The following is a 55,458-nucleotide window of genomic DNA, read 5'->3' on the forward strand; positions in this document are numbered from 1 at the left end:
GGTCCCTCGCTACGCTCGGGATGACAACACTACTGCGGCCCGGCGACAACCCTGTCGTCATGGAGCTTGCCGATCTCGCGATCGGAGAGCCCTAAAATACCCGACAAGATCTCATCCGTGTGCTGGCCCAAAGTGGGGGCGACGCGCGGCCGCTGGCGCTCGAAGGCGCCGAACTGGAAGGGCGTCGCCGCCACCGGATAGCGGCCGATGCCGGGCTGGTCGAGGACAGTGAACATCGGGTTGTCGAGCACATTGGCCTTGTCGGCCGCGAGTTCTCGGAAGCTCTGGTACGGCGCCCAGAGCGCGCCGGCCTTCTTCAGCGCCGCGCTGACCTCGGCGGCGGTCTGTGCCGCCACCCATGGCTCGATGACGGCGCAGAGTTCGGCGCGCGCCGTCCAGCGACCGGCGTCGGTCTTGAGGTCGACGCCTTTGCTCGCCTCGATCTTCTTGAACGCCTTGGCGAAGCCGCCGGCCTCGGCCAGGGCATCGACATGGCGGTCGGAGAAGATGCAGATCATGACGAAGCGGCCGTCCTTGGTTTTGAAGTCGCGGCCGAAGGTGCCGAAAATCTCGTTGCCGAAGCGCGGGCGGTCGACGTTGTTGACGGCGGCTTCGCCGATGTAGCCAAGCGCCGAGGTGGCGGCCAACGCCATGTCCTGCAACGGCAGCACGATGCGCTGCCCCTGCCCCGTCATGCGGCGATGGCGCTCGGCGGCGACGATGGCGAGCGCGCCGGCATAGGCGGTGGCGAGATCCCAGGGCGGCGCCACGGCATTCACCGGTCCGTCATGGCCGACCGGGCCGGTGACCATGGGGAAGCCGGTGATGGCGTTCACCGTGTAGTCGACATGCGCGCTGCCGTCGCGCGCGCCGACGATGTTGAGCGCGATCAGGTCGGCGCGCTTCTTCGCCAGCTCCTCGTAGGAGAGCCAGCCGCGCGCCGGCATGTTGGTGGTGAAGATGCCCGCGCCTTCGCCCGGCGCGGTGATCAGCGCGGTCAGAAGCTCGTGGCCGCGCGGGTTGCGCAGGTCGACGGCGATCGAGCGCTTGCCCTTGTTGAGGCCGGCCCAGTAGATCGACCGGCCGTCCTTGGTGATCGGCCAGCGGTCGCTGTCGAGCCCGCCCTTGATGTCGTCGAACCGGATCACGTCGGCGCCGAGCTGCGCCAAGGTCATGCCGCCCAGCGGAGCAGCAATGAACGCCGAGCCTTCGACGATGCGAAGGCCGGCCAGAATGCCTGTCATCTTGCGTTTCCCGTGTCTGTCTTACTTCTTCAAGCCGACGAGGTTGTTCTTGCGCTTGTCGAGCCACCAGCCGTATTCGGGCGTCCACATCTCGAAGTCGCTGTCGCAGCCCAGCTCCTGCGCCGCGTGCAGCGCCCAGAACGGGTCGTAGAGGGCCTGGCGGCCGATTGCGATCAGGTCGGCGTCGCCCGCCTGCAGGATGGCCTCGGCCTGCGGGCCATCGAGGATCAAGCCGACCGCCATGGTGGTGATGCCGGCCTGGCGCTTGACCGCCGCGGAAAACGGCACCTGGAAGCCGAGCGAACGCTTGACCGGCAGGGCCGTCGAAAGACCGGTGAGGCCGCCCGAGGAGACGTCGATCACGTCGACGCCGAGCTCCTTCAGCGCCTGCGCGAACACCACCGTGTCCTCGACCTCCCAGCCGCCGGCGCCGTCGACAGCCGACACGCGGATGAACATCGGCTTGTGCTCGGGCCAGTTCTCGCGCACCGCCCTGGCCGCGGCGAGCGGGAAGCGCATGCGGCCGGCGCGGTCGCCGCCATACTGGTCGTTGCGCTTGTTGCTGATCGGCGACAGGAACTGCGCCAGCAGATAGCCGTGCGCGCCGTGAATCTCGATCACGTCGTAGCCCGCCGCGTCGGCGCGCCTGGCGGCCTCGCCGAACCTCTTCACCAGGTCTTCGATATCGGCGGCCTCGAGCTGGCGCGGGATCGTCCAGCCCTTGTCCGCCGGCAGCTCGGACGGACCGACTGTCTGCCATTTTTGCCAGCCCGCGCCCTCGGGCCCGAGTTGCCCCGGCTTGTCGAAGGAGCGCGGCGTCGACCCCTTGCGGCCGGAATGGGTGATCTGCGTGCCGGCGAGCGCGCCCTCCTGCTTGAGGAAGCGCACCAGCCGCCTGTGGCCCTCGATCTGGCCGTCGTCCCACATGCCGAGGTCGCCCTGGGTGACGCGCCCGCGCGGCTCGACGGCGCAGTTCTCGGTGAAGACGATGCCGAACTTGCCGAGCGCGAACTTGCCGAGATGGACCAGATGGTAGTCGTTCACCTCCCCGTCGGTGGCGCGGTACTGGACCATGGGCGAGACCACGCAGCGGTTGGGCGCGGTGACGCCGCGCAGCTTGAGCGGCTGGAAGAGAAGCGGTTTCTGCAAAGGTCGGTCCCCCGGACGGGATGGCTTGTGTGGGTCGGGAACATAGACCGGCCGGCGGGGTGCGGCCTATCCTTGCGCCATGTTTGACCTCGTCATCCGAAACGGAACCGTTTTTGACGGCTCGGGCGGTCCGCGCCGCGTGGCCGATGTCGCCGTGCAGGACGGCAGGATCGCGGCCGTCGGCCCCAAGCTCGGCAAAGGCAAGCGCGAGATCGATGCCGGCGGCCTGATGGTGACACCGGGCTTCGTCGATATTCACACGCACTATGACGGCCAGGCGACCTGGGACCCATTCGTCACGCCCTCATCGTGGCACGGCGTGACCACCACGGTATTCGGCAATTGCGGCGTCGGCTTCGCGCCGGTGCGGCCGGGCAAGTCGCCCTACCTGATCAACCTGATGGAAGGCGTCGAGGACATTCCCGGCACGGTGCTGAACGAAGGCGTGAAGTTCGACTGGGAGTCGTTCCCCGACTATCTCGATACGCTGGCCTCGATGAGCCGCGCCGTCGATGTCGCGGCCCAGCTGCCGCACGGCGCGCTGCGCTTTTACGTCATGGGCGATCGCGGCGCCGATCACGCCGAGGTGCCGAGCGAGCGCGAGATCGAGGAGATGGCGCGACTGACCGAGGAAGCCTTGCGCGCCGGCGCGATGGGCTTCACCACCTCGCGCACCACCAAGCACAAGGCCAAGGACGGCCGCTTCACGCCCTCGCTCAGCGCCCGCGAGGCCGAGCTTTTGGGCATCGCGCTCGGCATGAAGCGCGCCGGGCGCGGCGTGCTGCAGGTCAATTCCGACTTCGGGCCGGGTGAATTCGATGCATTGGAAGCAGCGTCGGCCCTCGCCGGCCGGCCACTGTCGTGCCTGCTGGTGCAGGTCGATGCCCAGCCGAAGCTGTGGCGCGAGACGCTCGACCAGATCCACGGCGTGCGCAAAGCCGGCCGCCTGGCCAATGCGCAGGTCGGCTCGCGGCCGATCGGCGTCATCATGGGCCTGGAGACGACGGCACATCCCTTCGCCGCGCATCCGGCGTGGCTGGAAATGCGCAAGCTCTCGCCGGCCGAGCGCTATCAGCGCCTCGCCGCCGACGCCGAGCTGCGTCGCCGCCTCGTCGAGGAACCGGCGGGCCCGCGTGCCTTCATGGCCGACTCGTTTCACAAGATGTTCCCGGTGAGCGACAGGCCGGACTACGAGCCAGACGCCAACGATTCGATCGCCGCCATCGCCCAGCGCAGCGGAAAGACGCCGCAGGCCGTCGCGCTCGACGAGCTTTTGGCGCGCAACGGCAAGGGCCTGCTGATGTTGCCGTTCGAGAACTACGCCTACGGCAGCCTCGACGTGGTGCACGAGATGATCACCGATTCGGCGACGGTGCTCGGCGTCGCCGACGGCGGCGCGCATGTCGGCGTGATCTGCGATGCCTCCTCGCCGACCTCGTTGCTGACCTTGTGGGGCCGCGACCGCACGCGCGGGCCGAAGCTGTCGCTGGAATTCCTGGTGGCCAAGCAGACGCGCGGCACGGCGGAGGCCTACGGCCTCTGCGATCGCGGCCTTTTAGCGCCGGGGCACAAGGCCGACATCAACGTGATCGACTACGACGCCCTCACGCTGAAGCGGCCCGAGGTGGTCTACGACCTGCCGGCGGGCGGCCGCAGACTGATCCAGCGCGCCTCGGGCTACCGCCACACCTTCAATGCGGGCGTCGAGACGGTGCACAATGACGAGTTGACCGGCGAGCGGCCGGGCACGCTTGTACGAGGGGCGCAACAGCCGTAAAGCTTGGCGGCTGCCCCGCCGATGACTGCGCTGCCCCCGCTCCTCCTACTGCTCGTCCTCGTGGCCGGCGCGCTCGCTGCTGCGGAAGTCGGCCACTGGCTGGGCCGGTGGACCGGCCCACGCGACGAGGTGTTCGACCGCCAACTCGGCATCGTGCGGGGCGCCACCTTTGCGGTGGTGGCCTTCCTGATCGGCTTCGCCTTTTCCGGCGCGGCCTCACGCTACGTCGACCGCCTCGACATCATCGTCAAGGAAGCCAACGCGCTGGGAACGGCCTGGCTGCGTGCCGAGACGCTGCCGGAGCCGGCGCGGGGCAAGCTGAAGGAGGCGCTGCGCGACTACGCGGCCGATCGTGTCGCCCTGCTGCAGGAAGAGGACATGGCGGCAATCCTTTCCCGCATCGCCAAGGCGGGCGGCTTCCACGACCGGCTGTGGAAGGCAGCGCTGGAGGGCACTCAGGGCAATCAGACGCTCACGCTGCTTGTCCTGCCGTCGATCAACGACGTCATCGACCTGCACACCGTCCACCTCTCGGCCGCGCGACGCCACCTGCCGACCGCCATCTTCGTGGCCTTGCTCGTGACCGCCGGACTGAGCCTCGGCCTGGCAGCCTTTGGCCACGGCCAGGTCGGACGACGATTCACGGCGCTCGATGCAACGTACGGAGTCGTGCTGGCGGCCGCCCTGTGGATGACGATCGACCTCGACTATCCGCGCTACGGCTTCATCCGGACCAACATCGCGCCGCTGGTCGAGACGCTCGACGGCATGAAGGTCTGAGCCGCTAGACCGTCATGTGACGGCGCACGGCCTCGGTATCGAAGGTCTCGCGTGTTCCCGACATCACGATCTCGCCGCGGTCCATCACGGCGAAATCGTCGGCGAGCTCGTGGGCGAAGTCGAGATACTGCTCGACCAGCAGGATCGCCATGTCGCCGCGCTGGCGCAGGAAGGTGATGGCGCGGCCGATGTCCTTGATCACCGACGGCTGGATGCCCTCGGTCGGCTCGTCGAGCACCAGGAGCTTGGGCCGCATGGTGAGCGCACGGCCGATGGCGAGCTGCTGCTGCTGCCCGCCCGACAGGTCGCCGCCGCGGCGACGCAGCATCGACTGCAGCACCGGGAAGAGCTCGAACACCTCGTCCGGCACCTTCTTGTGGTCGCGGCTGACCGGCGCGAAGCCGGTCTCGAGGTTCTCCTTCACCGTCAGCAGCGGGAAGATCTCACGGCCCTGCGGCACGAGGGCGACGCCGCGCCGCGCGCGATCGTAGGGCGGCAGGCGCGACACGTCCTGGCCGTCGAGTGAGATCGAGCCCGACGCGATCGGCTGCAGGCCGCAGATGGCGCGCAAAAGGCTGGTCTTGCCGACGCCGTTGCGGCCGAGCAGGCAGGTGACGCGGCCGATATTGGCGCTGAGCGACACCGAGCGCAGCGCCTGGGCGGCGCCATAGAAGAGGTTGATGTTCTGGACCGTGAGCATCGCGTCAGCGCCCGAGATAGACTTCGACGACGCGCGGATCGGCGCTCACCTGGTCGAGCGTGCCCTCGGCCAGCATCGAGCCTTCGTGCAGCACCGTCACCTTGACGCCGAGCGCGCGCACGAAGCTCATGTCGTGCTCGACCACGACGACCGAGTGCGTCTTGTTGATCTCGCGCAGCACCTGGGCGGTGGTCTCAGTCTCGACGTCGGTCATGCCGGCCACCGGCTCGTCGACCAGAAGCAGCTTGGGATCCTGGGCGAGCAGCATGCCGATCTCCAGCCACTGCTTCTGGCCATGGCTGAGACGTGCCGCCAGCATGTGCTGCTGCGGCTCCATGCGGATGATCGACAGAATCTCGTCCAGCCGGTTGTTCTCGGCCTTGGTCGGCGCGGCGAGCAGCAGCTTGTACCAACTGCGCAGGCCCGCCAGCGCCAGCAGAAGATTGTCGCGCACCGTGTGGTTCTCGAACACGGTAGGCTTCTGGAACTTGCGGCCAATGCCCAAGGTGGCGATGTCGGCCTCGTCGAGCTTGGTGAGGTCGGCCTTGCCGTCGAACACGACCTCGCCCTCGTCCGGCCGCGTCTTGCCGGTGACGACGTCCATCATGGTGGTCTTCCCGGCGCCGTTGGGGCCGATGATGGCGCGCATCTCGCCCGGCTCGACCAGCAGGGAGAGGTTGTTCAACGCCTTGAAGCCGTCGAACGACACGGTGACGCCGCTGAGATAGAGCAGCGCTGAGGTGCTTCTCTGCTCGGTCATGCTCATGCCCTTGTCCTCATGCGGGCACCTTCGCCTTGCGCGTCGTGCCGCGTGAGCGGATCTGCGACCACAGGCCGACCACGCCCTTGGGCAGGAACAGGGTGACGGCAATGAAGAGGGCGCCCAACGCGAACAGCCAGACCTCGGGCAGCGCGCCCGTCAGGTAGGTCTTGCCCCAGTTGACCAGGAAGGCGCCGATCACCGGCCCGATCAGCGTGCCGCGGCCGCCGACGGCAACCCACAGCACGGCCTCGATCGAGTTGCCGGGCGAGAACTCGCTGGGATTGATGATGCCGACCTGCGGCACGTACAGCGCGCCCGCGATGCCCGCCATCGCCGCCGACAGCACGAAGACGAAGAGCTTGTAGCCTTCGACTCGGTAGCCCAGGAAGCGCATGCGGCTTTCGGCATCGCGCACCGCGGTCAGCGCCTTGCCGAAGCGCGAGCCGACGACGGCGGCCGAGATCACCAGGAAGATCGCCAGCACCAGCGCCGAGGCGAAGCACAGCGTGGCACGTGTGGCGTCGGACTGCACGGAGAAGCCCAGTATGTCCTTGAAGTCGGTCATGCCGTTGTTGCCGCCCAGCCCCATGTCGTTGCGGAAGAAGGCGAGCATGAGGGCGAAAGTCATCGCCTGGGTGATGATCGACAGATAGACGCCGGTGACGCGGCTCCTGAAGGCGAACCAGCCGAGCGCCAGGGCAAGCAGGCTCGGCACCAGGACGATCATGATGGCGGCGAACCAGAACTGGTCGAAGCCGTGCCAGAACCAGGGCAGCTCCTTGTAGTTCAAAAACACCATGAAGTCGGGCAGCAGCGGATTGCCGTACTGGCCGCGGCTGCCGATCTGGCGCATCAGGTACATGCCCATGCAGTAGCCGCCCAGCGCGAAGAAGGCGGCGTGGCCGAGCGTGAGGATGCCGCAGAAGCCCCAGACGAGGTCGACGGCGAGCGCCAGCGAGGCGAAGCACAGGTACTTGCCGATGAGCTGCAGCACCCAGGCCGGCACGTAGAGCGCGTTGCTGGCCGGCATGAGCTGGTTCAGGAGCGGCAGGATGATGCCAATCGCCAGCACGAACAGCACGGCGACGCGCAGGCTGGGGCCCATGCCCTGCCAGAGGAAGCGCGTGATCATTCGACAGACCGGCCCTTCAGCGCGAACAGCCCGCGCGGCCGACGCTGGATGAACAGGATGATGAACACCAGCACCAGGATCTTGCCCAGCACCGCGCCGGCATAGGGTTCGAGGAACTTGTTGACGATGCCGAGCGCGGTCGCGCCGACCAGCGTGCCGAACAGATTGCCGACGCCGCCGAACACCACGACCATGAAGGAGTCGATGATGTAACCCTGACCGAGGTTGGGGCTGACATTGTCGATCTGGCTCAGCGCCACGCCGGCGAGACCGGCGATGCCCGAGCCGAGGCCGAAGGTCAGCGCATCGACGCGCGGGGTGCGGATGCCCATGGCCGAGGCCATCGGCCGGTTCTGGGTGACGGCGCGCATGTAGAGGCCGAGCGGCGTCTTGCGCAGCACCAGGATCAAGGTGGCGAACACCAGGAGCGAGAACACCACGATCCACAGGCGGCCGTAGGTGATGGTGAGCTGGCCCAGCTGGAAGGCGCCCGACATGAAGGCTGGCGCGCCGACCTCGCGATTGGACGGACCGAAGATCGAACGCACGGCCTGCTGCAGCACCAGCGACAGGCCCCAGGTGGCGAGCAAGGTATCGAGCGGCCGGCCGTACAGGAAGCGGATGATGCCGCGTTCGATGGCGATGCCGACGACGCCCGCGACCAGGAAGGCGAGCGGCAGGGCGATCAGCAGCGAGGCGTCGAACAGGTGCGGAAACGAGGTGCGGATGATGTCCTGCACGACGAAGGTCGTGTAGGCGCCCAGCATCACCATCTCGCCATGCGCCATGTTGATCACGCCCATGGTGCCGAAGGTGATGGCGAGCCCGATGGCGGCCAACAGCAGCACCGAGCCGAGCGAAATGCCGTACCAGACGTTCTGCGCAGCCTCCCAGCCGGCCAGGGTCTGGCGCACCGAGGCCGCCGCCGCCGTGGCCGCGGCTTTCACCTCGGGATCGGATTGGCTGTTGATGGCCGCCTGCAACACGCTCAGCGCGTCGCGATTGCCCTTGTCGCGCACGACCTCGAGCGCGGCGAGCTTGTCCTGCTTGGACGCATCGGAGGTAAGCACGACCGCCGCCCGCGCCTCCTGGAAGGCGGTCTTGATGCGCGCATCCTTCTCGGCGGCGATCGCCGCGTCGAGGGCGCCGAGCGCCGTGGGGTCGGGACGCTTGAACAGCGAGTCGGCCGCGTCGCGCCTAACACGGGCGTCGGGGCTCATGAGGGTGAGCGAGCCGACGGCAGCCTCGATGACGCCGCGCAGCCGGTTGTTGACGCGCACCCGGTCGAGCTCGGCCTCGGTGCCGCTGCCGGCCGGCTTGCCGGACACGGCTTCACTGAGCGCAAGCTTGTTGCCGTCGGCCTTGCCGATCACCACGACGTTGTCGGCCTTGCGGACATAGAGCTGGCCTGCCGCCAGCGCCTCGAGGATGGGCGCGGCGCGCGCCTCGCCCGAGGCGACCAGTTCGCTGATCGCCTTCTCGCGATCACCGAAACCGCCGGTGGTGAGGTTGGTCACGAGGGTCTGAAGATCGGCAGCCCAGGCCGTCGCGGTGATCAACACCACGGCCAGCGCCGACGACACCCCCGTTAGCAGGCGCAGGAAAAACATGACTCTGACGAATAACCCCAAGATCAGAACGGGGCGACTCGAAAGTCGCCCCGCCCCCTGTTGATTTAAATGGGCGAGTTGAGCGAACTCTGGACTACTTGCCCTTGCCGCCGCACTTGCCCGAGACAACGTTGAAGTTGCCGCAGTTCATGGGCTTGCGCCAATCGGCGATCAGGTCCTTGGAGTCCGGCAGGTAGGGCGACCACTCTTCCGCGACCACCAGGCCCGGGGTCTGCCACACCGTGTCGAACTGGCCGTTGCCCTGGATCTCGCCGATCAGGACGGGCTTGGTGATGTGGTGGTTCGGCATCATCGCCGAGTAGCCACCCGACAGGTTCGGCACGGTGATGCCGATCATGGCGTCGATCACCGCGTCGGGATCCGTCGTGCCGGCCTTCTTCACCGCCTCGATCCACATGTTGAAGCCGATCACATGGGCTTCCATCGGATCGTTGGTCACGCGCTTCGGGTTCTTGGTGAAGGTCTGCCAGGCCTTGATGAAGGCCTCGTTGCTCGGGTTCTTCACCGACTGGAAGTAGTTCCAGGCCGCGAGGTGGCCGAGCAGCGGCTTGGTGTCGATGCCGGCGAGCTCTTCCTCACCGACCGAGAACGCCACCACCGGGATGTCCTTGGCCTTGATGCCGGCGTTGCCCAGCTCCTTGTAGAACGGCACGTTGGCGTCGCCGTTGATGGTCGACACGACGGCCGTCTTCTTGCCGGCCGAGCCGAACTTCTTGATCTCCGCCACGATCGACTGCCAGTCGGAATGACCGAACGGCGTGTAGTTAATCATGATGTCTTCCTGCTTGACGCCCTTCTGCTTGAGGTACGCCTCGAGGATCTTGTTGGTCGTGCGCGGATAGACGTAGTCGGTGCCGGCCAGGACCCAGCGCTGCACCTTCTCGTTGTTCATCAGGTAGTCGACGGCCGGGATCGCCTGCTGGTTCGGCGCGGCGCCGGTGTAGAACACGTTGCGCGAGCTCTCCTCACCCTCGTACTGAACCGGGTAGAACAGGATGCCGTTCAGCTCCTCGAACACCGGCAGCACCGACTTGCGGCTGACCGAGGTCCAGCAGCCGAATACCGCGGCGACCTTCTCCTTCTGCAGGAGCTCGCGCGCCTTCTCGGCGAACAGCGGCCAGTTCGACGCCGGATCGACGACCACGGCCTCGAGCTTGCGGCCGAGCACGCCGCCCTTCTTGTTCTGCTCCTCGATCAGCATCAGCATGACGTCCTTCAGGGTCGTCTCGCTGATTGCCATCGTGCCCGACAGAGAATGCAACACGCCGACCTTGATCGGCGCCCCCTGCGCCAGGGCGCTGCCCGCGGCGCCGGCCAACAGGCCAGCGGCGACCACGCCTGTCTTGAGAATCGATCCCAACTTCATCCCGCTCTCCTTTTTGTCGACGGAATACCCCCGCCAACTGCCGCAAGAGCGAAAGCCGTGCCAAACCCCTGCTAGGGTCCGGCATAACTTTTAATGGGCGATCAGAACGACCGCGCCGGCCGCGAGCACGACGCCGCCCAAAGCACGCAGGGCGAGATCGCCCACAGCCCTGTGCACAACCCAGCCGATCGCCAGGCCGACGCCCTGAAGAAGTGCCGTTGCCGCAAGGAAGCCCAAGATGTAGCTGCCCGCTGCCGTGGGAGGTGCTTCGAGGGCGTGGGCATAGCCGTGGAACACTGCAAACAGACCGACGACGGCCATCGCCCAGGCCACCGGCAAGCGCACTGCACCTATGATGAGACCGCCGATCACGAACACCGAGGCCAGGATCGCCGCCTCAACAAGAGGCAGTTTTATGCCCGCAAAACCGGCAGCTGCTCCGATCGCCATCATCACCAGGAAGGCGGCCGGCACGGCCACGGCGATCACCGGCTTGCGGCCGGCCATGAAGGCGGCCCACAGGCCGACGCCGACCATGGCCAGCATGTGGTCCAGGCCGGTGAAGGGGTGCAGGAAGCCCGAGGCCTCGTGGCCAGGATGGGCGAGCGCCGGGCCGGCGGCCACGAGCAGCAGAGCGGTCAGACCGATTTTCAAACGCATCACAAAGGTTCCCCTCTTCACTTCCCCGGCCGGGCGGGCAGCCCGCCCTGCCGTACGATAAACGCCGCAATATCGTCGACCCCCTTGTTCTCCTTGAGATTGGAGAACAGGAACGGCCGGACCCCGCGCATCTTGCGAGCATCGCGGTCCATGACATCGAGGTTGGCGCCGACGAGCGGCGCCAGGTCGATCTTGTTGATCACCAGCAGGTCGGACCGGGTGATGCCGGGTCCGCCCTTGCGCGGAATCTTCTCGCCGGCCGCCACGTCGATCACATAGATCGTGAGATCGGCCAGCTCGGGCGAGAAGGTGGCGGCGAGATTGTCGCCGCCCGATTCGACGAACACGATTTCCAGCTTGGGCCACTTGCGGACGATGTCGGACACGGCCGCCAGGTTGATCGAGGCGTCCTCGCGGATCGCCGTGTGCGGGCAGCCGCCGGTCTCGACACCGACGATGCGCTCGGGCGCCAGCGCGCCGGCGCGGGTCAGGAACTCGGCGTCTTCCTTGGTGTAGATGTCGTTGGTGACGACGGCGATGTCGTAGTCCTCGCGCATCTTCTTGCACAGGCGCTCGACCAGCGCGGTCTTGCCCGACCCGACGGGACCGCCCACTCCCACCCTCAGGGGGCCACGCAGACTCATTGACGCTCCATCTCCCCGGCCAGCAACGCGAGGTAGCTGATGCCGATCAGCAGGCAATATGGCGAATAGTACCGTCTGTTGCGCGTGGCAAACGGCTCGTCGCGAAAATGCAGGCGCCAGGTCGGCGTATAGCCCGCCACACCGCGCGCCATGAACACGCCGGCGATGATGAAGGTGACGGACTGGACCCAGGTCTCCTCGTCGCGGCCCAGCAAGATGAACGGCCAGATCGATACGGCCGCGAAGGCGCAGGCGACTATGTAGCATTGCCAGGCCGGCGGCATGCGGCGGCGGCCATCGCCGACGACGCTCTTCGCCAGCGCCTCTTCGCTGGCCTCGGGCCAGTTGTAGCCCATGCCCCACATCGCATGGACGACGGCTGGAGCGGCGACGCCGATGAACAGCAGGAGGGCGAACAACACGGTCATGAGCGGAACAGCCGCGTGTACTGGGTCTCGTGGCTGAGCGAGCACCAGTCGAGCAGCGGCGTGGCGGTGCCGACTTCGTCGAGCGAGGTCACCGACAGCGCGGCCTCGGACGCCTGGCGCACGGCGGGTTCCAGCGCCGCCAGGGCGATCTGGCCGTCGCTCTGGCCGAGCGGCACGGTGCGCACCGCGGCCGAGATCAGGTTGGCGGTGAAGGCGTGCAGGTAGCCTTCCAGGGCGCGGTCGAGGGCGATGCCGTGCACCGCCGCCGCGAGCGCGACGGCGACCGGCAATGCGAGTTCGCCACTCAGCCTCTCGTGCACGGCATCAAGTGACGGATGCGGCCAGGCGGTACGCGTGATCGAGAGGAACGAGCCGCCCTGCTGGCGCGATTCCAGCGCCATCTCCGAGGTGCCGCGCCAGGCCGCCGCGCGCTCGGCAATGGCGTCGAACGACGTCCAGTCCTCGGCCTCGACGGTGCGCCAGGCGGCCACGAACAGCGCGCCATCGACGACGCCCGTACCCTGCAGCAGGACGCTTGCCAGCCAGGTCACAAGCGTCGCGCGATCCCTGATGAAGCCCGCCTCGACCGCGGTCTCGACGCCGTGGCTGTAGCTGAAGGCGCCGATGGGATAGGCGGGCGACAGCCAGGCGAGCAGGCGATAGAGCGGGTCAGTCGCCATGACGGTTTTCGTGCAAGGGGCCGTGGCGATGGCCGAGGTCATGATTGTGCTGGCCGTAGGCGCCGCCTTCGGGATCGAACGGCGCCTTGACCTTGCGCACCTCGGCGCCCAGGCCTTTCAGCATATCGATGATGACATGGTCGTCGCGGATCAGGATGCGGTCGGCGGTGATCTGGGCCGGCAGATGGCGATTGCCGAGATGCCAGGCGATGCGCGCGAACGACGCCGCATCGCGACCACGCACCTCGACCAGGTCCTCCTCGGCCGCCTTGACCTCGACGAAGCCGCCCTCTTCCAGCCGGAGGCCATCGCCGGTGTGCAGGACGATGGGCTCGACGAGATCGAGCAGGAAGTCGAGGCCATTGTCTCCCAGCATGCGCAGGCGGCGACGATAGCGGTCGTCGAACAGCAGCGTGACGGTGTCGGTGCGCTCGGCCGCCGGCCAATGGCCGGCGCGTGCAACTTCAATCGCTCTCTTCATCACGAACTCGATGTCATCCCGAGCAAAGCGAGGGACCTTTCCTGCGGCCTCAAAGGTCCCTCGCTGCGCTCGGGATGACAGGTGTGGTGGTTCATCGAACGTGCGTCAGAACAGGAAATACCGCTGCGCCATGGGCAGCACCTCGGCAGGTTCGCAGGTCAGAAGCTCGCCGTCGGCCCTCACCTCGTAGGTTTCGGGATCGACCTCGATCTTGGGACATAGGGAATTGTGCACCATGTCCTTCTTGCCGATCTTGCGCGTGCCCTTCACCGCCAGCATCGGCCGCGTCAGGCCCCACTTCTTGGCGACGCCCTTGGTGATGGCTGCCTGGGACACGAACAGCGCCGGGCTGGCCACCAGGCTCTTGCCGAAGGCGCCGAACATCGGCCGGTAGTGCACGGGCTGCGGCGTCGGGATCGAGGCATTGGGATCGCCCATGGGGGCCGCCACGATCGTGCCGCCGATCAGCACGCAGTCGGGCTTGGCGCCGAAGAAGGCCGGCGACCAGATCACAAGGTCAGCGCGCTTGCCGACCTCGATCGAGCCGACATGGCGCGAGATGCCGTGGGTGATGGCGGGATTGATCGTGTACTTGGCGACGTAGCGCTTGACCCGCACGTTGTCGTTGTCGCCGGTCTCCTCCTTCAGGCGACCGCGCTGCTTCTTCATCTTGTCGGCGGTCTGCCAGGTGCGGATCACGACCTCGCCGACGCGGCCCATGGCCTGGCTGTCGGACGACATCATCGAGAAGGCACCCATGTCGTGCAGGATGTCCTCGGCGGCGATCGTCTCCTTGCGGATGCGGCTCTCGGCGAAGGCCACGTCCTCGGGGATCGCCTGGTCGAGATGGTGGCAGACCATCAGCATGTCGAGATGCTCGTCCACCGTGTTCACGGTGTAGGGCATCGTCGGATTGGTCGACGACGGCAGCACGTTCTTCTCGCCGCACAGCCGGATGATGTCGGGTGCATGGCCGCCGCCCGCGCCTTCGGTGTGGAAGGTGGCGATGGCGCGGCCCTTGAAGGCAGCGCGCGTGGTCTCGACGAAGCCGGACTCGTTCAGCGTGTCGGTGTGGATCGCCACCTGCACGTCCATGCGGTCGGCGACCGTCAGGCAATTGTCGATGGCGGCAGGTGTGGTGCCCCAGTCCTCGTGCAGCTTCAGCCCGCAGGCGCCGGCCTCGACCTGCTCCTTGATGCCGGCGGGCTTGCTGGTGTTGCCCTTGCCGAAGAAGCCGAGGTTCATCGGGAAGCCCTCGGCCGCCTGCAGCATGCGGCCGAGGTGCCAGGGGCCGGGCGTGATGGTGGTGGCGAAGGTGCCGTGCGCCGGGCCGGTGCCGCCGCCCATCATGGTGGTGACGCCGCTGTAGAGCGCATCGTCGATCTGCTGCGGGCAGATGAAATGGATGTGGCAGTCGATGCCGCCCGCGGTGACGATCTTGCCTTCGCCCGCGATCGCCTCGGTGCCGGGGCCGATGATGATGTCGACTTTGGCCTGGATGTCGGGGTTGCCGGCCTTGCCGATGCCGACGATGCGCCCGTCCTTCAAGCCGATATCGGCTTTCACGATGCCCCAGTGATCGACAATCAGCGCATTGGTGATCACGGTGTCGACGGCGCCCTGAGCCCGCGTGCGCTGGCTCTGGCCCATGCCGTCGCGGATCACCTTGCCGCCGCCGAACTTCACTTCTTCGCCGTAGGTCGTGTGGTCCTTCTCGACCTCGATGAAGAGGTCGGTGTCGGCCAGCCGCACCTTGTCACCCGTCGTCGGCCCGAACATGTGAACATAGGCCGAACGGCTGATTCGCGTCGGCCCCTCGTTCGACGGGCCGACCTTGGCGATGGGCCCGAGCTTGCCCGAGACCTTGGCCTGGAAGCCGTGGCTCTCGCGCCCGCCCATGTAGGCCGTGAGCCGCACAGTGCGCGACTGGCCGGGCTCGAAGCGCACGGCCGTGCCGGCGGCGATGTCGAGCCGCATGCCCTTGGCGCGCTTGCGGTCGAACTTCAGTGCCTCGTTGGTCTCGAAGAAATGGTAGTGGCTGCCGACCTGGATCGGCCGGTCGCCGGTGTTGGCGACCTCGAGGGTGATGGGGTTACGGCCCTTATTGAGCTCGATCTCGCCGTCGCCGGCCTTGATTTCACCTGGGATCATTGTCGGGCCTCAGCGGATCGGCGCGTGGACAGTGACGAGCTTGGTGCCGTCGGGGAAGGTCGCCTCGACCTGGATCTCCTCGATGATGTCGGCCACGCCTTCCATCACCTGCTCGCGGCGCAGCACGTGAGCGCCGGCCTGCATGAGGTCGGCCACCGAGCGGCCGTCGCGCGCGCCCTCGACGACGAAGTCGGTGATCAGGGCGATGGCCTCGGGATGATTGAGCTTCACGCCGCGCTCGAGGCGGCGGCGGGCCACGACGGCCGCCATGGCGACCAGAAGCTTGTCCTTTTCACGCGGCGTCAGATTCATCGAGCATTTCCCCCGTATTGGGCCCGACTATAAGAGGCTGCATCAAACATGCCAGACTCGCGGCAGGCGGCAGCCGCGAAAATCGGTGAGAAAGCGGATGACGGCAGCACGGACCATCGTCGCTTCGCCCAGTATTCGCGCGACCATCACGCCGTTCACCAGCGTCACCCCGGCACGCACCTCAGCTGCAGTTTCGAGCAACGCCCGAGCCTTCTCGAACCGCGGCTGCGGCTCGTCCCACACGCCGATCACCGTGGCGAGCGCATTGGCCGTGCCGAAGCCTGCGCCCGTCGGCGTCTCGCCCTCGACGCGCAGCGTGTCGGTCCAGACCAGCCGTCCAGATTTGCGCGGACCTGGCCGCCGCACGGACCACGAATCGAGCAGCAGGCCGCGGGTGAACCGCTCGCCCGCGGCTGCGCGGCCAAGCACCACCATCTCGCAGGCGAGCAGCGACCCGCCCGGCTCGACCTCGGCCACGGTGCGGCGTTTCAGCCGCGCGCCCTCGAACACGATGGTCTCCTGCGGCAGCCAGTCGAGGACGGCGTCCCCGCTTACGCGCACGGCGACGTCGATGGCGCAATGGCCGCCGCCCTTGGCGGCGCGATAGATCTTTTCCGCCGCCTGGGTGGTGGCCACGGCCGAGGCCCCGGGGCCGATCTCGATGGCCATTTTGAGGGAATCGCCGTCGGTCACCCCGCCCGAGGTGGTCAGCATGACCGCCAAAGGGGGTTCCCCCGGCTCGGGTTCCGGGAACAAAACCCGGCAGGGATCGCGTTGATAGAGATCAGCAAGCCGCGTTCGGCCGTCCCGCAGGTCGAAGGCGACACGGCTTTCGCCGCTGGCGCGCTGCAGGCGGGGGGAACTGGTGGTCATCGGCCTCGACTTGATAGAGTAGGTATCGAAATGAGCAAGGCCTTCACCAAGGAAAGCGACGGCGACGACGACGACGATCTCCCCGACGAGATCGTGGGCCTGCCCGCCGGCGCCAAGAACTACATGACCCCGCAGGGCTTCGAGCGCATGCGCGAGGAGTTGATGACGCTCATGCGCAAGGAACGGCCCGAGGTCGTGCAGGTCGTGTCGTGGGCCGCCGCCAACGGCGACCGCTCGGAGAACGGCGACTACCTCTACGGCAAGAAGCGTCTGCGCGAGATCGACCGGCGCATCCGGTTCCTCAGCAAGCGCCTGGAGCGCTCGGAGGTCGTCGACCCGGCCAAGCGGCCCCCGACCAAGCAGGTCTTCTTCGGCGCCACTGTGACCTGGGCCAACGAGAAGGACGAAGAGCGCACCGTCAAGATCGTCGGCGTCGACGAGGTCGACCTCACCAAGGGCCATGTGAGCTGGATCTCGCCCATCGCCCGCGCCCTGATGCGTGCGTTCGAAGGCGACGTGGTGAAGATGCGAACGCCGGCCGGCGAGGAAGAGATCGAGATCGTGAAGGTCGACTACGTCTGACCGCATGGCCTCTAGTCAAGCCGACTGGGTCTTAGAGCCACGACGGCTGCCTGATTACATCATACCTGGGCAATAGCAGTGCTCGTTTTCAGCAAGTTCGCGCCCTCTCGGAGCCACGTGAGCTGTCACCAGCATGCCTTCGGAGGCGGGCGAAGTCAATAACTTTAGTGCTCATTTCATGACTTCAGTGCAAATGCGCGTACGATAGTTTTTGCGTGCCGTATAGGGAGGCCCGTACAGGGCAGGATTCGTTTGCCGCGAGGCGCTTGCAGCGTGACGCCAAACGCAAGAATCAGGCGCCCCCGTCAAAGGCCCGCCCCGCCCCGCAAATCCGCGCTATGCCAGCACTGACAGCAGCATCAGGCGCGTTCCGGAAGGTCTCCGCTCCCGGCGGCCAATCCGATCAAGTCGCGTAGTCCGGGCTTTGACGGTCGAGGCGGCGCTTGAGGGCAGCCCACGGGCGCCGGCCCTTGCCCTCGAAGCTTTCGAACTGGCTGGCCGTGTGTTCGGCCACGGAGTCTGGAGGCATCACGACTTTCTGGCCGCCCTGCGTGGCGGCGACCTGCAGGCGGCAGGCTTGCTCGAGGTAGTACATCTCGTAGAAGGCGTCGCCGACCGTGCGGCCCGTCGTCAGCAGGCCGTGATGGCGAAGGATCATTGCGCTGTTGTCGCCGAGATCGCGCACCAGCCGCTCGCGCTCGTCGAGATCGAGCGCAATGCCTTCGTAGTCGTGGTAGCTCGTGCGGCCGAAGAACTGCATCGACATCTGGTTCAACGGCAGCAGGCCCTGCTCCTGCGCCGCCACGGCCATGCCGGCCGTGGTGTGGCTGTGCATGACGCACTGCGCGTCCTCGCGCGCCATGTGCACCGCCGAATGGATGGTGAAACCCGCATTGTTGATCTTGGCCTCATCGATCTCCTCGATGGCATGGCCTTCGGGATCGACGGCGATCAGGCTCGACGCGGTGATCTCGTCAAACAGATAACCGAATGGATTGAGCAGGAAGCGATGATCCTTGCCCGGCAGCCGCACAGACAGGTGGGTGAAGATCAGGTCGTCCATGCCGAAATGGGCAAACAGGCGGTAGGCCGCCGCGAGATCGCAGCGCAGTTCCCATTCCTGAGGATCGATGTTGGGTCGGTCCGTCATTATTCCTCACCACGGGTCGGTCTGGGTTCATGATAAGCCAAAGCCACCCTCACCGCACTAGCTCGGAAACTCGTCGTGCTGCGGCAGGTCGTCAGTGATGGTGAACCAGGGCGCCTTGGAGCCGACGAAGATGTGCCGGCTGGGCCGGATCGACGGCGCGTCGACCAAGGTGCCCATGGCGACATGGACGAAGGCGCCGTCCCGGACGACGGAAAACAGCAGCGAGCCGCACTGGCGGCAGTGCGTGTTGTTGGTCTTGTCGTCGCCGTAGATCATGAGCTTGTCCCTGCCCTGGGTGACGGCGAGCTTCTCACGCTCGATGCCGGCGAACGGCTTGAAGGCCGAGCCGGTGGTGCGTCGGCAGTTCGAGCAATGGCAGTTCATGGCGTAGCGGAAGGCGTCGGTGACCTCATAGTGGACGGCGCCACAGTAGCATTTACCGGCAAGCATCTTTGGCATCGAAGACTGCCCCTAACCCTTCACGTCGAAGCGCCGGCGCGCCAGCATCGCCTCGTCGACCGCGAGGCCAAGCCCTGGCCCCTCCGGCACGACCAGACATCCGCCATCGGGCTTGGGCGCATTGACGAACGTGTCGGCGGCGCGCGCCCAGCCGTCGGCGAGCTCGGCGGGCTTGGTCGCCTGCATGACGGTCGAGAGCACGTGCAGGTTGGCGGCATTGCCGATCGCAGGCTGGGTCTGATGCGGCACGAACTCGACACCATGGGCGTGGCAGAGGGCGGCGCACTGCATCAGGCCGGTCACGCCCCCCATCTTCACGATGTCCGGCTGGACCATCCGCACACCGCATTCGATCAAGGTCGCCACCGACTGCAGCGTATAGGACTGCTCGCCGGCCGACACCGTGATATCCAGCCGCTGCGCGACCTCGCCCATCGCCTTGGGATGGTAGTACTCGACGGGCTCCTCGAACCAGATGAAGCCCAGCTCCTCGAGCACCCGGCCCACCCTGATCGCGGCGCCGACCGAGTAGCGGTTGTTGGCGTCGAACGCCAAGGGGAAGCCGTCGCCTACCAGCTTGCGCACGGCGCGGGCCTTGGCGATGTCACCCGCGATGTCGCGATCGATCTCGCCACGCGCGCCATCCCAGCGGATCTTGATCGCCGACGGCTGCTCCGCCTTGAACCGCGCCTCGACCGTTCTCAGCATGCCGTCGACGTCGCGGTTGGCGTTGCCTCCGATCGACGCATAGAACGGGATGCGCGTGCGCCATGCTCCACCAAGCAGCTTGTAGATCGGCTGCCCGAACGCCTTTCCCTTCAGGTCCCACAGGGCAATGTCGACCGCCGCCAGGGCGCCCGTCACGATGCCGTCGGGACCGAGCTTGATCAGCTTGTGCAGCAGGCGATCCAGGGTGACGGCATGGTCGAGCACATCGGCGCCGATCAACGCCGGCGCCATGTCGCGGGCGATGACCTGCAGCGAGGCCACTCCGTTCTGCATGGGCGAGGCCTCGCCAAGGCCGACCAGTCCGTCGGCGTGGATGGCGACGACGGCGGTCGCCGCGCTGGTGGCGGCCTCGAGGGGCTGCGAGACATCGCCCCAGCGCACCAGAAACGTTTCGACCTTGGTGATCTTCATGAGGACCTTCCGCGTTGATTTGGGCCGAGAGGATTGGGTTGGGCGAAATGGCAGGCAGCAGAATGGCCTGAGGCGACCGCTCCGAGCGGCGGCCGCTCGCGCGCGCAGACCTCCTGGGCGATCGGACAACGCGTGCGGAAGCTGCAGCCCGAGGGGATCGCCGACGGGCTGGGAACGTCACCCGACAGAACGATGCGTTTCTGCGAACGGCCCGGCCGCGCCTCGGGAGCCGCCGACAACAGCGCCTGGGTATAGGGATGATGCGGCGCCCGGAAAACCTCAGCCTTCGGACCGATCTCGACGATGCGCCCGAGATACATCACCGCCACGCGGTCGGCGATGTGACGCACGACGGCGAGGTCGTGGCTGATGAACAGATAGGAGAGCCGCCGCTGCTTCTGCAGGTCCTGCATGAGATTGATGATCTGCGCCTGGACCGAGACGTCGAGCGCCGACACGGGCTCGTCGGCCACGATCAGGCTGGGCCCGAGCGCGATCGCCCGGGCGATGCCGACGCGCTGCCTCTGCCCGCCGGAGAACTGATGGGGAAAGCGGCCCATGACCGAAGGCGACAGGCCGACGCTGTCCAGCAGCTCGGCGACCACCTCGCGGCGGTGCGCCGGCGAACGGATCAGGCCGTTGGCGTCGAGCGGTTCGGCAACGGTCTGCAGGATGGTCCGCCGTGGACTGAGCGAGCTGCGCGGATCCTGGAACACCATCTGCATGCGCCGGCGCGCCTGGCGCAGCTCGCTGGCCGAAGCGTCGGTGATGTCCTTGCCCTCGAAGACGACGCGGCCCGCCGAAGGCTCGATCAGGCGCATGATCAGGCGGCCGGTCGTCGACTTGCCGCAGCCCGACTCGCCTACCAGCGCCAGGGTTTCGGACGGGGCAATCTCCATCGACAGGTCGTCGACGGCCCGCACCACCGATTTCCCGCCGCCGAACGCGCTCCAGCGGCTGCGCGCCGCGAAGTGCTTGGCCAGTCCCTCGGTGCTGAGCAGAGCCGTCATGGGCGCGCCGCCGGCAGGGCAAAGCAGGCGGCCTGCTGGGTTTCGCTCACCTGAAGAAGCGGCGGCGTCCGTTCCAGGCAGACCGGCATCCGCTTCGGGCAGCGGGGATAGAACGCACAGCCCGGTCCGCGTTCCGTCGGCGCCGGCGGTGCGCCGGGGATCTGGTAGAGCCGCTCCTGTCCGATGGACCGGCTGGGTATCGAGTTGAGCAGCCCTTCGGTGTAGGGGTGCGCCGGCCGGTCGAACAGGTCGTCGATCGCCGCCGTTTCGACGACGCGGCCGCAATACATGACGATCACGCGGTCGGCGATATCAGCGATCACCCCGAGATCGTGACTGATCAGCAGGATCGAGGTCCGGTAGCGCGCCCGCAGCTGCTTCATCAGCTCGAGCACCTGGGCCTGGATGGTGACGTCGAGCGCCGTGGTCGGCTCGTCGGCGATCAGCAGGCGGGGATTGCAGGCCAGCGCCATGGCGATCATCACGCGCTGGCGCATGCCGCCGGAGAACTCGTGAGGATAGGAGTCGTAGCGCTGCTCGGCGTCGGGGATGCCGACCAGCTGCAGCATCTCCAGCACCCGTGCCCGGCGCGCCGCCGCGCCGATGCTCTCATGCAGGAAGATCGCCTCGGAGATCTGCTCGCCCACCGTCATCACCGGATTGAGGGCGCTCATCGGCTCCTGGAAGATCATGGCGATGTCCTTGCCGCGGATATCCGGCATGCGCGATGCCGGCAGCGTCAGGAGATCCACGCCTTCGAACTCGACCGACCCTTCGACGATCCGGCCGGGCGGCTCAGGCACGAGCCGCAGGAGCGACAGCGACATGACGCTCTTGCCCGATCCCGATTCGCCGACGATGCCGATGCAGTCGCCGGCCATCATGTCGAAGCCGACGCGATCGAGCACCCGAACGCCCTTGCCGGCCGGGCCAAACTCGACCGACAGGTTGCGCACCTTGAGCAGCGAGCCGCTCATTCGTCCCGCACTTCCGGATCGAGGATGTCGCGCACGGCGTCGCCCAGCATGTTGAAGGCGAGCACCGTCACCGTGATGGCGAGGCCCGCGGCGACGATCGGCCAGGGCGAGCCGAAGAGATTGCCGAGCCCGTCGCGGATGATGTTGCCCCAGCTCGCCTTGGGCGGCTGGGTGCCCAGGCCGAGGAAGCTCAGCGTCGCCTCGAGCCGCACCGCCGTCGCCACCCACAGCGTCAGCACCACGACGATCGAGCCCGCGATGTTGGGCAGGATGTGATGCAGCATGATCGCGGGCGTTCGCATGCCGCTGGCAATCGCGGCCTCGATGAAGGCCTCGGACCGGATGGCCATCGTCGAGGCCCGCGCGATTCGGGCAAAGCGCGGCGCGAAAGCGACGGTCAGCACCACCACCATGTTCCAGAAGCCCGCGCCCAGGGCCGCCGCGATCAGGATGCCCAGCAGCAGGGCCGGGAAAGCGAGGAAGATGTCGAGGAACCGGCCGATGATGCGGTCGGTCCAGCCGCCGAAATATCCCGCCGTGACGCCGAACAGCGTGCCGATGACGGCGGCAATCACCGGGGCTGTCACACCGAGCAGCAGCGACGTGCGCGCGCCGTAGATGATGCGGGACAGCACGTCGCGACCGAACTGGTCGGTCCCGAGCCAGTGTTCCGCCGACGGCGGCAGGTTGATGCTCAAAAGGCTCTGCGCGATCGGATCGTAGGGCGCGATCTCGGGCGCGAACACCGCGACCAGGACGATGGCGACCAGCACGACGAAGAAGGACAGCGAAACCCGGTCGCGCGCGATGCTGATGGCGATCTGTGCCAGCACGCCTCGCTCGGGGGCGACCGCCAAGGTTTCCGCGGTTGGGGTCATCGCACTGCCCCCACCCGCGGGTCGATGAAGACGTACAGCACGTCCATCACGAGGTTCACGACCACGACGAACATGGCGAAGACGACGATACCGGCCTGGATCACCGGGTAGTCGCGCGTCTCGATGCCGGTGATCAGCATGCTGCCGATGCCGGGCCGTCCGAAGATGAACTCGATGGCGACCGATCCCGACAGCGTCGACAGGATGCTGAGCCCGAGCCCGGTGACCACCGGCAGGAGGGCATTCCTGAGGGCATGGCGGTAGATGACGCGCGGTTCGCGGCCGCCCTTGGCGCGCGCGGTGCGGACGAAGTCCTTGTTCAGGACCTCCAGCAGCGAGGAGCGCGTGAGACGGCTCACGAAAGCCGCCTTGATGAAGGCGAGCGCGATCGCCGGCAGGAACACGTGGTACATCCGGTCGGCGAAGCCCTGCCCGCCGCCGTTGATGGGAAACCAGCCGAGGTTCAGCGAGAACGTGATCAGGAGCAGCGCGCCGAGATAGAAATCGGGGATGGCGAAGCCCGCCAGCGAGAACAGCCGCGTCACGTAGTCGGTTGTCTTGCCCCGGTGCGTCGCCGCCACAACGCCCAGCGGAATGGCAGCGATCGTGCCCAGCAGCGTCGAGACGATCGTGAGCTCGATCGTGTAGGGCAGGTTCAGCCCGACCATCGCCGCCACCGACTGGGAATTCACGAACGACTTGCCGAAGTCGAAGGTGAGCGCGTTCCACAGGAAGCGCAGGTACTGCTGCCACAGCGGGACATCGAGCCCGAGGCGGGCGCGCATCGCCTCGATCTGCGCCGGTGTCGCATGGTCGCCCAGCAGGGTGACCGCGGGGTCGCCCGGCAACAGACGCATCGCCACGAACACCAGTGTCAGCACCAGGAACATCGTCGGGATCGCGTCGAGCACGCGGGAGGCCACCAGGCGCCACATTACAGGTTGTCACCCCGAGCGCAGCGAGGGGCCTTTAGAGGCACAGGAAGGGTCCCTCGCTTCGCTCGGGATGACAGCGAGGCTGCGTCACGCAACTCGACTCCCATTCCTAGGCCTTCACGACCCGGGCACGCTTCAGCGGCCAGTACGCGTAGCCCGAGCGGACCTTGTAGCCGAGGTCGATTCGCGGATTGCGGACGATGACGTAGGACAGCGAGCCCAGCGAGATCACCGGCAGGTCGCGCAGGATCTGGATCTCCATCTGCTGCACCGACTTCACGATGGCGTCGAAGCTCGGCTCGTTGTCCAACGCCTCCAGCATGCCGTCGATGCCGGGCATGACCGCGCCATAGTGGCTGAAGTTGATGCCGCCCGTGCCGTCCGCCTTGACCTCGGACTCCTTGGCAAGCTGGTCGATGAAGATCTGCGCCAGCGTCGGCGGATAGCTCGACGAGAACATCACCAGCGTATTGAGGTTCTTGCGGTTGTTCAGGTGATAGGTCGTGTGGTCGATCATGGACATGTCCATGTTCATGCCGACCTTGCGCAGTTGCTCCTGCACGATGAGCATGTTCGAGCTGTAGTCCTCGCGCGTGCTCATGTAGTTGGCGAAGGACAGCCCCGACGCGAATCCAGCCTCGGCCAGAAGCTTCTTGGCGCGATCGGGGTCGTACTTGTAGCGCAGCTCAGCCGGCAGTTCGGCCTCGGTCACGGCGCCCGCATAAGTGGGCGCCATCAGGCCCACCATCGGCTTGCCCATCGGGGCGAGGCTCTTGGCGATCGCTTCCTTGTCGATGGCATAGCGCACGGCCTGGCGAACGCGGAGGTCGTCGAACGGCTTGCGCGTCATGTTCATGTGCAGCGTGTTGATGCTGCCGGGCGCCGTCATGTCGAACTGCAGGTCCTTCTTGCGCGCCTGGATCGAGGGGATCCAGCCCGGCGCCCGCACGCCCTCGATCATGTCGACCTTGCCCGCGAGCAGTGCCAGCGTGCGCGCGGTCGTGTCGAGGATGTAGGAGAAGCGCAGCTCCGGTACGCCCGGCGGGCTTTCCCAGTGCTGGGCGAAGGCCTTCAGGAACACGCCGTTCGCGGGATCGATGCGATCGAACTCATAGGCGCCGGTGCCGATCGGGTTCATGGCATGCTTGTCGCCACGCTCGGTCGAGGCCTTGCGCGAGACGATGCAGCCGCCGCGGGTATAGAGGATGCTGCCGCAGAACAGCGGATCCGGCCGCTTGAGCTTGAAAACGACGGTGCTAGGGCCTTCCGCGGTGATGCTTTCCAGGGTGCCGGCGTACAAAGGCTGGCGATCAACCGGCCGCTTGGGATCGAGCAGGCGTTCGAAGGTGAACTTGACGTCGTCCGACGTCATCTCGCCGTAGCCGCCGTGGAACTGAACGCCCTTGCGCAGCTGGAACGTCCAGGTGCGCCCGTCGGCCGAACTGGTCCAGCTCTCCGCCAGCGAGGGCTTGAAGTCGCCCGGGGTCACCGCGAAGGTCCCGTCCTCGGGCCGCACCAGGGTGTCGAAGATCTGCATATTCACCCAGTTGTCGGCCCCCTGGACGACGACTGCCGGCTCGAGCGAATTGGCGCTGCGCGCGGCAAGGGCGAAGGTCATGACCCCGGCGTCCTGCGCCTGGGCGCGCGGCAGGAAAGGGCCAGCGGCAGCAGCCGCGATCGAAGCGCCCAGGAATTGTCGCCTGTTCGGTCTCATCGTTCCTCCCGTGCCCTTCTCGGTACCGCCGGGAGCACTGCCGCCAAAGGTGTCTGCTTTCCCGATGAGCCGCAACCGCTCTAGCTGTGAGCTTTCAACGAGGCGCGGCGACGCGACCGCCGGCAGCCATCGAGGCCGCTGGGCAGTCGCGTTCAGGCGTCACAATTTCGAAAGGTCCAGCTGCTGTCGGTCGCCGATCCACATCTTGGCAAGGTCCGCTTCCAGCCGGCTCGCCATATCCGTCTTGCCGCGCGCCTTGTAGAGCTCGGCAAGCCCGTACCATGACCAGCCGTTGTTCGGGGCGCGCTTCAGCGCGCGCTGGAATTGTTCCTCCGCGTCCTCGAGTCGGCCGGCCTGCATCAGCGCGACGGCAAGCGACTGCCGCACCGGGTAGTACCAGTAGGGCGGCTCCATGTAGGGCAAGCCGTCCTGCAGGGCCGCCGCCCGCTCGAACTTCGCGACTGCCTCGGCCTTGTCGGACTGACGCTGCGCGATGCGGGCTTCGATCACAGTGCGCGCCAGCGCCAGCACGTCCTGTGCCGGGACACCGGAGGCTTTGAGCAACGTGAAATCCGCGCCCTCGAGCGCTGCGATCGCATTGGCCTCCGCCTTTGCAGCGGCAACGTCATTCTGCGCCACGTACGCAATGCCGCGTGCGTAGTGCCACATGGCCTTGACGTACGGAATGGCGTCGCCGGGATCGGGAAGTGCGAGAACGGTCGCGGAAGGGCTGAACAGCGCATGAGCGAAGTAGGGCGCTGCCTTGACGGGTTGCACCAGCGCAATGCCGCGCGCGACCTCGTCGGGAATGAGGCCACGCAGCTTCTCGGCTGCCGCGATGACCGTGGGTCCGTCACCCGCCATCTGGGCCGACGCCAGCACGAAATGGACGTTGTGCGGATAGTACCCGAGACGGTACACGCCCATCGGCGCATTGGTCGCCGCCAGATATTTCTCGTCCACCTCGCTCGCCGTCTTGTTGTCGGCCAGCGCGTCCAGATAGCGTCCGACCCGATAGTAGATGTGGCTCGGCATATGCACGAGGTGGCCGGAGCCGGGGATGGCCCCTCGCAACCGGTCCGCATAGGGCTCGGCGCGCTCCGGCCGATCCGACGCCTCCACCGCGTGGATGTAGTAGTGGATCGCACCAGGATGATTCGGGTCGCGCGCCAGCACGCGTTCGAGCGTCGGTACGATGGCAACGCTCTGCCGATTTGGCTCCCGGCCGCCGGGCTGCCAGTAATCCCACGGGCTGAGGTCCATCACCGATTCGGCGTAGAGCACCGCGACCTCGTTGTCGTCCGGGAACTGCGTCGCGACCTTCTCCATGGCGGCGGCGTAAGCAGCGTCGAGCGGCGCCCGATCCCCTTTGGCCTCCTTGGCGTAGCGGGTCGAGAGTGCCACAATCAGCGCCTGCTCCCGCGGGCTGGCCTTGGCGGCGAGCGTGCGCGCCTTCTCGGCTGCCGCGAAGGCCGGCGCAACAGCGTCGTCCTGCATCGGCAGATTGATGTTGGGGCCAAGCACCAGCGCTTCGCCCCAGAAGCACATGGCGCAGGCAGGATCGAGCTTCTGCGCTTTGCGGAACGCGCGCTGCGCCTCGCCATGATTGAACGCGTAGGTGAGCCGCAGCCCTTGATCGAAGTAGGTCTGCGCTGCCTCATTTGCGGTCGTGACCTTGTACGTCACCCCGCCTAGGCCCTCCCACAGCGGAGGATCCGTGTCGGCGAATGTCCCCGCCGGGGCGGCCGCCTGCATTTCCGCTTTCGGCACTTCTGTTTGTGCCTGGGCCAAGCGCATCATACCGCCGGGTCCTCCGCCCAACGGCGATCCATGACAGATGGGGAAGTTGGCGCCGAACTGCCGCTGGGTAGCGGCGATACCTGTACTGTCCGTCGGAGCCTTGCCAACGGCGAACGGGGCAAACCAGCCCAGCGCAGCACTTGCCACGAGAAGCGACGGAAAGAGATAAATCACCCGCATGGTGCCCTCCTGTCTGCCGAACGGAGTTCAGGCGGAGCGCGGCACGGTCAGCGGTACGCGACCGCCTAGCGACGGAGGGTACTCCTGGCAATCCGCCACGGCAACGAGACGGCGGTCGAATAATGCATTGGGGACGATTCCTCGCCGACGATGTCCTCGTCGCGCGCGTTGTGTTCGACCGGGACAGGCTTACAGAAAGTCCGTCGCCAAGAGTGCCGAGACGAGTCCCAATGCCAGGACGAAGATCGCCTGGTTCAAAATTCGCAGCGCCGCGTTCGTTCTCCCCGCTTCTTGGGAAAACCATAGGCGCAGTACGAAAAGCCTACTGTGTTCAGGATGTGATCAACGTTGCGGCTTTGCGACCGGGGGCTCCGAAAGGCCCGTGCGTTGGGACGCCGCTCGATCATGCCGTCCAGGCCTCAGCCAGCGCCCGGAACACCGCATCGATGTTGCGGTTGCCCGCATCGGCACGGCGCCGCACCAAGGCGATCTGCCGCGTCGGCCCGCCGCGACCGAGGGCGAGCGCGCGCACGCCGTGCGCCTCCAGCAGGGCCTTGCGCGGCTGCGGCACGATCGAGACGCCGAGCCCGGCACCGACCATGGCGACGATTGCATCAATGGAACGCACCTCCATGACGAGGCGCGCCTCGGGAAAGACGCGCCGCACATACTGGGCAGCGATGCGGCCGCCGGTGAGCGCGGTGTCGTAGCGGATCAAGCCGGCGCGCAGCAGTTCCCGCGGCGACGAAGGCGGCACGCCGGGCGGCAGCAGCATCACGAAGGGCTGGCGCGCGAGGTCGTGCCAGACCAGACGCGTCGAGCCACCGGACGCGGGCCGTACCAGCACGGCGGCGTCGATGCGGCCCGCCTTCACCGCAGCGATCAACTCGTCGGAGTCAGCAAGGGAAACTTCTACCCGCAGGTCGGGATGGCGATCGCGCGTCAGGCGCAGAGCCTGCGGCAGGTCGCCGGTCTGCACTGTGGCGATGGCGCCCAGCCGTACCCGGCCCGACACCCGCGCAGCCGGCCGCGTCCTCAAGCCGTCCAGCCGGCCGGCGACGTCGCGCGCCACCGTCGCAGCTTCGAGCGCAAAGGGCGTCGGCTTGGCGGTGCGCGCCGAGCGGTCGAACAGGAGCTGGCCGAACCAGGCCTCGAGCTGCTTCACCTGCAGGCTGACGGCGCTCGGCGTGCAGCCGACCTCGTGCGCGGCAGCGGCGAAACTGCCGCGATCGACGATCGCCACCAGGGTTTTCAGCACGGCGACATTCATGAGAGATTCTCACTTTTTATCTGAGAACATATCGATTTTCTTATCCTAGCGGACGGCTAGCCTCGCGGTCGACCATGCACGACTTCAGAAGCGACACCGTTACCCTGCCCACGCCGGAGATGCGCGCCGCGATCGCCGCGGCGCGGCTGGGCGATGCAGCACGCGGCGACGATCCGACCGTGGCCGAACTGGAGCGGCTCGCCTGCGCCATGACCGGCAAGGACGACGCGCTGTTCGTGCCGTCGGGCACCATGGCCAACCTGGCGGCATTGATCGCGCACGGTTGCCGCGGCGGCGAGGTGATCGTCGAGGAGACAGCGCACATCTACAATTCCGAGGGCGGTGGGCTCTCGGTCCTGGCCGGTGCCGTGCCGCGGCCGGTCAAGGGCAAGCGCGGCATCCTGGCGTCAACCGACGTCGAGCAAGCGATCCGCGACGGCGGCGACCTCGCGCAGGCGCCGACGCGGCTCATTTGCCTCGAGAACACCCACAACGCCGCGGGCGGCACGGTGACGACGCCCGCGACCATGGCTGCCATCCATGCCGTGGCGCGGCGGGCCGGCATTGCCGTCCATCTCGATGGCGCGCGGCTGTTCAATGCGGCGGCCTTCGTCGATGTGCCGATCGGCGAGCTCTGCCGTCATGTCGATTCGCTGTGGTTCGCGCTGTGCAAGGGCCTGGGCGGGCCGGTCGGCGCCATCCTCGCGGGCGACGCGGCGTTCATGCTGAAGGCACGGCGTGCTGCGCGCATGCTGGGCGGCGGCATGCGCCAAGCCGGCCTGATCGCGGCACCCGCCATCGTCGCCCTGCAGGACCCCTATCCCGGTCACCGCCGCGACAACGCGTTGGCGCGGCGGCTGGCCGAGGGCCTCACCGCCCTCTCGCCGGCGCTGATGGATGGCGACGTGCAGACCAACATCGTGAACTGCTTCATCGATGACGCGCCCGCGATTACGCGTGCACTCGGCGAACGACACGTGCTGGCGCTGGCCAAGGGGCGCCGGATCCGCTTCGTCACCCACGCTCAGGTCGACGAGACCTCGATCGACGCCGCGATCGCAGCGCTCGCCGATGTGCTGGCGATGCACAGCAGGAGGAGCGCGCATGCATAGGATCGCCTCGCTGCTGCTCGCGGCTCTCGCCCTGGCTGAGCTGCCGGTAGCAGCGCAGGCGCAAGCCTGGCCCGACAAGCCGATCCGCTTCATCGTGCCCAGCCCGCCGGGCGGCGGCACCGATTCGCTGACCCGGCTTCTGGCCAACAAGCTCGGCGAGACGCTGAAATGGCAGATGGTGGTCGACAACCGGCCGGGCGCCGGCGGCAATCTCGGCCTCGACATCGCAGCCAAGGCCACGCCCGACGGCTACACGATCGTGATGGGCGAATCGAGCAACCTTGCGATCAATCCGTACCTCTACAGGAAGCTGCCGTTCGACCCGGCCAAGGACGTGGCGCCAGTGGTGCTTCTCGGCACGGTACCGCTGGTGCTGGTGGTCTCGGCCAACGCACCGTTCGATTCGCTGAAAGCGCTGGTCGACGCTTCGAAGAAAAAGCAGCTCACCTTCGCCTCGTCCGGCAACGGCACCGTCGGCCACCTGGTCGGCGAGATGTGGAAGCGCGCCGTCGGCAGCGACATGATGCACGTGTCCTACAAGGGTGCAGGGCCGGTGGTGATCGACCTGGTGGGTGGACAGGTCGACCTGCATTTCGCCTCGCTGCCGGCGGCGCTGCCGTTGATCGGGAGCGGCAAGCTCAGGGCGCTGGCGACGACCTCGGCCGAGCGGCTGCCGTCATTGCCCAACGTGCCGACGCTCGTCGAAGCGGGCTTTCCTGGTTTCGACTACTACGTGTTCTACGGCGTGCTGGTGCCTGCCGGAACGCCTGATGCCATCGTCGGCAAGCTCAATACCGAAATCGACCGCGCCATCGAAGCACCCGACATGCGCAAGAATCTCGCCGAGCGCGGCGTCGATGTCCGCGCCGGAACGGTGCAGCAGTTCGACGCCTTCCTGGCCAAGGAACGCGCCAAGTGGTCGGTTGCCGTCAAAGAATCGAGCGCGACAGTCGACTGATTCTCCCAGACCGCGCGGTCAACTCCTGAATTGCCGATAGATCTGCTCCAGCGCCAGGCACAGCCCGGCAGTATCGCAGGCGGCGGATGCCGCAAGGCGGGCGCGCATGCCGGCGCGCAGGGCAGCGAGGGAGGCTGGGGTAGCTGGGTCGGGCACCAACGCGCTCGCCTTGGCCACCAGATCGTCTTCATGGCTGGCGACCCAATCGTCGAGGCCCGCCGCCCGAAGAAGGGAGGCGCTCGTGCGAGCGACCCAGCGGTCGCCGACGTAAGTCAGGACAGGAACACCCTGCCACAACGCCTCGGTCGTTGTGGTGCCGCCGTTGTAGGGGAACGTATCCAGCGCAATGTCGATGCGATCGTAGCTCCGCAGGAAATCGAAGTGTGCCGCGCCACCCTCGAGGTCAACGCGCTCGCTTGCGACACCGCGGGCGGCCAGGCGAGCGTGCAGGTGGTCGCGATTGGAGGGTTCAGCGAGCGTGGACGCGCGGACCAGCAGGCGCGAGGTCGGCGCGGACCGCAGTATTCGCGCCCAGATGTCGAGGGTAAGATCGTTCAGCTTGTACGCCGAAGCAAGCGCGCCAAAAGTCAGTCTGCCCTGGTGGCTGCTGCAGGGCGGCGGCGCAACATCCGGCGCGGCATGAAAGACCTCGAACGCAAGGTAAGTGCCGCGGACGCGTAATACGCGCTCCGTGTAGAAGCCTTCCTCTACGGCTGGGATCACCACGTCGTCGCCGATGATGCCATCGAAGCAATCGAGACCCGACGTCGCGTAGCTGTTGAACCAACCGAGCTGCACCGGTGCCGGCCGGTGCAGGAAAATTCGCAACCATTTCGGGGCGCTGTAGGCGTTGAGGTCGACAAGGACGTCGATACCGGCCGCGGCGAGCAGACGGGCGATCTTTTCATCGTCGCACGAGCCCACCTGCCAGATCACATCATGGTCGTGTTCCCTGTAGCCAGCCGACGCCGAAGGGTCGCCGCCCAGCGAGACCAGATGCACTTCGAAGCGATCGCGATCGTGGCGATTGATCACGCCGTAGACCGGCTTCATCCAGTTCGGCTTGTCGAAGAAGGCCGAAACGTAGCCGATCCGCAACTTCCCGCCCGACGGCGGCCGCGGCGGACGCTCCACCGGGCTGACGCCAGCGGCGAGGTGCCGCCCCCAGGCGTATCGCGCCGAGAACACATCAGCCTTTCCCGCCGAAGCGCTGCCCGGAATGATGATGGCGACGTTCTCTTCCGCCTTCTTGCGCATTGAATCGGCTGTGGCCGCGCGGCGATAGGCATAGATCGCCCGCTCAACGTCGCCCAGCCTGAACAGCGCCTCGGCCAGCAGGCCCCATGCCCCGACCTCCTCCGGCCGCAGGCGCACCGCGCGGCGCAATGCGTCGCTGGCCTCGCCGAAGGCGCCGGCTCGCAGCCGTGCGGCGCCGAGACCATGCCAGGCTGCGACATTGCCCTGGTCGGCGGCTATCAGCCGACGATAAGCGTCTGCCGCGGCGTCGATGTTACCGGCCAGATGCAGCGCATCTGCCGTTTCCAGGTCCATCATAAAAAAACCCCGGACTGGGCCCGGGCTCGCAACGACTACTGGCGACGACAGTCCAGCACGATCGACTGACCGGAAGCTTCGGCACTGGCCGAGGCGTGACGCTCGTTGCCGCCGTCGCGGCACATGTAGCGCGCGTGGTAGTCCTTGGGGCAGCCCGGCCGGGGATCGCCGATCTGGCGACTGTCGACGCGGTAGACGCAATAGTCGCGGCCCTGGCACTGACGGGCAAGATCGCCGCTGACGTTGGTGCTGACGTTGCCGGCGCAATTGTTGCCGTAGGCGGCGCCCAGCACGCGGATCGACACGCCACCCCCATAGGTCGGGTTCTGGTCCTGATAGCGCGGCTGATCCTGCTGTTGCTGCTGCGGTCCGATCTGGATGCCGCCGCCACTTCCCGGCAAGGGGATGGTTATCTGCGCCGCTGCCGGAGACATGCCGACGGCCAACAGCAGCAGCGCCGCCACGAGCGGACCGATGATCCTCTTGATCGACGCCTGAGCCATGAACGCCTCCCCCGCTTCGATCTCTTTCCGCATCATACGTCGAATGCCGGTGTGCGAGCCAGAGACGCCTCGAACGCCTTGACCGGTCGGAAACGGCATCCGAGGCTTGGGCCATGTCCGTCGCCACGCCGGCCCTTCCCGCCCGAACCGAGCGCTTCTGGGCGGCGCTGCTGGCGGCGACGCTGATGAACCTGCCCCTGGGATCGGTCTACGCCTTCAGCGTGCTGCTGCGCCCGATCGAGCAGGAGCTTGGCATCCCGCGCTCGGCTCTGTCGCTGGTCTTCGGTCTGGCGACTGTGGGATTCACGGTGGGCTCGGTCGGCGCCGCCTTCCTCTACCGCGTCGCCCCGGCGCCGATCCTGGTGCTGGCGAGCGCGCTGGTGGCCGCGAGCGGCATCGCCCTGGCGGCGACAGCGAGCGGGCTTGCGCAGCTTTTGCTGGGCTACGGCATCGTGTTCGGCACCGGCGGCGGCGTGGCCTTCATCCTGTTGCAGCAGGGCGTGAATATGCTGGTGCGGCGGCGCCAGGGGCTGGTGAACGGCTATATGGTCAGCCTCTACCCGATGGGCGCGATGATCGCGACACCGGCCTTTCATGCCTGCAACGAAGCCTTCGGCTGGCGCACCACCCTGGGCGGGCTGGCGACCGTGCTGGTGGTCGGCGGGATCGCGGCGGCGCTCCTCGCCCGGCACAGCGGGACGCGGCTCGTTGCCTCTGGGCATGGCGAGAGGGCGACAAGCGTGGCCACAGCGTCGACGACGGGCCCTGCGCTTCTCGGCCCGACCTTCCTGAAACTCTCGGCGACGTTCTTCCTGGCCGCCGCGGCGGGGCTGATGGTGCTGAGCCAAGCGCGCGAGATCGTGGCCACCTATGGTGGGGCGGCCACGCTGGCAGTGGCGGCCACGACCGGCCTCACCGGCGCGATCGCCCTGGCGCGCATCAGCGGCGGCTGGCTGGTCGACCGCTTCGCCGTGCCGTACGTGGCGTGCGCGGCGCACGCGCTGGCGCTCGTCGGCGGGCTCTTGATGACGCTCCTGCCCGCGCCTGTCACCGCGGTCGTGGGGTTGGGGATGATCGGCCTGGGTTACGGCTTCGTCTCCGGTGCCACCGCGGGCGGCATCGGCATCTACTGGCGGCCCAGCGACTACGGCCGTGTTGCCGGGCGCACCTACATCGCCTGGTGCCTGGCCGCCGTCAGCCTGCCGGTGCTGGCCGGCTACCTGTTCGACCTCACACGCGCCTACGACACGGCGGTGATGATCGCCGCCGGCGCCAATGTCTCTGGCATGGCGATGGCGCTCACCATGCCACGACACGGATGGCGGGAGCGAAGCTGATCCGCCGCATGCGGGCGGCGCGAGATTGACTCGTAGAACGCCGCAACCCATCCTTACAACGCCGCTCCAGTCTGTCCGACCGCATTGGCGCTTGGAGGGTTACATGACGTCGTACCGGGTTCTCCGATTGCGTCGCGTGCTTTCCCAACTGGCGTTCCTCGCGGTCGCCGCGCTCGGCACGGCAGCCGCCGCGGCCCCGCCTGCGGGTCGCGTCACCATCGCCTGGCACGTGACGATCTCGCCGAGCTGGTTCGATCCGTCGACCGCGCCGCCGCAGATCACGCCGTTCGGCATGCTCTATGCGATCCACGATGCGCTCGTGCGGCCCTATCCCGGCCACAAGATGGGCCCGAGCCTCGCCGAGTCGTGGAAGGAAAGCCCGGACGGCAAGACTTACGAGTTCAAGCTGCGGGCGGGACTGAAGTTCCACAACGGCGACCCGGTGACGACCGAGGACGTGAAGTTCAGCTTCGACCGCTACAAGGGCGCCGGCGCGAAGGCCCTGCACGACCACGTCACCGAGGTCGAGATCGTCGATCCCCTGGTGGTGCGCTTTCACCTCAAGGAACCCTGGCCCGACTTCATGACGTTCTATGGCACGACCGCCACCTCCGCCGGCCTCGTCGTGCCGAAGAAATACCTCACCCAGGTGGGCGACGAAGGCTTCAGGAAGCACCCGATCGGCGCCGGCCCTTACAGGTTCGTCGGCAACAAACCGGGCATCGAGGTCGAGCTGGAGGCCTTTCCCGGCTATTGGCGCCGCGTGCCCAGCGTGAAGACGCTGATCATGAAGAGCGTGCCTGAAGCGACCACGCGCGCCGTGATGGTGAAGACCGGCGAAGCCGACATCGCCTACGCCATCGACGGCCCCGAGGCCGAGGAGATCCAGCGCGATCGGCGCCTGCAGGTGGTGGCGTCCAAACATGCGTCGATCTTCTGGATCGAGTTCACCGAGCAATGGGACGCCAAGTCGCCGTGGCACGACCCGCGGCTGCGCCGCGCCGCGAACCTGGCGCTCGATCGCAAGCGCATCAACGAGGCGGCGTGCCTCGGCTTCTGCCCGCCGGCGGGCGTGATCGTGCCGCGGGTCATGGACTTCGCGCTGCAGGTCGAGGCGCCGCCTTATGACCTGCGCAAGGCCAAGCAGCTCCTCGCCGACGCCGGCTATCCCAACGGCTTCGACGCCGGCGAGTTTGCCGCGATCCCCGGTTTCCCGACGGTGGCCGACGCCGTGGTGAACGACCTGAACGCGGCGGGAATCCGGGTCAGGCTGCGGCCGATGGAGCGCGCGTCGTTCTACGCCGCCTGGCAGGAAAAGAAGCTACGCGGCCTGTTCATGACCGCGGCCGGAAACTCCGGCAATGCTGCCAGCCGCGTGGAATCGTTCATCCAGTCCAAGGGCGCCTACGCCTATGGCGGATATCCCGACATCGATGAACTTTTCCAGCAACAGGCGTCCGAGCGTGACAGCGAAAAGCGCGAAGCCCTGCTGCACAAGATCCAGCAGCTCACGATCGAGCGGGTGATGTTCGCGCCGGTCATGGACCTCCGCACCCTGAACGCCGTCGGCCCGCGCATCGCCAAGCATACGATCACCGACGTCTGGATGAGCCCGTTCGCCTCCTGCGAGGATCTGGAACTCAAGTAGCGGGAATTCAGAGCGCCGCAACACCAAGGACGGGAACGCCGGAAGCACCCGGCCGGCGCACACCCAGCAGCTTTCGCGCGTCGTCCATGCGGTTGGCGCGGAGGCAGGCGCTCAACAGGGTGAAGTCGATCAGGTCGTGTTGCGCCCGGCTGCCGCCGATGCGTTCGTTTTGTCCCGCGAGCGGCGCCAGCGCCTCGATAGCGCCGGAATAATCCCCGCCTTCGAAAGCCGCGAAGCCGCGCGCCAGCGCGGGAAGATAGGAGCCTGACGGGTAGCGGCCCGCTTGCGCCAACGCCTCGATCTGGCGGGCCCGCGCGTCGGCGGAGGACTCATCCTGCATGACGGCCTGGGCCAGGACGACATGCAGATCGGCGAGCCCGTTGCCCGGCCGCGGCAACGCCTGGCGTGCGAAGGCGTGCAGGGCGCGCCAAGCCTCGGCGTCGCGCGGATGGCCCGCGAGCTCGGCCCGCCACAGGAATGCCGCGCCGTCGGAAACTTTCTGCTGGGGGCCGCCGCTGTGCCGGTCGAGGGCGATGGCATCACGATAGAGCCGCGACGCTTCGGTCCAATTGCCGGCCTGGATCTCGAAAAGCGAGAGATGCCAGCTGAGATGACCGTGGAAAAAGCCCTCCCGCGGATAGGTGGCGAGCCACGAGGAGAGGAAGGCCCTCGCCGTCTCCAGGTCACCGCTCTCGTAGCAGATATGAGCGACGCCATGCGCGCCATGCGCGTTGTTCGGGTTGGCCGCCACGGACTGCTCGATCTTCTTGCGCGCCAACGCGAGCTGCCCATCCTCGGAGAGCGACATGGCGTGATAGGAGACGAACCAGAAATCGTCGCCATAGGCTGGCGCCAGGCTGTCCATCAGGGCGGCGATCCGCTGCTTCTGCCCGAGTTGGCCCGAGCCGCCAATCAAGCCATTGGGGTTCGCAGCACTGGCGACCACCAGGGCATCGCGCGGCCACGCCGCCAGATGGGCATACAAAGCCGAGAGCGCGGCCTCGATCTCGCCCGCGAAGACAAGGTCGAAGAAGGCGATGTGGCTTGCCTCACGCTCGGACACGCCTGCAGCGAGATCCTTGGCGGCCGCCAGCGCTGCCCGTGCGCCCTGGACGTCGCCCTGCCTCAGCAGGACTTGCGCCTTGCCGGCGTGGGCCAAGGCAAAGCCGGGATCGGCGGCGATGGCCCGGTCGTAGGCTTCCAGCGCACCGGGATAGAAAGTGAGCGCCAGGCCCGAGGCCTCCACGTAGGCATCCCGTGCGGCAGCCGATGCCGTCGTCAAGGCAAGGTCGTAGCGATCCTTCAGCATGACACACTCGTTCGTTTGCGCCGCGCACTCGACGGTACCATCAGACGATCGCAATCGCGAGGTTCCTGCCGGCAGCCCGGTGTCAATGGGCGAAACTTCGACCCTTCGCGTTGTCACTGTTTGGTTTCAATTCGGGCGTCGACAACCCTTGCGAGCTATCCCGCGCAGCAGCAAGCTCAATACCTGTTCTGGCGGCAAGGAGGGGATGCCCGATGGACAATATCAGCCGCGCCATTGACAGCGCGCCCGACGTTCCGGCCCAGGTGGCCCTTATGGTTCTCGTCAGCCTGTGGGGCTTCATGAGCTGCTCGGCCGTTCTCTCGTTCATGGCTATTGGCCCATAGGCCACTGCCTCGGGCGGAACCTATCCCAAGGGCCAGCTATCGCCGGCCCGACGAAGGGTGCATTGATCGCCTCACCAGGAGGTGATTCATGAAGATCGTCATCATCGGCGGCACCGGCCTGATCGGCTCCAAGACCGTTGCCATTCTGCGCCGCGCGGGCCATGAGGTCGTCGCGGCTTCGCCCAACAGCGGCGTCAACACCATCACCGGCGAGGGCCTCAAGGAAGCCCTGACCGGCGCGCACGTGGTGATAGACCTCGCAAACTCACCGTCCTTCGAGGACAAGGCGGTGCTGGCCTTCTTCGAGACTTCCGGCCGCAACCTGCTCGCGGCGGAGGCTACCGCCGGCGTCCAGCACCATGTCGCGCTTTCCATCGTCGGCACCGACCGGTCGCCCGACAACGGCTATTTCCGCGCCAAGGTCGCGCAGGAGAAACTGATCACGGCATCCGGCATTCCCTACACCATCATCCGCTCGACTCAGTTCCTGGAGTTCCTGCGCGGCATCGCCGCTGAAGGTACGAAGGGAGATAAGGTCAGGATTTCGTCCGGCCTGTTCCAACCCATCGCGTCGGACGATGTTGCCGCCATCGTCGCCGAGGTGGCGCTCGGGGCGCCGCGCAACGGCATCGTCGAGATCGCCGGTCCGGAACGGGCGCCGTTCAACGAAATCATCGCCCGTTATCTGAAGGCGATCGGCGATCCGCGCGAGGTCGTGCGCGACCCCGAGGCGCGTTACTTCGGCAGCCGCGTCGAGGAGCGCTCGCTCGTGCCGCTGGGCGAGGCGCGCCTCGGCCGAATCGGCTTCGACGAATGGCTCCGCCGCTCGCAGGCGGCAGCCTGATCCGCATCGGCCAATCGCAGGAGAATCCCATGAAGCGCATCTTCTGTTCACTGCTTCTCGCCACCTTGCCGTTCGGCAGCGCCCTCGCAGACGAGGCGGGGTTCAAGAACGCCAAAGTGACCCTCGTCGACCAGTACGAGCTGCCGAACGTGCCCGGCAAGAGCCTGCGCGCGGTGCTCGTCGAGTACGGGCCGGGTGGCGGGTCGCCGTCCCATCATCATCCGTCGTCGGCCTTCATCTATGCGCGCGTGCTCGAGGGCGCGATCCGCAGCAAGGTGAACGACGGGCCGGAGCGCACCTATCAAGCCGGCGAGAGCTGGACCGAAAGGCCGGGCGATCATCACCAGGTCAGCCAGAACGCCAGCACCACGGCGCCGGCGAAGCTGCTTGCGGTGTTCGTGGTCGACACGGCCGACAAGACGATCGTGATTCCGGACAAGTAGTCGCCTTCCGGCCGTCAGCGGGCTTCTGACGCCGTGGCCTATTCGTGTTCGTTCGCCGGTTTATCCCCCGTGGGCTTTGTCTCAGAGGGCGCCTGCATACAATAGCGACATGCAAGACCATGCCGAAACGATGATCTTCCACATCCGCGGGACGGATCCCAGGAACAGCGAGCAGGTGGTCTATGAGTGCGTCGGCTTTCCCATGGCGCACGCCAAGGCTGCCGAGCTGCGCATGAGCGGCTTCAAGGACGTGGTCACCTCGGTGGCCGCGCACGAGATGGAGCAGCGGACGACCTGACGGTCTAGCGAGGCCGGACCGCCCCCATCTTCGCGCGCACCTCGGCCGGCACGGCGTAGTCGTCGAGGACCTGCTGGGTGAAGCGAAAGCCGCTGCAGTCGCGCTGCACGACGAAGTTCCAGAGGGCGTAGGCCGCCGCATCGACGAGACTTGCTCGTTGCGCGTCGCTGCTGCCCCCTCGCCGATCGAAGGCCTCCAGCGCATCGAGGGCAGCCCGCAGCTCGCGGCCTAGGCGGCCGATCGTCGAGGCCTGCTCCTCGAGGATCTCGTATTGAAGGACGTCCCAACCAGTTTTCGGGCGCATCACGACACCCCCTGTTCGAAGATAGTGCACGGGCTGGTCGTCGGGCGCGATGCGCCAAGTTGGCGCCTTGGCGAGCGCGCCAGCCCCTCTGTTATGCGTTCCGGCCGGCTTGAACGGGCCAATCCGCGGGCCTAGCCTCGGCGCTCGGCAGTGGACGCTCGATTGTTGAGTTCAGTCCGCGTGCGTCTCCTGTGCGACACAAGTGAGGAGACACCAATGAGACGGCAGGAAACAGCTCTAGCGAAGGCATGCCTGGCAGGCGTCATCGCAGCCGTGTTCGGCTGCGCTTCGATGGCGGTGCAGGCTCAGGAACTCAAGAAGTACGATTCGAGCGGCAAGGACTTCTGGCTCAAGCCGCCGCCCGACTGGTTCCTCGGCGACGAGAACAAGGAGCAGAAAGGCCAGACTCCCAACCCGGGCCAGCCGACTCCGACACCCAAGGCCGAGCTCGACAAGATCCTCGCCGGCATCAAGCTGCCGCCCGGCTTCAAGATCGCGGTATGGGCCGACAGCGTTCCGCAGGCGCGGCAGATGGCATGGGGCGACAAGGGCACGCTGTTCGTCGGCACCTTCGACAAAGGCACGGTGCATTCGGTCAGCGGGCCGGACGGACAGAAGGTCGTAAAACCCTTCATCACCGGCTTGCGCATGCCGACCGGTGTCGCCTTCCAGGACGGCGCGCTTTACGTCGTCGATATCGACAAGCTCTATCGCTACGACAATCCCGAGGCCAACCTCGAGAGGGCGCCGGAAGGCAAGGTCGTCTACGACGACTTCCCGCCCTACGTGCCGCACGGCTGGAAGTACCTGGTGCCCGACGGCAAGGGCTGGTTCTACATCCCCGTCGGCGTGCCCTGTAACATCTGCCTGCCGCCGGCCAGCACCGGCCACTATCGCCGCGTCGATCCCAAGACCGGCGCGGCCGAGATCGTGGCGCTGGGCGTGCGCAACAGCGTCGGCGGCGCAGTCGATCCCAGGACCGGCCAGCTCTGGTTCACTGACAACGGGCGTGACTGGGTCAGCGACGACCTGCCGAACGACGAGCTCAACCGGGTGAGCAAGATCGGCGAGCATTTCGGCTATCCGTACTGCCACCAGGGCGACCTTGCCGATCCCAAGTACGGCGCCGATCGCAAGTGCTCGGAGTTCACGCCGCCGGTGTACAAGCAGGGCCCACACATCGCCGGTCTCGGCATGAAGTTCTACACCGGCGACATGTTCCCGCCGGAATACAAGAACGGCATCTTCATCGCCCAGCACGGCTCGTGGAACCGGGCGAAGAAGCTCGGCTATCGCGTGCTCTTCCTGTCGGTCGATCCCGACGGCAAGAACCCGAAGGAACAGGTCTTTGCCGGCACCTGGCTCGACGACCAGAAGATCCTGGGCCGTCCGGCCGACGTCCTGCAGGCGCCCGACGGCTCCCTGCTGGTCGCCGACGACCAAGCCGGCGCGATCTATCGCATCAGCTATCAGAAGTGACGCCAACGGCGTCATCCCGACCAAGGCCCGAAGGGCCGCGTGGAGGGATCTCCTCTTGAACAACTCGCGTTGAAGAGGAGGTCCCTCGACTGCGCCGCCCGAAGGGCGGCTCCGCTCGGGATGACGGGAGTTTGTTATGCGTTCAGTCGTAACCGCCTTGTTCGTGATGTTCGCAGCGCCGGCGTACGCGCAGTCGCAGCCGCCCATCAAGGCGCCGGCGATTGCCCAGACCTGCATCGCCTGTCACGGCATCCGGGGCATCTCGACCAGCAAGGACTCGCCCTCGCTGGCGGGCCAGCCCGACATCTTCACCCAGTACCAGCTCGTCTTCATGCGCGACGGCCAGCGCCAGCCCGGCGTCATGGCGGGCATCGTGAAGACGCTCACCGACGAGAACATCCGCGAGCTGGGCGCCTACTACGCGGCCTTGGCCCCGCCGCCGCCCTTCGCCAAGGCCGAGCCGGTCGACGCCGCCAAGGCGAACGCGATCATGGGGCCCCGGCGCTGCGCCAACTGCCACAAGGACGATTTTTCCGGTCAGGGCGAGACCGGGCGACTGGCCGGCCAGCGGCCCGATTACCTCATCAAGGCCCTGAAGGACTTCCGCTCCGGCGCGCGGCGCGGCCGCGGCATGGGCGCGATGATGGAGGTGTCAGTCACGCTGCAGGACGAGGACATCGCGCTTATCGCCCACTATCTGGCGGCCAAGCCTTGACACATTCTTCGAATCCTCGACATCATCCCAAAGCCACTTCCAAGGAGACCCGCCATGGCTTGGAAAACACCGCGTATCGTCGAGATCGCCGTCGGCATGGAAATCAACTCGTACGCTTCTGCCGACTTGTAGTCGCTGCTTCCGTCGCGGCCGATAGTCCGCGGCGGTCACCGTGAAAGCCGTTGTTCTGGGGGCCGCCGCCGGCGGCGGCTTCCCACAATGGAACTCTAACGCCGAGGCATGTCGTCGTGCACGCGCCGGGGATAGCAAGGCCGCGGCCCGGACGCAGGCCTCGCTCGCCGTGAGCGGCGACGGCGAACGCTGGTTCCTGATCAACGCCTCCCCCGACCTTCGCCAGCAGATCCAGGCGCAGCCGATCCTTCATCCGCGACGGGCGCTGCGCTCCTCGCCGATCGAAGGCGTCATCCTGACCGGCGCCGACGTCGACGCCATCGCCGGCCTGCTGCACCTGCGCGAACGCCAGCCCTTCTCCCTCTACGCCACCCAGCGCGTGCTGGACGTGCTCGACGCCAATCCGATCTTCGGCGTGCTGTCGCCGGAGTGCGTTCTCCGCGAGGAAGTGCCGCTCGGCCAGCCATTCACGCTCAGCCATCTCGACGGCAGCGCGAGCGGGCTGGAGGTCGAGCTGTTCGACGTTCCGGGCAAGGTCGCGTTGTACCTCGAAGGCGGGCGCAACACCGATCTCGCCGGCCAACCGGGCGACACGGTCGGCGTAGAAATCCGCGCCGATGGGCAGCGGCTGATCTACATCCCGGGCTGTGCGCGCATGACCGATGCGCTGCGACGGCGGCTCTCCGGCGCCGCGGTGGTGCTGTTCGACGGCACGCTGTGGCGCGACGACGAGATGGTGGCGCTCGGGCTCGGCCCCAAGACGGGCCAGCGCATGGGCCACATGAGCGTCAGCGGTCCGGACGGCACGGTCGCCGCCTTCCGCGACATCCCGGTCAAGCGCCGCATCCTCATCCACATCAACAACTCCAATCCGATCCTGCTCGATGATTCGGCCGAACGCATCGCCGTCGAGAAGGAAGGATGGGAAGTCGCCTATGACGGCATGGAGGTCAGTCCATGAATGCCGATTTGGGGAGCGATCGCCTGCTGGCACCTGACAAGCTCGAGGCCGAGCTGCGCGCCATCGGCGCGGTGCGCTACCACCATCTTCATCCGTTCCACAAGCTCCTGCACGCAGGCAAGCTCACGCGCGCGCAGGTCCAGGCCTGGGCGCTCAATCGCTACTATTACCAGGCGATGATCCCCATCAAGGATGCCCACGCGCTGGTGCGGCTGCCGACCTCGGAGCTGCGCCGCGAATGGCGCCGGCGCATCATCGACCATGACGGCGACGGTCCCGGCAAGGGCGGCATCGAGCGCTGGCTGAAGCTGGCCGAGGGCGTCGGGCTCGATCGCACCTACGTGCAGTCGACCGAGGGCATTCTTCCCGGCACGCGCTTCGCAGTCGAGGCCTACGTCAACTTCGTGCGCGACCGGCCGATCCTGGAAGGCATCGCGTCGTCGCTGACCGAGATGTTCTCGCCCGACATCATCGCCGATCGCGTGCGCGGCATGCTGGCAGGGTATTCCTTCATCACCGAGGAGACGCTGGCCTACTTCACGCCGCGCCTCACCCAGGCGCCGCAGGACGTCGACTTCGCGCTCGGCTACGTCAAGCAGCACGCCACGACGCGCGCCGACCAGGAGGCCGTGCTGGCGGCGCTGCGCTTCAAGTGCGACGTGCTGTGGGCGCAGCTCGACGCGCTGCATTTCGCCTATGTCGAGCCGGGCCTGATACCGCCCGGCGCCTTCGTGCCGGAGGGGAAATGATGGACCGCCTCGTCGTCTCCGCTGAGAGCGTGCTGAACTTCGCGCCGCACATCGTGTTCCGCTTCGACGAGGTGCGGAAGCGGTGGATCATCCTGGCGCCCGAGCGCTTGATGCTGCCCGACGAGCAGGCGGTCGAGATCCTGCAGCTGGTCGACGGCAAGACCGGCGTTTCAGGGATCGTCGATTCGCTCGCCGCCCGCTACAGTCAGGCGCCACGCGATCTTATCGCCAAGGACGTCACCGCCATGCTGCAGGACCTCGCCGACAAGGGATGTCTCGCCGGTGCCGGCCCGGGTTGATCCGCCGCTCGCCCTGCTCGCCGAGCTGACGCATCGTTGTCCGCTCGCCTGCCCCTATTGCTCCAACCCGGTGAACCTCGAACGCGCCGCGGGCGAGCTTTCCGAGCAGGACTGGCGCCGCGTGCTCGCCGAAGCGGCCGCGCTCGGCGTGCTGCAGGTGCATTTCTCCGGCGGCGAGCCGATGGCGCGGCGTGATCTTTTGGCCCTGATCGGCGAGGCGAACGGGCTCGGCCTCTACAGCAACCTCATCACCTCCGGCGCCTTGGGCGGCGCACGCGAGATCGAGGCCTTCGCCAAGGCAGGGCTGAAGCACGTGCAGCTGAGCTTCCAGGACTTTTCCGCCGACAACGGCGATCGCATCGCCGGGCTTTCAGGCGCGCATGACCGCAAGACGCGCTTTGCGGAGGCAGTGCGCGCCGCCGGCCTGCCGCTCACGCTCAACCTGGTCGTACATCGCCAGAATCTCGACGGCGTGCCGCAGATGATCGAGATGGCGCTGAAACTGGGCGCGCGGCGCGTCGAGATCGCCCATGTCCAGTACTATGCCTGGGCATTCGCCAACCGCGCCGCTCTGCTGCCGACCCGCCGCCAGCTCGACCAGGCCACCGAGGCTGTCGAGGCGGCGCGCCAGCGGCTGAAAGGCGTGCTCACGATCGATTATGTCGTGCCCGACTATCACGGCGTGCGGCCGAAATCCTGCATGAGCGGCTGGGGTCGCCAGTTCATCAACATCATGCCGTCGGGCATCGCCGTCCCATGCCATGCCGCCGAGACGCTGCCCGGCATCGCCTTCCCCTCGGTGCGCACGAACAGCCTTTCAGACATCTGGCACGAGTCCGATGCCTTCAACCGCTTCCGCGGCACCGACTGGATGGCCGAGCCTTGCCGCAGCTGCGATCGGCGCGAGATCGACTGGGGCGGCTGCCGCTGCCAGGCCTTCCTGCTGGCAGGCGACGCCGGCCGCACCGACCCGGTCTGCACGCTGTCGCCCGACCACAGCGTGGTCGCGGCCGCGGTGCAGGAGGCCGAAGGCCTCCCGCCGGCGTTCGTTTATCGGCGTTACAGTAACGCGCCTACTTCGACGCGTCCTTCGGGCGAACCGAATCGGCAACGCCCTGGATGAAGGCGGTGAGCTTGACCACGTCGTCCTCGCTGAGCTTGCCGGTGAAGTTCGGCATGCCACGCGCGGCGTAGGCGTCGCTGAACACGATGGTCTTGAGATTGCGGATCGGATCGGCGCCGACATAGGCGAGGTTGCGGACATTGCCGCCCCGGTCGACGCCGGGCACGCCGTGACAGATCGCGCAGTTGGAGACGTAGGCCAGCGTGCCCGGAGCGACGTCGGCCGGATCGTACTTCACGCCCGTCAGCAGGTTCTCCATCTGGTACTTGGTGAAGGCCGGCGGTGCCGCCTTGCCGCCCACCGCGAAGGTGTAGACGGTGCCCGGGTTGTTGGTCTCGGTGGCGCGCGCCGTCACGCCGTAGACGCCGCCCCAGCCCACCGCCACCGAAACGTACTGCTTGCCGTCGATCATGTAGGTCGATGCCGCGGCCACCACGCCGGTACCAGTCGGCTTCTCCCACAGCTTCTCGCCGGTCGTGGCGTTGTAGGCGACGAAGCGGCCGTCGGCCGTGCCCTGGAACACGAGATTGCCCGCCGTCGTGAGCGTGCCGCCGTTCCACGGCGAGACATGCTCTTGGCGCCAGGCCTCCTTCTGCTTCACCGGATCCCAGGCGATCAGCCGGCCGAACATCGGCGCGGTGGGCGGCGTCGCGTTGATGTCGTAGCCCACGTTCCAGCCGAGATTGCCCATGAACTCGCCGGGCTTCTTGGCGTCATGCTTCCAGTTCTTCTGGCCGGTCAGGTTTACCGGGATGTTCTGCGCCGGCAGGTAGACCAGCCCGGTGCCGGGATTGAACGACATCGGATGCCAGTTGTGCGCGCCATAGGGGCCGGGAACGGTGTCGAACGGCTTGTCCGGCGAGCGCGCCTCGGCCACCTCGATCGGCCGGCCGTTGGCGTCGTAGCCGGTGGCCCAGTTCACGTCGACGAAGTTCTTGGCCGAGATGAACTCGCCGTTGGTGCGGTCGATGACGAAGAAGAAGCCATTCTTGGGCGCGTGCAGGATGACCTTGCGCGGCTGCCCGTCGATCGCGATGTCGGCCAGGATCATCGGCTGGGTCGACGTGTAGTCCCAGTTGTCGCCGGGCGTTTCCTGGTAGTGCCACAGGTATTTGCCGGTATCGGCATTGAGCGCGACGATCGACGCCAGATAGAGATTGTCGCCGCCGGCCGGGCTGCGCAGGTTGCGGTTCCACGGTGAGCCGTTGCCGGTGCCGAGATACACCATGTTGAGGTCGGGGTCGTAGGTGATGCTGTCCCACACCGTGCCGCCGCCGCCATTCACCCAGTAGTTGCCGGCAGGGTCCCAGGTCTTGGCCGCCGCCGCCATCGACTCGTCTTCGAAGGGTTTGGCAGGATCGCCCGGCACGACGAACCAGCGCCACGCCTGGTTGCCGGTCTCGGCGTCGTAGGCGGTGACGTAGCCGCGCACGCCATACTCGGCGCCGCCATTGCCGATGATCACCCGGCCGTTGGCGACGCGCGGCGCGCCGGTGATCGTGTAGGAATGCTTGTGGTCGATGATGGTGTCCTTTTCCCACACCTTCTTGCCCGTCACGGCGTCGAGGGCGATCAGCCGCCCGTCATAGGCGCCGACGAAGACCTTGCCCTTGTGCAGGGCAACGCCGCGATTCACGACGTCGCAACAGCCGCGGTAGCCCTTGTCGCGCGCCACCTCGGGATCGTAGGTCCAGATCTTCTTGCCGGTGCGCGCATCGATGGCATGGACGACGCTCCACGGCGCACTGACATACATGATGCCGTCGACCACGATCGGGGTCGCCTCGACGCCGCGCGCCGAGTCGAGATCGTAGGACCAGGCCAGGCCGAGCTCCTTGACGTTGGAGGCGTTGATCTGGTCGAGCTTGCTGAAGCGCGTCTCGCCGAAATCGAGGCCGATGGCAGGCCAGTCCTTCGACGTGGCGGCATTGCTCTTGATCCAGTTGCCGTCGACCGCCGACGTGACGGCCTTGATGTGACCGGGCGAGCCCTTGGCATCCTGGGCCATGGCGCCGGAGCAAAAGGCCAGCGCCGCTGCGCCCGCCAACAGCAGAGTACGTGTCATGGAAACCTCCCGATTGGCCTGTGGTGGACCAAGCGCGTTTCCGAACGACGCAGGACGATGACGATAGCGAGAGGACGACGAACTCGTACGCGACAGTTGCCGATGACTATTGCGTCGCACGCGCTCAAGTGGATGGTGCGCCCGCGCCGGCAAACTCGTCAATGGGTCGCTAGATATGCACGATTACGACGCGGCCATGGTCATGCAGCAAGGGACCGACGCAGGATGCGGCCGCTGTCGTAGCGCCAGACCGCGAGGGCCATGGCGACGACGGTCATCACGACAGTGGCGACGAGGGCCGTGATGTCGAGCCGGCCATACAGGGCGAAGCGGACCAGCTCGACGGCGTGGCTGAACGGATTGAGCCGCGCCACCTCGGCCAGCACGGCATTGGCGTCGCTGAGGCGCGACAATGGATAGAGCGCGGTCGAGCCGAAGAACACGGGGAAGATCACGAAGTTCATGACGCCCGCGAAGTTTTCCAGCTGCTCGACCAGCGACGACAGCAGCAGTCCCAATGCACCCAGCATCAGGCCCGCCAGGATGACCGCCGGCAGCGCGTAGAGATAGCCGCTGAGCGGCGGCCGCACGCCCCACAGCCAGGCGCAGGCCAGGAAGGCATAGACCTGGGGCAGCGCCACGATGACGCCTGCCACCAGTCGGCAGGTCAGCAGGTACCAGAGCGGCTGCGGGCTCACCAGCAGCACCTTCATGCTGCCCATCTCGCGGTCGAACACCATCGACAGGGCGATCTGCATGCCGTTGAACAGCAGGACCAGCCCGACCAGCCCGGGCACGATGTAGTCCTCGTACGCAACGCCGGGCCCGTAGGGTGGTGTGCCTGACAAATCGACCATCGTGCGCAGGCCGGTGCCGAAGATCACCAGCCAGACCAGCGGTCGCACCAGGGAGGCGAAGAAGCGGCTGCGCTGGCGCAGGAAGCGCAGGAACTCGCGCTCGACGATGCCGACGAAGCAGCGCAGGGCCTTGGCCGTCATGATGCGAGGCCGGCGAAATAATCGGGCAGCGACGCGGCCGCGATGTCGCGACGATCGTCGCGAACCTGGCCTTCGTGCAGCACGATCGTGCGGTCGCCGGGCTCGACCTCGTCCGGCAGGTGAGTCGCCCACAGCGCCGTCGCCCCCTCCTCGGCACACTGCGCCCGCACGCGCTGCACGATGGCGCGACGGCTCGGGACGTCGAGGCCCACCGTCGCCTCATCGAGCAGCAACAGGCACGGCCGGTGCAGCAAGGCGCGCGCGATTTCGACGCGGCGGCGCTGGCCGCCGGACAGGGTGCGCACCAGATCGTGCATGCGCGCGGCGAGGCCGAAGCGCTCGAGCTCCTGCTCGATCCGCTTGCGTGCATCGCTGCGCGACAGGCCGTGCAGCGCGGCGTGGTAGCGCAGCGACTGGGCTACCGTGAGATCGAGATCGAGCGCCGACTGCTGGAAGACGAAGCCGCAGCCGGCGAGGGCGGCGCTCCGTCCAACCTCATGCCCGAGCACACGGATCGATCCCTGCTGCAGGCCGAGCAGGCCTGCGATCAGCGAGAACAGCGTCGTCTTTCCTGCGCCGTTGAGGCCGAGCAACAGGACGAAGTCGCCGGGTTCGATCGAGAACGAGACTCCCCGCAGCGCCGGCTTGCGGTACGCATGGCTGACGTCACGGATCTCGAGCGCGCTCACTGTCGCGCCGAAAAGTAGGCGAGATCCGGGATGTCGGCGTCGGGAATGGGCTGCATGACGTCGCCCATCGACGCGTCGTATCCGGGACGCTGGTTGGTCTTGTATTCGCGCAGCGTCTTGACCAGGAAATCCTCGCGTTGACCGGCGATCCGCGGCACGGCTTCGCGGCCGGCCAGATCGGGGGCGTGGCAGACGTTGCAGCGATATTGCTGAACCAGCGCCTGCCCGCGCGCCATGCGCGCCGGATCGGCCGCCTCGTTTGCCGGCGCCGGCGGCGGCAGCTTGGCCAGCGCGTCGGCGAAGGTGCGCAGGTCGTCGTCGCTGAAACCCTTCACGGCCTCGTTCATGATCTCGTGGCGCCGCAGCTTCTCCCGAAAGAGGAAAAGCTGGATAAGAAGGTAAGGCGAAGTCTGCGCGCCGAGCGACGGGACCTCGGGCACGGCCGATTGCCCGTGCTCGCCGTGGCACGCCAGGCAAGGCGCAATGCGCTCCTGCAGCGCCTCCGCCCACGCACACGACGTCCAGGCGTAGAGCAGGATCAGGACAACCGGCTTACTGTGCGCGGCTGACACGATAGACGGCGCCGTTGAAATCGTCGGACACGAGCAACGAGCCGTCAGGCATGGGCAGGACGTCCACCGGACGTCCGACGTAGTTGTTGTCCTGGATGAAGCCCGTCATGAAAGGCTCCATCGACCGGAAGGTCCCGTCGTCGTTCAGCTTGATGGCCAAAACGTCGCCGCCGACCTTCACCGTGCGGTTCCAGGAGCCGTGCCGCGCGAGGAAGAGCACGCCGCGATAGTCATCGCCAAGGCCGTTGTCCGTGTAGAACTTCATGCCGAGCGCGGCCGAATGCGGGCCGACCAGGGTGACGGGCGCCGTGAACTCGCTGCACGACCGCCCCCAACCGAATTCCGGATCGGTGAAATTGCCCTGATGGCAATAAGGGAAGCCGAAGTGATCCTTGCCGGGCTGGGTGACCCGATTGAGCTTGTCCTCCGGCACATCCTCCGACAGCCAGTCGCGCGAGTTCTCGGAGAAATAGAGCTGCTTCAGCGTCGGATGCCAGTCCATGCCGACGATCTGGCGAATGCCGTGGGCGTAGACCTCGAGGCCCTTCCCGTCGAGGCCGACGCGATAGATCTTGGTGTGGCGGTCCGACGGCATGCAGATGTTGCAGGGCGCGCCGACCTGAAAATAGAGCTTCTCGTCAGGTCCGACGGTCAGGTATTTCCAGCCATGCGGCTCGTCCTTCGGCAGACCGTCGAGGATGACGGTGGGCTTCGGTGGACTGTCGAGATTGTCCTCGATCTTGTCGATCCTGGAGATCTGCGAGAGCTCGGCGATGTAGAGCGTGCCGTCGTGCAGGGCGATGCCGTTCGGCCGATGCAGGCCGGAGGCGATCACCTTCACCTCGCGCTTGCCGTCCTTGGTGACGATGGCATGCACCTTGTCCTGCACGCGGCTCGAGACGAAAACGGTACCCTTGTCGCCGAGCCGGAGCGTGCGCGCGTTGGGAACGCCGGCCGCATAGACCTCGATCTTGAAGCCATCCTTGACCTTGAGCTTGTCGAGCGGAAGCTTGTCTGCCGGCGTGGGCAGCGGCGGCGGTGCGATCGGCGCCAGCTTGGAATCGACGATGGCCGCCGGCATGCCCTGCTTCCACGGTGGCGAGTCGGCCGCCTGCTGGGTTTGCGCCTTGGCGGCGGCGCTGACGACCAGAAACCCGATCAGGCCGATGCCGATCGCACGCATTGAAGAGAAAATGCCTGCACTTTGCATGACGGCGCCTCCCTTGCGATCTTGGTTGTCTTCTCTGATCGACCGCCTATTCCGCGGCTTTGGGCATGGCCTCCTCTACTTCGGCGAAGCGGCGCAGGGCTTCGGCCATCTTCGCGCGGCCGTCTACGCCGGTCGCCACCACGTCGACCATGGTGAACGACGAGTGGAAGTGTCCGCCCGCCTGGAGCTGCTCTACCGGTACGCCGGCAGCGGCCAAGGCTTCGGCATAGGCGATGCCCTCGTCGCGCAAGGGATCGAACTCGCAGGTCACCACGAACGCGGCGGGCAGGCCCTCGAGCTTGCCGCGCAGCGGCGACGCGCGCGGATCGGTCCGGTCGGCCGGCGAACAGTAGAGGTCCCAGAACCAGTACATCAACGAGCGCGTCAGGAAGTAGCCCGTCGCGTTCTCGACGTAGGATGGCCGGTCGAACGTGCAGTCGGTGACCGGGTTTACCAGGAGCTGGCCGGCAATCGATGGTCCGCCGCGGTCGCGCGCCAGCTGACAGGTCACTGCCGCGATGTTGCCGCCGGCGCTCCAGCCTGCGACCAGCAGCGGGCCGGGCCGGCCACCGAGTTCCGCGGCGTGCTCGCCAATCCAGCGCAGCGCCGCGTAGCCGTCCTCGGCTGCCGCCGGAAAGCGATGCTCCGGCGCGTGCCGGTAACCGACGCTGACGAAGATCATGCCGCTGCGCCGGCACATGTCACGGCAGAACGGATCGTCGGACTGCGCATCCCCCAGGACCCAGCCGCCGCCATGGAAATAGACCACGATCGGATGCGGTCCCGGCGTCGCCGGTCGATAGAGGCGGTACGGCAGTGGACCGTCGGCGCCGGCCAACGTGCCGTCTAAAACCTCGCCGACCGGCCGGCCGGCGGGACGGGTCGCGTTGAACTGGGCGACGAAGCCGCGCGCGCCCTCGGCGCCGAACGATTCCAGTGGCGGCAAGTTCAGGTCGGCCAGCATGTTCAACACCAGCCGCACGTCGGGCTGCAGTCGAACGATCTCGCCGTCGTCGCATTGCGCGGCGCCATTGGGGCCGCTCAGCGTGAAGCCCAGCATGCCGCGGCTCACGACCTCGTCGCAGATCGTGCGGTAGGGGCCGACGCCGCCCGGATAGGGCATCAGGCCCGGCGCCTTGCCCGGCACGTTCGCTCCTGTGTACCAGGTGTTGGCCAGCCGATGCAGCGTGAGCTGCGAGCAGTCGGCCATGTGCCGCGCCCAACCGGCCTGGGCCGCTTCGGTCGCCTCGATGGCGGTGAACCCCGCCTCGCGCATCGCCATCAGGCAGTCGACGACCCAGTCGGCGTGCTGCTCGATCGACACGACCATGTTCGAGAACACCGACGGGCTGCCGGGTCCGGTGATCATGAACAGGTTGGGGAAGCCGGCCACGGTGAGCCCGAGATAGGTTTTAGGCCCGCTGGCCCAGACGTCGGATATCGATTTCCCACCGCGCCCCGCTATCGGATGGACCGACGTGATCGCGCCGGTCATGGCGTCGAAGCCGGTGGCGAACACGATCACATCGAGATCGAAACTGCGCCGGTCGGTCTTGATGCCCGACGCCGTGATCGCCTGGATCGGCTCCTGCCGCAGGTTGACCAGGGTGACGTTGGGTCGGTTGAACGTCGCGTAGTAGTCGGTCTCCAGACACGGGCGCTTGGACCCGAAGGGATGGTCGCGCGGCGTGAGCGCTTCCGCCGTTTCGGGATCCTTCACGATCGAGCGGATCCGCTCGCGCAAAAGATCGGACGCCAGCGCATTGCCCTCTAGGTCGCCGCCCTGATCGGCCCACAGCTGGCTCAGCATGGCGACGAGATCGCCGGCGGCCAGCGCCTTCTCGAAACGCTGGCGACGTTCGGCCTCGCTCAGCTGCCAGCTGAACTCCGTGGCCCGCTCCAACGGCACGCCGGTCAGCGACATGCGGGCCTGCGCACGATAATCGGCGCGGTCTTTTTCCAGCGCCGCGACCCGATCGGCCGGCGACGGGCCGTTGTGCGCCGGGAAAGCGAAGTTCGGCGTACGCTGGAACACCGTCAGACGCGCCGCCTGCTCGGCGATCTTTGGGATCGACTGGACGCCCGACGACCCCGTGCCGATGACCGCGACGCGCTTGCCGGCAAGCTCGACGCCGTCATGCGGCCAGCGGCCGGTGAAGTAGATCTCGCCCTTGAAATCGCCGACGCCGTCGATCTCCGGCGGCTTGGGCGCAGAAAGGCAACCGCTCGCCATGATGTAGTAGCGGCAGGACACGGGCTTGCCGTTGTCGGTCGTGAGCAACCAGCGTTGCGCGGCCTCGTCCCAGGTCGCCGTCAGTACCTTGGTGCCGAAGCGGATGTCGCGCCTGAGGTCGTAGCGATCGGCGACGAAGCCCAGGTAGCGCAGGATCTCGGGCTGGGTTGCGTACTTCTCCGACCAATGCCAGGCGCTCTCCAGCTCCGGATCGAAAGTGTAGCTGTAGTCGGTGGTCTGGATGTCGCAGCGGGCGCCGGGATAGCGGTTCCAGTACCAGGTGCCGCCGACATCGTCGGCCGTGTCCAGCGCCACGGCCGTGAAGCCCGCCCGGCGCAGGCGAATGAGCAGATACAGGCCGGCAAAACCGGCACCGACCACGGCGACGTCGACCTGTTGCGCATCCTGCGCGCCGGCGGCGCCCATCTCACTTGGCGTCTGCGAAGCACTTGGGAGTGGCATGATGGCGCTCCTCCTGTTGCGTCTTGTTCGGATGGAACCGACTGGCTCCGGCAGCAATAATGCCCCCGTTTGCTCACGGCGTCGATTCATCGGAGAACAGCATGAAGCTTGCGGGAAAAATCGCCCTTGTAACCGGCGGGTCGCGCGGGATCGGCCGCGCCACGGCGCTGGCCTTCGCGGCCGAAGGCGCGGACATCGCCTTCTGCCATCTGAACGACGACGCCAAGGCCGACGAAACCGCCGGCGAAATCCGCGCTCTGGGTCGGCGCACCCTGCACCGCTCGGTCGATGTTGCGGATATCGCGGCCGGACGAGGCTTTGCCGAACAGGCGGCACGCGAGCTGGGACCGATCGACATCCTGTTCAACAATGCTGGCATCAACATCCGCAAGCCCTTCGAGGGCTACACCGAGGAGGAGTTCGACCGCATCTTCGCCGTCCATGTGAAGGGGATGTTCTTCATGGCCCAGGCGATCTACCCGGCGATGGTGGCTCGCGGACAGGGCTGCATCATCAACGTCGCCTCGCAGCGTGGCCTGAAGGGCGCAGTGAACTCCGCACCCTACTCCTCCGCCAAGGCCGCCATCATGGGCTTCACGCGCGCGCTGGCGTGGGAAGCGACACCGAAGGGCGTCCGCGTCAACGCCATCGCGCCCGGCCCGGTCGTCACCGACCTGACGGCGACCATGACACCCGCGGATCGCCAGGCCTTCATCGATGCCCTACCGGTCGGCCGCTTCGGCCGGCCGGAGGAAATCGCCGCGACCGCCCTGTTGCTGGCCGGTCCGGACGGCGGCTTCTATGTCGGCGCGACGCTGTCACCCAACGGCGGCGACGTCATGTACTGAGACGCCGCCCGACAGTGCATGCACTGCCGTCAGTGGTGCGGGAGGTTAGCGCCCTTTCCGCCCTTTCCGGTAGTCCCTGCGTAGCGGATTGCACTGGCGTGCCCCCCTATTAGTTGGGCACCACAGATGCATGATACAGCCCCGCTGTCATCCCAAGCGCAGCGCCTGCTCTGAGCGAAGCCGAAGGGAGGGACCTTTCCTGCTGCCTAAAGGCCCCTCGCTTCGGTAAGCGCGGGGTAACCCCCGCGCCGGGTGACAGATTCCTCTGCCGCGCGCAGTGTCGGCGGCAGCCTTTTGGTCTCGGATCAACGATGCATAGAGCGGGAGCGTCAGGGAGCAACGCAACGATTCAACAATATAACTACAGTGCCCATTTGTCAACCACTGTGGTCAAGGTCAGCCAGTTTCGTTTTCGCGAGTTTTTGCGCGCCATAGAGGGGTCTGAAGCGCAATAACGCCACGCCTTGTGTCGCCGGCCGCGAGTGCCAGCACTGCTTTCAACCCGCCGGATCTGCTGATCAACCGCGGCGCGCCGCCTCGATCTTGGCGACGTCGATCTTCCTCATGTCCATCATCGCGTCGAACGCGCGCTTGGCTTCATCGCCGCCGGCCGCCATCGCCTCGGTCAGCACGCGCGGCGTGATCTGCCAGGAGAGGCCCCACTTGTCCTTGCACCAGCCGCACGCGCTCTCCTGGCCGCCATTGCCGACGATGGCGTTCCAGTAGCGGTCGGTCTCCTCCTGATTGTCGGTGGCGATCTGGAACGAGAAGGCTTCGTTGTGCTTGAACATCGGTCCGCCGTTGAGGCCGATGCAGCGGATGCCGGCGACGGTGAACTCGACCGTCAGTACGTCGCCCTTCTTGCCGGACGGAAAGTCACTGGGCGCACGAAAAACGGCGCCCACCGAGCTGTCGGGAAAGGTCTTGGCATAGAAGCGGGCCGCATCCTCGGCGTCCTTGTCGTACCAGAGGCAGATCGTGTTCTTCGCCGTTGCCATTACATGTCCTTTCGCGTTTGAACCAAATATCAGCTAGTCTCGAGGTAGGTTGCCCAGTCGGATTTCTCCACCCTCGAAGTGAAGACGATCTAGCGGCTGTCACCCCGACCGAAGCGAGAGGCCTTTACGGCAGCAGTGAAGATCCCTCGCTGCGCTCGCGATGACGCCGAGGCTATTGCCCGGCCATTTCGGCGGCCACCTTTGCAGCCCATGCCTTTGTGGCCTGACATGTTTCCATGGCTCGCTTGTAGGCTTCGCGTCCGCTGGTGCGGGCCACATACGCGCGCTCTGTTTTGCCAAGGACGAAGCAGCGAGTCCTTTGGGCGAATTGCAGGGCGTAGGTCACCGAGATGTCAGCAGCCGTAAACCGATCGCCTGCCAGATAGGGCGAGCGCGCGAGTTGCC

Annotated in this window: 55 protein-coding genes and 1 pseudogene (1 of these 56 only partly in view); 19 read left to right on the forward strand and 37 right to left on the reverse strand. The window is 66.8% G+C overall.

Translation table 11 applies throughout. The features are described 5' to 3' along the window. Positions 1-29: 29 nt before the first annotated feature. Both RSO01_RS20170 and RSO01_RS20175 read right to left on the reverse strand, forming a co-directional pair. Positions 30-1,244: a CoA transferase gene (locus RSO01_RS20170; RefSeq protein ID WP_147151222.1), complete on the reverse strand. Its 1,215-nt coding sequence runs from the start codon at positions 1,242-1,244 to the stop codon at positions 30-32. Between the two features lie 21 nt (positions 1,245-1,265). Then, positions 1,266-2,393 carry an NADH:flavin oxidoreductase/NADH oxidase gene (locus RSO01_RS20175; RefSeq protein WP_147151224.1) on the reverse strand — a complete coding sequence of 376 codons (1,128 nt, stop codon included), beginning with the start codon at positions 2,391-2,393 and terminating at the stop codon, positions 1,266-1,268. Positions 2,394-2,472: 79 nt separating this feature from the next. Between RSO01_RS20175 and RSO01_RS20180 the strand changes: the two genes are divergently transcribed. Next, a complete protein-coding gene (locus tag RSO01_RS20180; protein WP_147151226.1) occupies positions 2,473-4,170 on the forward strand; it encodes an N-acyl-D-amino-acid deacylase family protein in 1,698 nt (565 codons plus the stop codon). 21 nt (positions 4,171-4,191) lie between these two features. Next, positions 4,192-4,950 carry a bestrophin-like domain gene (locus RSO01_RS20185; RefSeq protein ID WP_147151228.1) on the forward strand — a complete coding sequence of 253 codons (759 nt, stop codon included), beginning with the start codon at positions 4,192-4,194 and terminating at the stop codon, positions 4,948-4,950. 4 nt (positions 4,951-4,954) lie between these two features. Here RSO01_RS20185 and urtE read toward each other — a convergent pair whose 3' ends face one another. From urtE to RSO01_RS20250, 13 genes are all read right to left on the reverse strand, one after another. Beyond that, on the reverse strand, positions 4,955-5,650 hold the full coding sequence (gene urtE / locus RSO01_RS20190; RefSeq protein WP_147151230.1) for an urea ABC transporter ATP-binding subunit UrtE: 696 nt from the start codon (positions 5,648-5,650) through the stop codon (positions 4,955-4,957). A gap of 4 nt (positions 5,651-5,654) precedes the next feature. Further along, a complete protein-coding gene (gene urtD / locus RSO01_RS20195) occupies positions 5,655-6,416 on the reverse strand; it encodes an urea ABC transporter ATP-binding protein UrtD (RefSeq protein ID WP_147151232.1) in 762 nt (253 codons plus the stop codon). A gap of 10 nt (positions 6,417-6,426) precedes the next feature. After that, positions 6,427-7,545 carry an urea ABC transporter permease subunit UrtC gene (gene urtC / locus RSO01_RS20200; RefSeq protein ID WP_147151234.1) on the reverse strand — a complete coding sequence of 373 codons (1,119 nt, stop codon included), beginning with the start codon at positions 7,543-7,545 and terminating at the stop codon, positions 6,427-6,429. Continuing rightward, positions 7,542-9,155, reverse strand: coding sequence for an urea ABC transporter permease subunit UrtB (gene urtB / locus RSO01_RS20205; RefSeq protein ID WP_147151236.1), 1,614 nt, complete (start codon positions 9,153-9,155; stop codon positions 7,542-7,544). The genes urtC and urtB overlap by 4 nt, the downstream gene beginning before the upstream one ends. Before the next feature lie 94 nt (positions 9,156-9,249). Then, positions 9,250-10,542: an urea ABC transporter substrate-binding protein gene (urtA, locus tag RSO01_RS20210; RefSeq protein ID WP_147151238.1), complete on the reverse strand. Its 1,293-nt coding sequence runs from the start codon at positions 10,540-10,542 to the stop codon at positions 9,250-9,252. A gap of 90 nt (positions 10,543-10,632) precedes the next feature. Then, on the reverse strand, positions 10,633-11,202 hold the full coding sequence (locus RSO01_RS20215) for a HupE/UreJ family protein (protein WP_147151240.1): 570 nt from the start codon (positions 11,200-11,202) through the stop codon (positions 10,633-10,635). A 17-nt stretch (positions 11,203-11,219) separates the two neighbouring features. Continuing rightward, positions 11,220-11,846 (reverse strand): urease accessory protein UreG, encoded by a 627-nt coding sequence (ureG, locus tag RSO01_RS20220; protein ID WP_147151242.1) that lies wholly within the window; start codon positions 11,844-11,846, stop codon positions 11,220-11,222. Then, positions 11,843-12,274 carry a DUF3995 domain-containing protein gene (locus tag RSO01_RS20225; RefSeq protein WP_147151244.1) on the reverse strand — a complete coding sequence of 144 codons (432 nt, stop codon included), beginning with the start codon at positions 12,272-12,274 and terminating at the stop codon, positions 11,843-11,845. The genes ureG and RSO01_RS20225 overlap by 4 nt, the downstream gene beginning before the upstream one ends. Then, on the reverse strand, positions 12,271-12,954 hold the full coding sequence (locus tag RSO01_RS20230; RefSeq protein ID WP_147151246.1) for an urease accessory protein UreF: 684 nt from the start codon (positions 12,952-12,954) through the stop codon (positions 12,271-12,273). The genes RSO01_RS20225 and RSO01_RS20230 overlap by 4 nt, the downstream gene beginning before the upstream one ends. Further along, positions 12,944-13,435 (reverse strand): urease accessory protein UreE, encoded by a 492-nt coding sequence (locus RSO01_RS20235; RefSeq protein ID WP_147151248.1) that lies wholly within the window; start codon positions 13,433-13,435, stop codon positions 12,944-12,946. Before RSO01_RS20235 ends, RSO01_RS20230 begins: the two co-directional genes overlap by 11 nt. Positions 13,436-13,540: 105 nt before the next feature. Next, entirely contained in the window at positions 13,541-15,586 is a 2,046-nt protein-coding gene (gene ureC / locus RSO01_RS20240) for an urease subunit alpha (RefSeq protein ID WP_147151250.1), read from the reverse strand. 9 nt (positions 15,587-15,595) lie between these two features. Further along, entirely contained in the window at positions 15,596-15,898 is a 303-nt protein-coding gene (locus RSO01_RS20245) for an urease subunit gamma (RefSeq protein WP_147151252.1), read from the reverse strand. 42 nt (positions 15,899-15,940) lie between these two features. Beyond that, positions 15,941-16,771, reverse strand: coding sequence for an urease accessory protein UreD (locus tag RSO01_RS20250; protein WP_147151254.1), 831 nt, complete (start codon positions 16,769-16,771; stop codon positions 15,941-15,943). A gap of 30 nt (positions 16,772-16,801) precedes the next feature. On the opposite strand from RSO01_RS20250, the gene greB reads away from it, so the two are divergent. Continuing rightward, positions 16,802-17,353: a transcription elongation factor GreB gene (gene greB / locus RSO01_RS20255; RefSeq protein ID WP_147151256.1), complete on the forward strand. Its 552-nt coding sequence runs from the start codon at positions 16,802-16,804 to the stop codon at positions 17,351-17,353. 403 nt (positions 17,354-17,756) lie between these two features. Here greB and RSO01_RS20260 read toward each other — a convergent pair whose 3' ends face one another. The 10 genes from RSO01_RS20260 to RSO01_RS20305 all read right to left on the reverse strand — a co-directional run bounded on the left by RSO01_RS20260 (position 17,757) and on the right by RSO01_RS20305 (position 28,866). Then, positions 17,757-18,503, reverse strand: coding sequence for a class II aldolase/adducin family protein (locus tag RSO01_RS20260; RefSeq protein WP_147151258.1), 747 nt, complete (start codon positions 18,501-18,503; stop codon positions 17,757-17,759). Between the two features lie 57 nt (positions 18,504-18,560). Further along, positions 18,561-18,962 (reverse strand): GFA family protein, encoded by a 402-nt coding sequence (locus RSO01_RS20265; protein ID WP_147151260.1) that lies wholly within the window; start codon positions 18,960-18,962, stop codon positions 18,561-18,563. Positions 18,963-18,974: 12 nt separating this feature from the next. Beyond that, complete coding sequence (locus RSO01_RS20270) at positions 18,975-20,102, reverse strand: mandelate racemase/muconate lactonizing enzyme family protein (protein ID WP_147151261.1); 1,128 nt, start codon at positions 20,100-20,102, stop codon at positions 18,975-18,977. After that, positions 20,099-21,112, reverse strand: a complete 1,014-nt coding sequence (locus RSO01_RS20275) for an ABC transporter ATP-binding protein (protein ID WP_147151263.1) — start codon at positions 21,110-21,112, stop codon at positions 20,099-20,101. Before RSO01_RS20275 ends, RSO01_RS20270 begins: the two co-directional genes overlap by 4 nt. Then, positions 21,109-22,089 carry an ABC transporter ATP-binding protein gene (locus RSO01_RS20280; protein WP_147151266.1) on the reverse strand — a complete coding sequence of 327 codons (981 nt, stop codon included), beginning with the start codon at positions 22,087-22,089 and terminating at the stop codon, positions 21,109-21,111. The genes RSO01_RS20275 and RSO01_RS20280 overlap by 4 nt, the downstream gene beginning before the upstream one ends. Then, positions 22,086-22,967: an ABC transporter permease gene (locus RSO01_RS20285; protein WP_147151268.1), complete on the reverse strand. Its 882-nt coding sequence runs from the start codon at positions 22,965-22,967 to the stop codon at positions 22,086-22,088. The genes RSO01_RS20280 and RSO01_RS20285 overlap by 4 nt, the downstream gene beginning before the upstream one ends. After that, the gene (locus RSO01_RS20290; protein WP_218037405.1) at positions 22,964-23,890 is read right to left on the reverse strand and encodes an ABC transporter permease; all 927 of its coding nucleotides are present in this window, start codon (positions 23,888-23,890) and stop codon (positions 22,964-22,966) included. Before RSO01_RS20290 ends, RSO01_RS20285 begins: the two co-directional genes overlap by 4 nt. Before the next feature lie 121 nt (positions 23,891-24,011). Further along, positions 24,012-25,616, reverse strand: coding sequence for an ABC transporter substrate-binding protein (locus RSO01_RS20295; protein ID WP_147151271.1), 1,605 nt, complete (start codon positions 25,614-25,616; stop codon positions 24,012-24,014). A 159-nt stretch (positions 25,617-25,775) separates the two neighbouring features. Then, complete coding sequence (locus RSO01_RS20300) at positions 25,776-27,596, reverse strand: tetratricopeptide repeat protein (protein ID WP_147151273.1); 1,821 nt, start codon at positions 27,594-27,596, stop codon at positions 25,776-25,778. 403 nt (positions 27,597-27,999) lie between these two features. Beyond that, positions 28,000-28,866 (reverse strand): LysR family transcriptional regulator, encoded by an 867-nt coding sequence (locus RSO01_RS20305; protein WP_147151275.1) that lies wholly within the window; start codon positions 28,864-28,866, stop codon positions 28,000-28,002. 74 nt (positions 28,867-28,940) lie between these two features. Here RSO01_RS20305 and RSO01_RS20310 point away from each other — a divergent pair, with 74 nt between their 5' ends. Then, complete coding sequence (locus tag RSO01_RS20310) at positions 28,941-29,978, forward strand: threonine aldolase family protein (protein ID WP_147151277.1); 1,038 nt, start codon at positions 28,941-28,943, stop codon at positions 29,976-29,978. Beyond that, positions 29,971-30,936, forward strand: a complete 966-nt coding sequence (locus RSO01_RS20315; protein ID WP_147151279.1) for a Bug family tripartite tricarboxylate transporter substrate binding protein — start codon at positions 29,971-29,973, stop codon at positions 30,934-30,936. The genes RSO01_RS20310 and RSO01_RS20315 overlap by 8 nt, the downstream gene beginning before the upstream one ends. 18 nt (positions 30,937-30,954) lie before the next feature. Here the strand turns inward: RSO01_RS20315 and RSO01_RS20320 are convergent, their stop codons facing one another. Continuing rightward, entirely contained in the window at positions 30,955-32,490 is a 1,536-nt protein-coding gene (locus RSO01_RS20320) for an O-linked N-acetylglucosamine transferase, SPINDLY family protein (RefSeq protein ID WP_170303212.1), read from the reverse strand. 35 nt (positions 32,491-32,525) lie between these two features. After that, positions 32,526-32,993: a hypothetical protein gene (locus RSO01_RS47405; RefSeq protein ID WP_170303213.1), complete on the reverse strand. Its 468-nt coding sequence runs from the start codon at positions 32,991-32,993 to the stop codon at positions 32,526-32,528. Between the two features lie 113 nt (positions 32,994-33,106). On the opposite strand from RSO01_RS47405, the gene RSO01_RS20325 reads away from it, so the two are divergent. After that, entirely contained in the window at positions 33,107-34,330 is a 1,224-nt protein-coding gene (locus RSO01_RS20325) for an MFS transporter (RefSeq protein WP_147151281.1), read from the forward strand. Positions 34,331-34,433: 103 nt separating this feature from the next. Continuing rightward, a complete protein-coding gene (locus RSO01_RS20330; protein ID WP_170303214.1) occupies positions 34,434-35,978 on the forward strand; it encodes an ABC transporter substrate-binding protein in 1,545 nt (514 codons plus the stop codon). Positions 35,979-35,985: 7 nt separating this feature from the next. Here RSO01_RS20330 and RSO01_RS20335 read toward each other — a convergent pair whose 3' ends face one another. Continuing rightward, positions 35,986-37,287 (reverse strand): tetratricopeptide repeat protein, encoded by a 1,302-nt coding sequence (locus RSO01_RS20335; protein ID WP_147151283.1) that lies wholly within the window; start codon positions 37,285-37,287, stop codon positions 35,986-35,988. Between the two features lie 212 nt (positions 37,288-37,499). On the opposite strand from RSO01_RS20335, the gene RSO01_RS49505 reads away from it, so the two are divergent. From RSO01_RS49505 to RSO01_RS20350, 4 genes are all read left to right on the forward strand, one after another. After that, positions 37,500-37,631, forward strand: a complete 132-nt coding sequence (locus RSO01_RS49505) for a hypothetical protein (RefSeq protein WP_281291478.1) — start codon at positions 37,500-37,502, stop codon at positions 37,629-37,631. Between the two features lie 88 nt (positions 37,632-37,719). Beyond that, a complete protein-coding gene (locus tag RSO01_RS20340) occupies positions 37,720-38,475 on the forward strand; it encodes an SDR family oxidoreductase (protein ID WP_147151284.1) in 756 nt (251 codons plus the stop codon). 29 nt (positions 38,476-38,504) lie between these two features. Beyond that, positions 38,505-38,918 (forward strand): cupin domain-containing protein, encoded by a 414-nt coding sequence (locus RSO01_RS20345; RefSeq protein ID WP_147151285.1) that lies wholly within the window; start codon positions 38,505-38,507, stop codon positions 38,916-38,918. A gap of 109 nt (positions 38,919-39,027) precedes the next feature. Continuing rightward, positions 39,028-39,216, forward strand: a complete 189-nt coding sequence (locus RSO01_RS20350; protein WP_147151286.1) for a hypothetical protein — start codon at positions 39,028-39,030, stop codon at positions 39,214-39,216. A gap of 4 nt (positions 39,217-39,220) precedes the next feature. On the opposite strand, the gene RSO01_RS20355 is transcribed toward RSO01_RS20350, so the two are convergent. Beyond that, complete coding sequence (locus tag RSO01_RS20355; protein WP_147151287.1) at positions 39,221-39,520, reverse strand: DUF6665 family protein; 300 nt, start codon at positions 39,518-39,520, stop codon at positions 39,221-39,223. Between the two features lie 216 nt (positions 39,521-39,736). Here RSO01_RS20355 and RSO01_RS20360 point away from each other — a divergent pair, with 216 nt between their 5' ends. The 7 genes from RSO01_RS20360 (at position 39,737) to pqqE (ending at position 44,978) form a co-directional block, all read left to right on the forward strand. Next, positions 39,737-40,999 (forward strand): PQQ-dependent sugar dehydrogenase, encoded by a 1,263-nt coding sequence (locus tag RSO01_RS20360; protein WP_147151288.1) that lies wholly within the window; start codon positions 39,737-39,739, stop codon positions 40,997-40,999. A gap of 136 nt (positions 41,000-41,135) precedes the next feature. Next, complete coding sequence (locus tag RSO01_RS20365; protein ID WP_147151289.1) at positions 41,136-41,714, forward strand: c-type cytochrome; 579 nt, start codon at positions 41,136-41,138, stop codon at positions 41,712-41,714. 54 nt (positions 41,715-41,768) lie between these two features. Further along, a complete protein-coding gene (gene pqqA, locus RSO01_RS20370; RefSeq protein WP_143077125.1) occupies positions 41,769-41,846 on the forward strand; it encodes a pyrroloquinoline quinone precursor peptide PqqA in 78 nt (25 codons plus the stop codon). 40 nt (positions 41,847-41,886) lie between these two features. Further along, a complete protein-coding gene (pqqB, locus tag RSO01_RS20375; RefSeq protein ID WP_147151290.1) occupies positions 41,887-42,807 on the forward strand; it encodes a pyrroloquinoline quinone biosynthesis protein PqqB in 921 nt (306 codons plus the stop codon). Continuing rightward, positions 42,804-43,556: a pyrroloquinoline-quinone synthase PqqC gene (gene pqqC / locus RSO01_RS20380; protein ID WP_147151291.1), complete on the forward strand. Its 753-nt coding sequence runs from the start codon at positions 42,804-42,806 to the stop codon at positions 43,554-43,556. Before pqqB ends, pqqC begins: the two co-directional genes overlap by 4 nt. After that, complete coding sequence (gene pqqD / locus RSO01_RS20385) at positions 43,553-43,855, forward strand: pyrroloquinoline quinone biosynthesis peptide chaperone PqqD (RefSeq protein ID WP_147151292.1); 303 nt, start codon at positions 43,553-43,555, stop codon at positions 43,853-43,855. Before pqqC ends, pqqD begins: the two co-directional genes overlap by 4 nt. Further along, entirely contained in the window at positions 43,839-44,978 is a 1,140-nt protein-coding gene (gene pqqE / locus RSO01_RS20390; protein ID WP_147151293.1) for a pyrroloquinoline quinone biosynthesis protein PqqE, read from the forward strand. The genes pqqD and pqqE overlap by 17 nt, the downstream gene beginning before the upstream one ends. On the opposite strand, the gene RSO01_RS20395 is transcribed toward pqqE, so the two are convergent. The 6 genes and pseudogenes from RSO01_RS20395 to RSO01_RS20420 form a co-directional block, all read right to left on the reverse strand. Then, positions 44,929-47,043: a PQQ-dependent dehydrogenase, methanol/ethanol family gene (locus tag RSO01_RS20395; RefSeq protein WP_147151294.1), complete on the reverse strand. Its 2,115-nt coding sequence runs from the start codon at positions 47,041-47,043 to the stop codon at positions 44,929-44,931. The genes pqqE and RSO01_RS20395 overlap by 50 nt on opposite strands. Before the next feature lie 200 nt (positions 47,044-47,243). Then, the gene (pedC, locus tag RSO01_RS20400; protein ID WP_147151295.1) at positions 47,244-48,041 is read right to left on the reverse strand and encodes a lanthanide ABC transporter permease protein PedC; all 798 of its coding nucleotides are present in this window, start codon (positions 48,039-48,041) and stop codon (positions 47,244-47,246) included. 212 nt (positions 48,042-48,253) lie between these two features. Then, positions 48,254-48,730 (reverse strand): annotated as a pseudogene (locus RSO01_RS20405) (ATP-binding cassette domain-containing protein); the annotation flags it as partial. Next, on the reverse strand, positions 48,727-49,302 hold the full coding sequence (locus RSO01_RS20410) for a c-type cytochrome (protein ID WP_246158613.1): 576 nt from the start codon (positions 49,300-49,302) through the stop codon (positions 48,727-48,729). The gene RSO01_RS20410 and the pseudogene RSO01_RS20405, both read right to left, overlap by 4 nt. Further along, positions 49,283-50,485 (reverse strand): PQQ-dependent sugar dehydrogenase, encoded by a 1,203-nt coding sequence (locus RSO01_RS20415; RefSeq protein ID WP_308933094.1) that lies wholly within the window; start codon positions 50,483-50,485, stop codon positions 49,283-49,285. The genes RSO01_RS20410 and RSO01_RS20415 overlap by 20 nt, the downstream gene beginning before the upstream one ends. A gap of 73 nt (positions 50,486-50,558) precedes the next feature. Beyond that, a complete protein-coding gene (locus RSO01_RS20420) occupies positions 50,559-53,207 on the reverse strand; it encodes a flavin-containing monooxygenase (protein WP_373867932.1) in 2,649 nt (882 codons plus the stop codon). 101 nt (positions 53,208-53,308) lie between these two features. Between RSO01_RS20420 and RSO01_RS20425 the strand changes: the two genes are divergently transcribed. Then, entirely contained in the window at positions 53,309-54,055 is a 747-nt protein-coding gene (locus tag RSO01_RS20425; protein ID WP_170303215.1) for an SDR family NAD(P)-dependent oxidoreductase, read from the forward strand. Positions 54,056-54,573: 518 nt separating this feature from the next. Here RSO01_RS20425 and RSO01_RS20430 read toward each other — a convergent pair. After that, complete coding sequence (locus tag RSO01_RS20430; RefSeq protein ID WP_147151299.1) at positions 54,574-55,053, reverse strand: VOC family protein; 480 nt, start codon at positions 55,051-55,053, stop codon at positions 54,574-54,576. Positions 55,054-55,225: 172 nt separating this feature from the next. Then, positions 55,226-55,458, reverse strand: the final stretch of a protein-coding gene (locus tag RSO01_RS20435) for a glutathione S-transferase family protein (protein ID WP_147151300.1). The gene runs 424 nt beyond the window's last position; 233 of the gene's 657 nt are visible here — the last part of the coding sequence; its start codon lies off the right edge, out of view — the gene reads right to left on this strand; the stop codon is at positions 55,226-55,228.

Origin of the sequence: Reyranella soli (assembly GCF_007992495.1) — a bacterium.
Classification (GTDB): Bacteria; Pseudomonadota; Alphaproteobacteria; order Reyranellales; family Reyranellaceae; genus Reyranella; species Reyranella soli.

Excerpts from the sequence above, each read along its gene's own strand:
- pqqA (WP_143077125.1), top strand. The coding sequence starts at position 41,769 with ATGGCTTGGAAAACACCGCGTATCGTCGAGATCGCCGTCGGCATGGAA.
- RSO01_RS20365 (WP_147151289.1), top strand. The coding sequence starts at position 41,136 with ATGCGTTCAGTCGTAACCGCCTTGTTCGTGATGTTCGCAGCGCCGGCG.
- urtE (WP_147151230.1), bottom strand. The coding sequence starts at position 5,650 with ATGCTCACGGTCCAGAACATCAACCTCTTCTATGGCGCCGCCCAGGCG.
- RSO01_RS20395 (WP_147151294.1), bottom strand. The coding sequence starts at position 47,043 with ATGACACGTACTCTGCTGTTGGCGGGCGCAGCGGCGCTGGCCTTTTGC.
- RSO01_RS20315 (WP_147151279.1), top strand. The coding sequence starts at position 29,971 with ATGCATAGGATCGCCTCGCTGCTGCTCGCGGCTCTCGCCCTGGCTGAG.
- RSO01_RS20270 (WP_147151261.1), bottom strand. The coding sequence starts at position 20,102 with ATGAAGATCACCAAGGTCGAAACGTTTCTGGTGCGCTGGGGCGATGTC.
- RSO01_RS20265 (WP_147151260.1), bottom strand. The coding sequence starts at position 18,962 with ATGCCAAAGATGCTTGCCGGTAAATGCTACTGTGGCGCCGTCCACTAT.
- RSO01_RS20335 (WP_147151283.1), bottom strand. The coding sequence starts at position 37,287 with ATGCTGAAGGATCGCTACGACCTTGCCTTGACGACGGCATCGGCTGCC.
- RSO01_RS20180 (WP_147151226.1), top strand. The coding sequence starts at position 2,473 with ATGTTTGACCTCGTCATCCGAAACGGAACCGTTTTTGACGGCTCGGGC.
- RSO01_RS20275 (WP_147151263.1), bottom strand. The coding sequence starts at position 21,112 with ATGACGGCTCTGCTCAGCACCGAGGGACTGGCCAAGCACTTCGCGGCG.
- RSO01_RS20245 (WP_147151252.1), bottom strand. The coding sequence starts at position 15,898 with ATGAATCTGACGCCGCGTGAAAAGGACAAGCTTCTGGTCGCCATGGCG.
- RSO01_RS20215 (WP_147151240.1), bottom strand. The coding sequence starts at position 11,202 with ATGCGTTTGAAAATCGGTCTGACCGCTCTGCTGCTCGTGGCCGCCGGC.
- pqqD (WP_147151292.1), top strand. The coding sequence starts at position 43,553 with ATGATGGACCGCCTCGTCGTCTCCGCTGAGAGCGTGCTGAACTTCGCG.
- RSO01_RS20420 (WP_373867932.1), bottom strand. The coding sequence starts at position 53,207 with ATGCCACTCCCAAGTGCTTCGCAGACGCCAAGTGAGATGGGCGCCGCC.
- RSO01_RS20225 (WP_147151244.1), bottom strand. The coding sequence starts at position 12,274 with ATGACCGTGTTGTTCGCCCTCCTGCTGTTCATCGGCGTCGCCGCTCCA.
- ureG (WP_147151242.1), bottom strand. The coding sequence starts at position 11,846 with ATGAGTCTGCGTGGCCCCCTGAGGGTGGGAGTGGGCGGTCCCGTCGGG.
- RSO01_RS20260 (WP_147151258.1), bottom strand. The coding sequence starts at position 18,503 with ATGACGGACCGACCCAACATCGATCCTCAGGAATGGGAACTGCGCTGC.
- urtC (WP_147151234.1), bottom strand. The coding sequence starts at position 7,545 with ATGATCACGCGCTTCCTCTGGCAGGGCATGGGCCCCAGCCTGCGCGTC.
- RSO01_RS20285 (WP_147151268.1), bottom strand. The coding sequence starts at position 22,967 with ATGACCCCAACCGCGGAAACCTTGGCGGTCGCCCCCGAGCGAGGCGTG.
- RSO01_RS20415 (WP_308933094.1), bottom strand. The coding sequence starts at position 50,485 with ATGCGTGCGATCGGCATCGGCCTGATCGGGTTTCTGGTCGTCAGCGCC.
- RSO01_RS20310 (WP_147151277.1), top strand. The coding sequence starts at position 28,941 with ATGCACGACTTCAGAAGCGACACCGTTACCCTGCCCACGCCGGAGATG.
- RSO01_RS20235 (WP_147151248.1), bottom strand. The coding sequence starts at position 13,435 with ATGAAGAGAGCGATTGAAGTTGCACGCGCCGGCCATTGGCCGGCGGCC.
- RSO01_RS20360 (WP_147151288.1), top strand. The coding sequence starts at position 39,737 with ATGAGACGGCAGGAAACAGCTCTAGCGAAGGCATGCCTGGCAGGCGTC.
- ureC (WP_147151250.1), bottom strand. The coding sequence starts at position 15,586 with ATGATCCCAGGTGAAATCAAGGCCGGCGACGGCGAGATCGAGCTCAAT.
- urtA (WP_147151238.1), bottom strand. The coding sequence starts at position 10,542 with ATGAAGTTGGGATCGATTCTCAAGACAGGCGTGGTCGCCGCTGGCCTG.
- RSO01_RS20280 (WP_147151266.1), bottom strand. The coding sequence starts at position 22,089 with ATGAGCGGCTCGCTGCTCAAGGTGCGCAACCTGTCGGTCGAGTTTGGC.
- RSO01_RS47405 (WP_170303213.1), bottom strand. The coding sequence starts at position 32,993 with ATGGCTCAGGCGTCGATCAAGAGGATCATCGGTCCGCTCGTGGCGGCG.
- RSO01_RS20340 (WP_147151284.1), top strand. The coding sequence starts at position 37,720 with ATGAAGATCGTCATCATCGGCGGCACCGGCCTGATCGGCTCCAAGACC.
- RSO01_RS20230 (WP_147151246.1), bottom strand. The coding sequence starts at position 12,954 with ATGGCGACTGACCCGCTCTATCGCCTGCTCGCCTGGCTGTCGCCCGCC.
- RSO01_RS20250 (WP_147151254.1), bottom strand. The coding sequence starts at position 16,771 with ATGACCACCAGTTCCCCCCGCCTGCAGCGCGCCAGCGGCGAAAGCCGT.
- RSO01_RS20355 (WP_147151287.1), bottom strand. The coding sequence starts at position 39,520 with ATGCGCCCGAAAACTGGTTGGGACGTCCTTCAATACGAGATCCTCGAG.
- RSO01_RS49505 (WP_281291478.1), top strand. The coding sequence starts at position 37,500 with ATGGACAATATCAGCCGCGCCATTGACAGCGCGCCCGACGTTCCGGCC.
- RSO01_RS20425 (WP_170303215.1), top strand. The coding sequence starts at position 53,309 with ATGAAGCTTGCGGGAAAAATCGCCCTTGTAACCGGCGGGTCGCGCGGG.
- urtB (WP_147151236.1), bottom strand. The coding sequence starts at position 9,155 with ATGTTTTTCCTGCGCCTGCTAACGGGGGTGTCGTCGGCGCTGGCCGTG.
- RSO01_RS20350 (WP_147151286.1), top strand. The coding sequence starts at position 39,028 with ATGCAAGACCATGCCGAAACGATGATCTTCCACATCCGCGGGACGGAT.
- RSO01_RS20185 (WP_147151228.1), top strand. The coding sequence starts at position 4,192 with ATGACTGCGCTGCCCCCGCTCCTCCTACTGCTCGTCCTCGTGGCCGGC.
- pqqC (WP_147151291.1), top strand. The coding sequence starts at position 42,804 with ATGAATGCCGATTTGGGGAGCGATCGCCTGCTGGCACCTGACAAGCTC.
- greB (WP_147151256.1), top strand. The coding sequence starts at position 16,802 with ATGAGCAAGGCCTTCACCAAGGAAAGCGACGGCGACGACGACGACGAT.
- RSO01_RS20330 (WP_170303214.1), top strand. The coding sequence starts at position 34,434 with ATGACGTCGTACCGGGTTCTCCGATTGCGTCGCGTGCTTTCCCAACTG.
- RSO01_RS20345 (WP_147151285.1), top strand. The coding sequence starts at position 38,505 with ATGAAGCGCATCTTCTGTTCACTGCTTCTCGCCACCTTGCCGTTCGGC.
- RSO01_RS20320 (WP_170303212.1), bottom strand. The coding sequence starts at position 32,490 with ATGATGGACCTGGAAACGGCAGATGCGCTGCATCTGGCCGGTAACATC.
- RSO01_RS20305 (WP_147151275.1), bottom strand. The coding sequence starts at position 28,866 with ATGAATGTCGCCGTGCTGAAAACCCTGGTGGCGATCGTCGATCGCGGC.
- RSO01_RS20300 (WP_147151273.1), bottom strand. The coding sequence starts at position 27,596 with ATGCGGGTGATTTATCTCTTTCCGTCGCTTCTCGTGGCAAGTGCTGCG.
- RSO01_RS20325 (WP_147151281.1), top strand. The coding sequence starts at position 33,107 with ATGTCCGTCGCCACGCCGGCCCTTCCCGCCCGAACCGAGCGCTTCTGG.
- pedC (WP_147151295.1), bottom strand. The coding sequence starts at position 48,041 with ATGACGGCCAAGGCCCTGCGCTGCTTCGTCGGCATCGTCGAGCGCGAG.
- RSO01_RS20295 (WP_147151271.1), bottom strand. The coding sequence starts at position 25,616 with ATGAGACCGAACAGGCGACAATTCCTGGGCGCTTCGATCGCGGCTGCT.
- RSO01_RS20170 (WP_147151222.1), bottom strand. The coding sequence starts at position 1,244 with ATGACAGGCATTCTGGCCGGCCTTCGCATCGTCGAAGGCTCGGCGTTC.
- RSO01_RS20430 (WP_147151299.1), bottom strand. The coding sequence starts at position 55,053 with ATGGCAACGGCGAAGAACACGATCTGCCTCTGGTACGACAAGGACGCC.
- urtD (WP_147151232.1), bottom strand. The coding sequence starts at position 6,416 with ATGAGCATGACCGAGCAGAGAAGCACCTCAGCGCTGCTCTATCTCAGC.